The organism is Kordiimonas pumila (assembly GCF_015240255.1).
Lineage (GTDB): Bacteria > Pseudomonadota > Alphaproteobacteria > Sphingomonadales > Kordiimonadaceae > Kordiimonas > Kordiimonas pumila.
In genome coordinates this window covers 2,002,573-2,060,243 of sequence record NZ_CP061205.1, presented here as the reverse complement: position 1 = coordinate 2,060,243, position 57,671 = coordinate 2,002,573, and the positions used below count along the sequence as shown (strand labels likewise).

Sequence of the window (57,671 nt, the reverse complement as noted above, 5' to 3'; positions counted from 1 at the left end):
CGGTTTCTGTATTTGCAAAAGATGGCCTTTGGCGGCCTGCGAACCGGGCAAGCCTTCGGTGCCCATGTCACAGGCCCCGTCCGCTTCAATATACTGAAGCTTGGGCCGCTCTTGGAGGACATACACGAACGCCTTGCGGGTGTCGCCATCGAATGCCTACACTACGAACAGTTCATCAAACGGTATGACCGGACAACAACGCTTTTTTACCTCGATCCGCCGTATTACGGAATTGAGGACTATTATGGACGGAACCTGTTTCACCGTGATGACTTTCAGAAGCTGGCAGGCCAGCTTGCGAAGATCAAGGGCAGCTTCATCATGTCCATCAATGACACACCTGAGGTGCGGCATATCTTCAGGGCCTTTACCATTGAGGAAGCATCAGTTGTCTACACCGCAGCAGCAGGAGCGAACAAACGCACCCATGAACTGCTGATCTCCAACTGCCGGACGGACAACTGTCCGGCATCAGATACGGAGAAGGATAATGGATAAGCCGTGGCCCCAACCAAGAGTGGAGGAACTACTCACCTCCATCCTTGAAGAACTCCGTACAACAAAAATACCCATGCGGTTGTGGTCCGTCTCTGACATTGCCGCATACTTGAACCGCTCAAAGATAACTGTTCAGCAACGGATAGTATGCAAACCAGATTTTCCACGTGCGGTACGTATTCCTACACACACAGGCAGAATCGGCCCGCTGTGGTATGCAGATGAAGTTAAGCGGTATATACGACAGCATCAGAAAAAGTGAAAAGTCCCCCAAATTATGGTGTGGCGCTTATGCCCACACCTTCTTTTTTCCGTTGCATGACAGAATCAAGCAATACATACTGTGCTGAGAATTACGCCAAAATTACGCCATTTACTCGTAACTATTTGAAAATACTGGAGAGGATGGTACCCGCGACCGGACTCGAACCGGTACGATCATACGATCTCAGGATTTTAAGTCCTGTGTGTCTACCAATTCCACCACGCGGGCATTTGGGGTGGGATGCAAAATTATTTGCAGCGCTTTCTTAACGAACATATCTCCGTAAAACAACGTCGAAATGCACTAACCTTGTTTTTTTTGCTCAGTGTGCTAGGACACGTGCCATGCACAGCATAGATCTTTGGCTCATTTTTTTATATTTTCTCTTCATTGTTTGTATCACCCTTGTGGTGATGAAGCGCACCAAAACCGGTGAAGACCTGTTTCTGGCCGGGCGTTCGCTTGGCTGGGGCGTGATTGGCTTTTCGTTATTTGCCTCGAACATTTCCTCCACCACGCTTATTGGCCTTTCGGGTGCCGCCTTCAGTAGCGGCATTGCCATTTCCAATTATGAATGGATGGCCGGCCTTGTGCTGGTGTTTATGGCATTCTTTGTGATTCCGGTGTTTCTCGCAAAACAGATAACCACGGTGCCGGAGTATCTGCAAATTCGCTACAACCCTTTTTGCCGCAAATATTTTTCCATCCTCACCATTTTAATGAGCATTATGGTAGACGCGGCTGGCGGCATTTATGCGGGTGCGCTTGTGCTGCAAATATTTTTCCCCGGCCTGCCGATGGTGCCCACCTGTGTGGCGATTGCCGTGTTTGCCGGGCTATATACTGCCGCTGGGGGCCTGAAAGCTGTTGTATACACCGATGTGCTGCAAGCGATTATATTACTCATCGGTGCCAGCGTGATTACATATTATGTGTTTGCCGAATTTAATTTTTCGTGGGCCACAGCAAAAGCCGCTATCCCGGCGGATCATCTGTCGCTTGTACGCCCGCTTGATGATCCGCACCTGCCGTGGCTTGGCACACTTATAGGTGTGCCTATTTTGGGTTTTTGGTACTGGGCAACCAACCAGTATATTACCCAGCGGATTCTGGGCGCTCGCAGTGTGCGCCATGCCCAGTGGGGCGCCATGTTTGCGGGCTTGTTGAAGCTTACCCCGCTGTTCATTATGGTTATGCCGGGCGCCATGGCGATAGGCCTTTATGACACAATGGAAAACCCTGACCAAATATTCCCGCGTCTGGTGAATGATTATTTACCTGTCGGCATGAAAGGTATTGTGGTTGCTGGCCTGTTTGCCGCCATTATGTCCACCATCGATAGCACGCTAAATTCAGCCTCCACACTGATTATAAAAGATTTTGCCGATACAGAAAAACACCCCCTTAGCCCCGTACAGGTGCGGAATTGGGGCCGGTGGACCACGATAGTTCTGATCGGTGTTGCTGCTGTTTGGGCACCAAACATTGCAAACTTTAAGGGCCTGTTTGCATACCTGCAGCAAGCGTTTGCCGTTGTGGTGCCCCCAGTTGTTGCGGTCTTCCTGTGCGGCATGTTTTGGCGCGGCGCCACCAGCCGCGCGGCGGTTATCACTTTGCTTACAGGGCACACTATAGGCCTACTGTTTTTCATCCTTGGGCAAATGGGCCTGTGGACCCTGCATTTCACCATTACAGTAGGGATTGTAACAGCCATTTGCTTTGGCATTCTTATAGTAGCGAGCCTTGCTGCACCCGGCCAAAGCACAGAGGCAGAAAGCGCCCTTTGGAAGCCAGAATTTAGCCGGGTAGAAAAAGGCACACCCTTCTACCAAAACTACCGCATTCAAGGCGCTGCTGTCGTGCTGTTAACCGCCATCATGCTGGTGGCTTTCTGGTAACAAAAGGTTCGCCTGAAAAACATACACTACAAACAGAGAAAGCCCACCAAAACCAGCTTTCTTGAGTTTTTTCATTAAGTTTGCTATAAGCCACGCTGGGAAGACAGGGGTAGGTAAGTGCTAGCAAACACGCAACAATAGGAGAAGTTTGTCATCTTACGTCCAAAAGACGCCCAACCATATGTCCTCGCAACAGACCTGGACGGAACCTTTCTAGAGACTAAAGACGGTAAAAAAGACAAGCTTTACCGTTTCCTTCGGCAGAACCCTGACTTCATTGTCATTTTTGTAACAGGCCGCAATACCGAGGTTATTCTGCCATTTCTGGATGACCTGTTTATCCCCAATCCGCATTATATTATTGGCGATGTTGGTGCGACAGTCCTGCACGGCAAAAAACTAACTCCGGTGCAGCCTATACAGAATAAAATAACCCGCCGCTGGAACGAAACTCTTGCTGATATTGCAGATGTAACAGGCCTTGACGCGCTTGAACGCCAGCCAGTCCCCCAAGAAAGGCGCATGTCATTTTTTGTGGAGCCAGACAAGCTGCCGAAAGGCAAGATTGAAGAGTTGAGCAAAAAGAACTGTAATGTCATTTATTCGAACGATATTTATCTTGATATCTTACCGCACAGCACAGACAAAGGCCGCACCTTAACCGCGCTTATCGACCAGCTAGGTATTGACCACGACAACGTGCTGGTGGCGGGCGACACCATGAACGATTTCAGCATGTACAAGGCTGGCTTCAAAGGCGTAGTTCTCGACAATTCAGAACAGCCCCTTAAAGAGCAGGCCAAATCGCTAAAGAACGCTTACTATTCAAAAGAAAGTGGCACGGACGGCATTTTTGAAGCGCTGCATCATTTTAAAATGATAAAAAAAGATAATGCCATTGCAAAGGCCGATATATACGGCGATGCCGATCTGGTTATGGTGTATCACCGCCTGCCCTACAAAGAGGCTGTTGAAAATGGTAAAGCTGTACGGCAAAAGCACAGCAGCCCAAATGGCATTCTGCCTACCCTGCTTGGCTTTTTCAGCGAAAAACAAAAAGGCTCGTGGGTAGCATGGTCGCTTTCTGAAACACGAAACCCGGAAAACTTTGCAGAGCATGTCGATGTTGACAAAGACCTGTATGAAAACCTGCAAGCATGCCGTATTCCGCTTACGGCTAATGACGTAAAAATATTCTATGAAGTCTTTTCAAAAGAAGCCTTCTGGTTGCTGCTGCATTCATTCCATGAGAAAGTGATCTTCAATCATGATCACTGGGATCATTTCCTTGAAATCAACCGTATTTTTGCGGAAAAAGCTGCGCAAGAAGCCGCAGAAGGTGCTGTGGTCTGGATTCATGACTATAACCTCTGGATGGTGCCTGGATATTTGCGGCAAATGCGGCCCGATGTGAAGATTGCCTTTTATCATCACACACCCTTCCCTTCTGCCGACATTTTCAACATGACACCGTGGCGCCGCGATATCATTAATTCGCTAATGCAATGCGATTATATTGGCTTTCATATACCGCAATATGTAGATAATTTTGTGAATGTTGTATGCTCCAACATGCGCGCAACAATCAACAAAACCCAAAGCGCTGCGCCGCGCTTTAAAACATATGGCTGCGCGATCGGGGTCGATAGTTACGCCACATCCATTACCACAGAGCTTAGCACTGTGGCGCTCGGTGCGCACCCTGTGGGTATCAACTGCAAACATATTGAAGATCTGGTTGAAACTGACAGCGTCAATGCGCTTTACGACAAAATCAAGGAAGAGGTCGGCGACAAAAAGTGTATCGTTTCCATTGAGCGCACCGATTATACCAAAGGCCCGGTTGAAAAGCTGAAATCCTACATGCGCTTTCTTGAAGACCACCCGGAATTGCATGAAGAAGTAGTGCTCATTATGGTGTGCACACCGCCCGCCAAAGGCATGAAAATTTACGAGGAAATCAGTCAGGACATTGCCTACCATGTTGGCCTTATCAATGGTCGGTTTGGCACCTATAACTGGACACCTATTAAATTTGTTAGCCGCATGGTGCCATTTGAAGATGTTATTGCTTATTATAAAGCCGCAGATGTTGGCTGGGTTACGCCGCTCAGGGACGGCCTCAACCTTGTGGCAAAAGAATATGTGATGGCTAAACAGGCATCAGGGACCAAAGGGGCACTTGTGCTGTCTGAGTTTGCCGGTGCCGCCGCAGAACTGCACAGCGCGTTCCTTGTGAACCCATATGATGAAAGGGATATGTCAGACAAGCTATTCCACGCGCTTCATATTCCAGATACCGAAAAAGAAACCCGTATCCACCGCATGGCAAATATTATTAAAACCCATGATGTGAATGCATGGGGCAATGATTTTCTATCTGAGGTAAACAAAACCCGTAAAAGCGGCATTCGCTCCGTCGCTTAGACACTGAATACAGACCAAGCGGCTTATGTATACTACTTGCCGCTTGGTCCGCCTTTCCGTGCACTCCCTAAGCGGCAAAATGCACAAAAATCTACTTTCCTATTGCATTCAGACCGTAGCCTTGCTTTTGTGCCCCCACACATAAGGCACAAGCCGCTGCACGCTGAGGGAATAGAATGACTGCAAAATATGTATTAACCCTATCTTGCCCAGACAAACCCGGCATTGTGGCCGAGGTTTCAAGCTTGCTTGCAAAAACCGGCTGTAACATTACATCCAGCGACCAATTCGGCGATAGTGATAGTGCCCAGTTTTTCATGCGGGTTGCTGTACAGCCTGTTAATGTGCACCTGAGCTGCGCTGAACTGCGCGAAGCCTTTACTCCGCTTGGTAGTAAATTCAAAATGGATTGGTCAATCCATGATATGGATGTACCCCAGCGGGTTTTGATCATGACATCAAAATTTGACCACTGCCTGATGGATATTTTGTACAGAAAAGAGCGCGGCGCCCTGTTTATGGACATCCCTGCCGTTATCTCAAACCATGCTGATGCTTACCAGCTAACCGCATCATACGGCGTGCCCTTTCTGCACTGGCCGGTAACCAAAGAAAACAAAGCAGCACAAGAACAAAAACTGCTGGCTTTCATTGATGAAGAACGGATCGACCTTATTGTCCTCGCACGCTACATGCAGGTATTAAGTAACGATGTTTGTAAAAAGCTGCCCGGCAAAGTGATTAACATTCACCATAGTTTTCTGCCAAGTTTTAAAGGCGCAGCTCCTTACCAGCAAGCCTACAAAAAAGGCGTTAAAATTATTGGTGCCACAGCGCACTATGTAACGGCAGATCTTGATGAAGGCCCGATTATTGAACAGAATGTCGCCCGCGTGAACCATGCAATGGATGGTAGCGACCTTGTGGCAACTGGCCGCGATGTCGAGCGTGTCACGCTAGCAGAAGCTTTAAAGCTGCACCTAGAGCGCCGCGTACTGCTGAACGGCAGTAAAACTGTGGTATTTAAGCGCTAGCTTGCACTTCTGTCTTATAGTTACAAGCTACGCAAAAGCCTTTTAGCGCAGTCATTGCTCGTGCAATTGCAGCCTTATCATGGGAGCGGATCACAATCTGTGCCCCAACGCTTTTTTCGCTGTAAAACGGATAGCTGCCAATACTGATATCGTCGATACCATCCAGAACGGCCTCTAACCCCGGTGCGATGCGGCTTTCAGGTGCATACACTATAAGGGTCTCTGACCAAACCTTGCGGCCCGCCTTTAGGCGCGGGCGAATGGTCTCAAGCATGGCTTGCATCACCTTTGGGACACCTGCCATCACGAACACATTCTCAATTTGGAAACCGGGTGCGATCGATACAGAATTATCAATTAGCACCCCGCCTTCTGGCACACGAGTCATGCGCTGCCGAGCTTCGGTAAAGTCTTTTTCGCCATAATAGGCAAGCAGGCGGGCATAGGCCTCTGGGTGCCTCTGGCACGGCACACCAAAGGCCGCACTAATGCTTTCCGCCGTAATATCATCATGCGTGGGGCCAATGCCACCCGTCGTGAACACATAATCATAGCGGGCCCTAAGCGCATTCACCGCCGCCACAATTTCCGCTTCAATATCAGGTACCGTGCGGGTTTCAGAAAGCTGGATACCGCATTCATTGAGCCACTTGGCAAGGTAGGACGTGTTTGTATCCTGTGTCCTGCCAGACAGGATTTCATCACCGATAACAACAAGGCTAGCTGATACTGTTTGTGTCATATAAGTGGTCTTTTTGCTGCTCTTGTAAAAGTGCGTTTATTTCTTCCACCAAAGAGGGGATTGTCTCTTTACTATATCCTATATGGATATGGGCTATTCTGCCTGTGTGATCAATCATAAACATGTAAGGCAGGCGGTCTACACCAAACTTAGCACTAATCCCGTTATCTTTTTCATATAGAAACGTTAGATGCACCTCGTCAAAATACTTTTCCAAATGCTTGGCATATTTACGTACGGTGCGCTTGTCTTGCTGAAAATTTACGCTTAAAACTTTTAATCTATCATCAGAAACCTGTTGCTGAATGGCGTTCAGAATAGGTATTTCCTCCATACAGGGTGGGCACCAAGTCGCCCAAAAGCTTACGATAACAACCTTGCCTTTATGGTCTGATATCTTGACCCTCTCCCCTTCAAGGGTATGCCCAATATTGTCTGGCGGCACATCTCCAACAGTCAAGTCACGTGCCTTAACACCTGCTGTAATGCCTGCCCATACAAAAAGCAGAAATACTATAGTTATTTTATTCATCAGTTGACCCCCGAAAACCGATGTCTGGGGCACTAGGCCCCAAACACCCGCTTGAAAATCGTGTCTACATGTTTGGTGTGGTAATCCATATTAAACAGCTCATCCAGTTCCGCAGCTGACACCTTGCTGGTCACAATCTCGTCAGCTTTCAGCAAATCTAAAAGCTGCAATGCCCCCCGGCTTTCCCATACCTTCATGGCATTTTCCTGCACCAAACGGTAGGCATCTTCGCGGCTAACGCCCGCCTGCGTCAGCTCCAGCAGAACACGCTGGCTGTTTGGCAGACCGCCCATTTTATTCATATTATCCAGCATGTTGTCTGGGTACACCAGAAGCTGGTCCATTACGTTAGTAAGGCGCGCAAGGCTGAAATCAAGCGCCACAGTTGCATCCGGCCCGATATAGCGTTCAACAGAACTGTGCGAAATATCGCGTTCGTGCCAAAGGGCTACGTTTTCCATCGCCGGAATGCACATAGCGCGAATATAGCGCGCCTGACCGGTTAGGTTTTCCGTAAGGATTGGGTTCTTTTTATGCGGCATGGCACTTGAACCCTTTTGGCCTTTGGAGAAATATTCCTGCGCTTCCAGCACTTCGGTGCGCTGTAAGTGACGCACCTCAACAGAAAGGCGCTCAATACAGCTTGCAATAACGCCGAGAACCGCAAAATACATCGCATGCCGGTCACGCGGGATAACCTGTGTGGAAACCGGTTCCACCTCAAGCCCCATTTTCTCGGCAACATATTCTTCAACAAACGGGTCAATGTTGGCGAATGTACCAACCGCACCAGAGATTGCACAAGTTGCCACTTCCTTCCGCGCGTCTTTCATACGAGCCAAGCAGCGGTCAAATTCAGCATATGCCTGCGCCATTTTCAGGCCGAATGTAACAGGTTCTGCGTGAATACCGTGACTGCGACCAATGCAGATTGTATATTTATGTTCTTCCGCGCGGCGTTTGAGCACCACAAGCAGCTTTTCAAGGTCTTCAATAATAATATCAGCCGCTTGCATCAATTGTACAGACAGGCATGTGTCCAACACATCTGATGATGTCATGCCTTGGTGCACAAAACGAGCTTCATCGCCCACGTGCTCGGCAAGGTTCGTGAGAAACGCGATAACATCGTGCTTTACTTCGCGCTCAATCTCATCAATGCGGGCGATTTCCCACTTGCCGCGTTCCCACACAGCTTTGGCAGCAGCTTCAGGGATACGGCCCAGCTTTGCGTTTGCATCGCACGCGTGCGCTTCAATTTCAAACCAGATGCGGAAACGGTTTTCAGCTTCCCAAATATCGGTCATTTGTTTGCGGGAATAACGTGCGATCATGTGGGCAGGCTCCTGTTCGGATCAAAAGGTAGATATTCTTGCCGACCTGCTAGCAGATAGCCCCATAAACCGCAACCCTGAGAATGCCTATATTGGCCGGTAACGGCTAAAACATACCTCTAGCGCTGTTGCATAACCGGGCGGCATGTCAGCAAGTTCTTCAGCTTCGTCTGATATCATAAACTGGTGCCAGACATGCTCGTCTGATAAAGTTATAGTGGTGTTTTTAGCCTTAGACCTGAGTTGGGTTTCAAAAACAACCATCAGCCTGTCCCCCGTATCAGGGCTATGCTTTACCCACGAGCACACAAATTCAAATTTTTTAACGGTCAGGCCGGTTTCTTCAAACACTTCGCGCTGAAGGCAGGAATACATATCCTCACCTTTTTCAAGCCTGCCACCAGGTAAATCAACTGTGCCGTAATATTTGCGCATAACAAGAGCCTTGCCATCCCGCGAAACCACAACAGCTTTCACAGAAACCGGCATGTTTTTAAGCGCTTTTTTAGTGGACTTTACCTGCCGCCAGTACACACATCTACTCCGCCACATTCTACCAAACTTTGCACCATACCCTTATATCAATCCCTGTTCCCTGAAACTGGTTTGGCCGTACTTGCCTATGATAATATGGTCATGCACATGAATACCAACGGTTTTACAGGTTTGTAAAACTTCTTTTGTCATAACTATATCTGCCCGGCTTGGTGCCGGGTCCCCTGAAGGGTGGTTATGCACCAAAATAAGGGCGGAAGCATTGGCAGACAACGCTCTTCTCACAATCTCGCGCGGATAGACGGCTGTTTCATCCACCGTACCATCGCTTAGCAGTTCATCTGACAGCAGCGCATTCTTTTTATCGAGTAGTAAAACACGAAATTGCTCGCGTGGTAAATGGGCCATTGCCCCCTGTAAATACCCAATAACAGCCTGCCAGTTCGACAAAACCGGCCTTGATGCCATTTCCGCTTTCGCAAGATGAAGGGCCGAGGCCTGCACCGACTTGATAGCCGCCACCGCCGTTTCGCCGAGCCCGGGATACGCTGTAAGCATTGCCGTTTCTGCGGAAAGCACACCTGCATAGCTTCCAAAATGGCTAATAAGCTCTTTAGCGAGCGGCTTGACGTCGCGGCGTGGGATTGCCAAAAACAAAATAAGTTCCAGTAGTTCATAATCTGCAAGGCCATCAGGGCCCGCTTTTAAAAACCGTTCCCGTAAGCGTTGCCTGTGACCATGCCTATGGTCTGGCTTATCCTCTACTGGTGTTTTCCCTATTGCCACACAGCCCCCAATTACTGCTAACAAAGACCTTAATTATCAAGCGCGTACGGCGGGCATTCCCAGCCTTTTGGCGACTTGGTAAACACTTCATAGCCTGTGTCTGTTACAGCTAAGGTATGCTCAAACTGCATAGAAAGCGATTTATCGCGGGTAACAGCTGTCCAGCCATCAGCAAGCACCTTGCAGCCGGGCTTGCCAGCGTTGACCATCGGTTCAATGGTGAAAAACATGCCGGGCTTTAATTCTGGCCCACTGCCGGGCGTGCCGTAGTGCATGACACTTGGTTCATCATGAAATACACGCCCAATACCGTGCCCGCAAAAATCACGCACCACAGAATAGCGATTTGCCTCAACATGGGTTTGAATAGCGTGCCCAATATCACCAAGAAAGGCGCCGGGTTTAACAACCTCAATTCCCTTCCACATGGCTTCAAAAGTTACCTGGCACAGGCGTTTTGGCAGCAACTTAGGCTCGCCGATAAAAAACATCCGGCTTGTGTCGCCGTACCAGCCATCCAGAATAACCGTCACATCAATATTAAGGCTATCACCCATGCGCAATTTTTTAGGGCCGGGAATACCGTGACAAATAACATGGTTGATGGAGGTGCAAACAGACTTTGGAAAGCCTTTATAATTTAAGGGGGCAGAAATGGCACCGTTCGCCAATACAAATTCATGGCATATGGTGTTTAGCTCATCTGTAGTAATGCCCACCTCCACAAAGGGGGTTACATGATCGAGCGTTTCAGCAGCCAAGCGCCCTGCTGCGCGCATACCGTCCAGAGCTTCTGGCCCGTATATTTTAATGGCACCAGTTCTGCTTTCAGGGGCGGTTACTGCATCAACATAATTCATCGTTCGGGCCTGTCGTTATATTTCCAAAGGTACTACTTTATCGATCACAATTTCAGACGGTGTCAGGCTGCATTGGTAACAAAGCACTTCAACACCTGCTTTATATGCTTCTCTTAGCGCACTTGCATACACCGGGTCAATTTCTGTGGCAGGAGCAAATAACGTGCAATCACTGCGCTGCACAAGGTAAAACATTACAGCCCGGTGACCAAGCTTTACCATATCCACCAATTCCGCAAGATGCTTGGTACCGCGTGCCGTTACCGCATCAGGAAAAAGTGCCTTTGCGCCTTCCCTAAGGGTTACGTTCTTCACTTCAACATAACAAAGCCCCGGGTCTTCCAACAGCAGATCAATACGGCTATTTTGACCATATTTCACTTCGCGGCGAACTATTTTATAGCCCCTAAGTTCCGGAATTTCAGCGTCCAGAATGGCCTGCTCTACAATGCGGTTTGGGTGCGCTGTATTTATACCAACCAGACTACCATCCACTTCCACCAGTTCCCACCGCCAGTCAAGCTTGGCTTTAGGGTTTTTGTTGGCAGAAAGATACACAAGGGACCCCGCCTCCTTAAGTCCAAGCATAGACCCCGAATTAGCACAGTGCGCCACAACTGTTTCGCCCGTCTCAAGTTCTACATCAGCCAAAAAGCGTTTATAGCGCTTTATAAGCCGACCTTTGGTCAGACCTTCTTCAAATTTCATGAAATTTCCTTGCCACAAAATCACATTTATCAGGCATTACATCCTAACAGGCGAAACAACAACAGTAACATTTTCGCAACACTGTGCTTTTCCCGCATTCATAGACCGTCACTTTACTGCAATATAGTGTCGCATTTATGCACAGGATATGCACACTCAGGCCATCCATTTTGTGAGGTGACTTTGCAGATCTGTCAGGTTTCTAGTACCGCACAAATATCACATCACATAATAAAACACCAAAATCGAGATTATCGAGGAAACACACCATGACAAAAACTTTGATGACCAATATTACCCGTCTGGCGTTTGGCTGTTCTGCTCTTGCTTTTTCAGGCATGGCCGCAGCGCAAGACGCCAACACAGGTAAATCGCTGGAAGAAATCATTGTAACTGCCCAAAGGCGCGCACAAAGCCTGCAAGATGTTCCTATTTCTGTTTCAACCCTGCAAGGTGATCGCGTTACTCAATTTTCTGCTGGCGGCGAAGATATTCGCCTGCTTTCTTCCCGGATTGCGGGCCTGAACGCAGAATCGTCAAATGGTCGTGTTGCCCCGCGCTTCTACTTGCGCGGCCTTGGAAACACAGACTTTGACCTTGCCGCATCACAGCCAATTTCAGTTATCATGGATGATGTTGTTCAGGAAAATGTGGTCCTGAAAAGCTTCCCGCTTTTTGATGTTGAGCGTGTTGAAGTACTGCGCGGGCCACAAGGCACACTTTTTGGTCGCAACACAACAGCAGGCATCATCAAGTTTGACACGAAAAAACCAACGGAAGACTCTGAAGCTTATGTGAGTGCAAGTTATGGCTCACTCGGTACCTTAACGGCAGAATCTGCTATGGGCGGCGCCATAAGTGACAAAGTTCTGGTACGGGCTTCTGCGCTTTACCAGCGTCGTAGTGACTGGATAGACAATGACTTCACGGGCGAAGATGATGCCCTTGGTGGCTTTGAAGAAATGGCAGCACGTCTGCAAGTTCTGTTCCGTCCAACAGAAGATCTTGAAGCCCTTGTTAACGTACATGCCCGCTCATATGAAGGTACAGCAGCTGTTTTCCGTGCTAACATTATAACAACCGACGAACGCGGCCTGAACGAAAACTTTGACCGTGACACTGTTTCTTACAATGACACACACAACAACCCACAGGAATACGATAGCTGGGGTACATCACTGAAACTTACATATAACCTGTCAGAATCAGCGACTATCACATCCATCACCGCTTATGAAACCACCAATGGTTCCAGCCTTGGTGATATTGATGGCGGTAACCCTGCTGGCCCCGGTTTCATTCCATTCCAGTCTAGTACAGAAGATGGCATTGATGACCTTGACCAGTTCACGCAGGAACTGCGCGTTGCTGTAGATGCATCTGAAGAATTATTTTACCAGTTTGGTTTTTACTATTTTGACGCCAGCATGGACCTGCGCACACGTCCGTTCTTTGTTCCTGACTCGATTGTGAGCCATAGTAACGAAACATGGGCAGTGTTTGGCCAAGGCAGCTATAACCTCACTGACAAAACAACGGTTACAATTGGCGTTCGCTATACTGACGACAAAAAATCTGCTGACGCTTTCTCTGGCGGGCTAGGTGTTTACCTGCCAACAGTGGAAACAAGTGATGACAACATAAGCTGGGACGTTGCGGTTAATCATGCATACAGCGACGATTTCTCTGTATATGCACGTATCGCAAGCGGCTTCCGCGCACCAACCATCCAAAGCCGTGACGTTGCTTTTGTGGGCAACCCATCTACGGCTAAATCAGAAACTATCATGTCTTATGAAGCAGGCTTTAAAGCCCTGTTCGCAGACAAGCGTTTCCGCTGGAATGCTGCGGTCTTCTACTATGATGTATCAGACCTGCAAGTGAGTGCTGTGGGCGGCGCAACCAACAGCGTTCGCTTGGAAAGCCTTGATGAAGTTATTGGCTGGGGCTTTGAAACTGATATCGAATATCAAGCAACAGATAACTTCCTGATTACAGCAGGCCTTGGCTTTGCTCACACAAAAATCAATGACCACGACATTCGTGTTCCTGCCTGTGGTTCTGGCGCCTGTACACCGCTCGACCCGACAGATTCAGACGGCTTCCTGATCATTGACGGTAACCCATTGCCACAAGCACCTAATTTCACGCTGAACTTAACAGCCGAATACACAGCACCCCTTGCTGACGGCGAGCTGTTTATCTTCACTGACTGGGCGATGCAGGGCAAAACACACATGCTATTGTACCAAACTGTAGAGTTCCAGACATCTGGCACATTTGAAGGCGGCGTACGCGCTGGTTACCGCTGGAATGATGGTCAGTATGAGGCAGCTCTTTTTGGCCGTAACATTACCAATGAAGCAAACCTGAAAGGTGTGATTGATTTCAACAATAACACTGGCTACGTGAACGAGCCTCGTGTTTGGGGTGTTGCTTTAAAAGCGAACTTCTAAGCTTAACAAACAGCTACAAATGAAAACGGGGGCAAACGCCCCCGTTTTTTTATATTCAAAAACCTCTACACCAGTTTAACGGAATGTGCCCCGTCAACAGGTAAGGCAACCCCGGTTGTGAAGCTACTTGCCGGAGAGGCAAGCATTAGCAGTGCGGGGATCAGCTCTTGTATATCACCAGAGCGATGTGCAGGAGTTGCTTGCACCATTTTTTGACCGTGCTCACTATCAATAAACTCAGCGTTAATCTCGGTTTTAAAATACCCCGGGCACAGGGCATTTACCCGAACACCGTATCGCTGCCACTCTAAAGCCATGGCTTTTGTCATTTGGATAACGGCTGCTTTGCTTGTTGCATATATTAGCTGCTGCGGGCTAACACCAAGACCCAAAATAGATGCCGTGTTAACAATAGAGCCACCCAAACCTTTAGCAACCATACGCTTGGTAGCTTCCGTGCCTACACGCCACATGCCTTTCAGGTTAATATCCATTGTGGTGTCCCAGTCTTCTTCATTATAATCCAGCGCCCATTTGGGTATGGCTATGCCTGCATTATTTGCGATAATTGTAGGTGTCCCTAGGCCGCCCTCAACTTTATCAAAGGTGGCTTTAACACTTTCGCCGTCCGCCACATCAAGCGGCACAGCTATAGCCTTCTGCCCTGTTACCTGCATGATCTCTGCTGCCAAGGCTTCTATACGGTCAGTGCGGCGGGCGCCGAGTGCCACATCTGCACCAGCCCTAGCCAAGGCCATTGCAAAACCAGCCCCTATACCGGAAGACGCACCAGCCACCAGCGCAACCTTGCCCTCCAGACTGAATAGTCCGGTTACATATTCATTTGTCATATCTTCCCACCTTCTTTTGTAACTACTCATGCAGAGATTACTGCGTAACATATGTCGCACAGCCAATGGGTCAAAGTTGAAAGCAGAAAAACCTTATTTAAGGCGCGCAAAATATATGAAAACTACCGTACACATCACCTTTTTAGCATCATAAATTGGACAAGTTCACTTTGCCTTCTACATTAATTCCATAACCAAGTGAGACTGGAGATAACAATGGATTTAAGCCTTAGCGACGGACAGGTACGTTTCCGCGATTCCATACGGGAATTCCTGAAAGAAGCCTTGCCAGATGATATTAAAAAAGCCATGCGCGCTGGAGGCCACCTAACAGCAGAACAATACCGTCGCTGGCATGGTATTCTGGCTCAAAAGGGATGGTCAACACCGCTGTGGCCCAAAGACTTTGGTGGCACTGGCTGGAACCCCGTAGAGTACGCCATCTTTGATGAAGAATGCTATGCAGCAGGCGCGCCGCGTGTGTTGCCCTTTGGTGTCTCAATGCTAGCACCGGTTATTATTAATTTTGGTAACGACGAGCAAAAGAAGCGGTTCCTTCCCGGCATTCAGTCAGGCGAAGTTTGGTGGGCACAGGGTTTCTCTGAACCGGGAGCAGGCTCTGATCTCGCAAGCCTGAAAACAACTGCTATTAAAGACGGCGACCATTATATCATTAACGGTCAAAAAACATGGACCACCCTTGGTCATTTTGGTGACTGGATCTTCTGTCTGGTTCGCACCGATACAAAAGCCGAGAAAAAGCAAACCGGTATTAGCTTCATTGTGGTTGATATGAAAAGCCCGGGTGTGGAAGTCCGCCCCATTATTACACTTGATGGCAGCCATGAAGTGAATGAAGTTTGGTTCACCGATGTTAAGGTGCCTGTTGAAAACCTGATCGGCGAAGAGAACAAGGGTTGGACCTATGCCAAATTCCTGTTGCAGCACGAGCGCATTGGTATTGCTGGCATCGGCATTTCAAAAGACCAGCTTGTGCAACTAAAACGCCTCGCATCTGCTGAAAAAAAGAACGGTAAACCGCTAATTGAAGACACGGCCTTCAAACACAAGATTGCCGAGCTAGAAATCGAACTGCGCGCGCTCGATATTACAAACAAACGCATGCTTGTAGCAGCCAGTCAGGGAACAGATCCCGGCCCAGTTTCCTCCATGCTTAAAATCAGGGGCAGTGAAATTGCCCAGCGCATATACGAACTCAAGATGGAAGCCTCTGGCCTTTATGCCATCCCAAGCCAACCAGAAGCCCACGATATCGGGTGGAACGGCGAGATCATGGGATCACTGGACAATGCCATTTCAGCGCCTGCCTATCTTAACACCCGCAAAATCAGCATATTCGGCGGCTCTAACGAAATTCAACGGGGTATCATTTCAAAAATGGTCCTTGGATTTTAGGCTGCAGTTAGAAAGCAAAGGGTAAACAATGAATTTTGATTTTACTGAAGAACAAAAAATGCTGGTGCAGTCGCTTGAGCGCTCGCTGGCCAAATCATACACTTTTGAAGCATACCGCGAACAGGTTGCAAACAAAGTTACATCTGACCCAAAAACATGGGAAAGCCTTGCAGAGCTTGGCATTATGGCTATGCCCCTCCCTGAAGCAGCGGGTGGCTTTGACGGTAATCATGTCGATGTAATGGCTGTATGTACCGAGCTAGGCCGCAGGCTGGTAATAGAACCATATATCAGTTCTGTTGTTATCGCTGCCTATATTCTGGAAGAAGCAGACGGCGATATTGCCGCAGAGCATTTACCCAAAATCGCCGTGGGCGAAGAAAAATATGCCGCTGGCTTTTATGAACCCGGCGAACGACATAACCCTCTTGCCATAAACACCAAAGCGCAGGAAAAAGGCGGCTCATGGGTACTGACGGGTCGTAAAGCAGTGGTTCTTGGTGCGGACACGGCTGATCATCTGATTATTTCAGCTGATGCAGGCGGCCCTGCCCTCTTTTTACTGCCCGCTGATGCGAGCGGTATTACGCTTCATAAATATCCGCTTATGGATGGGCGCGGCGCGGCCGATATTGTGCTTGAGGGCGCAGAGGCAACCTTGCTGTGTGCTTCAGATAAGGCATCAGCCATCATTGAAGCCGCCGTTGACCGGGGTGCAGCAGCCCTTGTCGCCGACACATTGGGGGCTATGGAAGAAGTCTCAGAGCTAACTAAAGACTATCTGCGTACCCGCACGCAGTTTGGCCGCCCTATTGGGTCATTTCAGGTTCTTAGCCACCGTATGGTTGATTTGCTTATCGAGTACGAACAGGCAAAATCAATCACAATGGAAGCCGCAGTAGAAGCCAGAAACAGCGACAGCGATATTCGCAGAAAAGCTGTTTCCGCCGCAAAAGCAAAGGTTGGCATAGCCTCAAGAGAGTTTGGTAAGGAATCTATCCAGATGCACGGCGGCATTGGCATGACAGACGAATATGCCCTTGGGGCATATGTGAAACGCATGCTGGTGAATGAAATATTATTCGGTGATGCCGATTATCACTTAAACCGCTATTCAGCCTAACCTTACCGGGTAGCTATACAAAAAGGGTCGCACTTGCGGCCCTTTTACCTATAGAGTATCATTAACTCTTTCTTTTTCTGGACTTTTTCACCGTCATGGTTTCATGATCTGTATGAAAGTTCTAATTGTTTAGCTGGATGATACTGTGGCGAAGTTAACCGACATATATGATGAACTACGTGACATTGTTATGGGCCCTGCGCCCAAAACATGGGCCCAGAACGCGCGTCTTACATACTCTAAGCTTCTGAATGGTCTAAAGGGCTATAGCGGCGACACCCTCAGAAAAACAACCCAAAGCTTTAACGAAGCAATTCCCTATATTGAACGCGCTGGCTACGACATTACCGAGATAGAAGTTGGAATTGGCCTGTCACCGCGCATTACCCCGCACCTGCGACTGCGTGAAATTATCGATGATGAAGAACGCATGGCAATATTACACGAGGTGCGCGGTAAGCGGCTTGTTCATACCATTCTCGTATCCCTGTTCAGGGCAACATCTGCCAGAAAGAACCTGAACTTCCAGCAATTTTATTTTTCAGATCTGGAAATGGAGCTCAGCCTATTACCAACAGTCATTCTGAAGTTTAAGCCTAACACCAGCGGCATCACCACAGAGCGCCCTGACACGCTTATTCAGGACGCTATCAAGCTTGGTATAATTTCTGCCCCCGAGGACGAAGAAGCCCAACCAGAACAAGCGCCCGCCAAAACACCCTCTAAGGCTAAAAAACCATTATAGCGTAATGGTATCGCCTTTTTTGAGCATACCACCTTTAATCACATCAACATAAATACCGCAGTCAAGGTGACCATAGTTTTTACGTATTTGCAGCGGTAGATTCATATCGCGCTCAGCGGTATCGGGATTAACATTTGTTGCCGCGCACCTGTCAACCCGTGACAGGGCCGAAAATGTAACATCCCCAATGGTAAAGCTTTGATCTATCAAATCAAATTCGCGCCATGCACCAATGCCTTCAACGTAAAGATTACTCCGAAAACGGCGCGGATCAATAGTAAGCCCTGTCTTGGCTTCAATATCTTTCACTGTATCAAGGTTAATGATGGTCAGGTTTTTTTGTGGTACATCAGCAAACATATGGCCCGGTGCTTTCACAAGCCTAGGTTTTCCTTTTAAGCTGCCGCCCATAAAGTCGTAAAAGAAATCTGCAAGCGCAGCTTCACCACCAGGCGCATCCAAAGCTGCGGTCAGCAGTTCAACACCGTCTTTTTTTATGGTAAGTATATGACCTTCTTCAGAAAAAACCGTTTCCAGCTCTGCCAGTTTCTCATCGCGCATTAACATTAAAAAATGGCGTTTTGGCAAAAAGACCGGGTTTTCAGGGTCAAATTCTGTGTCTGCCAAAGCAAGAGCATACATTCTGTCATATGGCAGACATGTATTTTCAATCAGGGTAACCTGTTCCAGCTTTTGGCCATTTAAGCCTTTAATCGGATAGCAAAAAATAGACGAGAGTTTGGACATACAGAATCTGCCTTTCATTTTCTTTGTTATTACAGATATTTATGAAATGCCACAAGACGCTGTTTTTAAATACCCTTTTAAATCAAAATATACCCTGATCTTTGATAGTGTTGCTGCATTTGATGATAGAAAAAATTTGTCAAATCGTGAATGTGCGTGCTGATACATTCAGCAAGAGAAACATGGGCACTTCGCTCGAACATATCCGGCCAGCCCATATGCTTATAAAGTACAGCGATAGCATCCTCGGCCTCCGGGTCAGCGCCAATGGATATGGAGGCGTGAGTGAGCACCAACCAATCGCCAGAACCATCACTGCATTTACGCCAGCGCTGCGCGGTGCCCGCAAGCTTTTTTCCTGCAACAACAATATTATAGTCACCGTCGCAGTAACTACCCGGTACCGGCCCAACAGTTGCTGTAACACCTAAGCTAGAAAGCGTTTTAGTAACCCCTGAACACAGTATTTTATAGCTGTCGCTGACAGATTTTTCACCGGTAGAAACACGCCTGAAAAGAGACAGATTCAGCACATTTGGGCCGTGCGGCACAACTGTGCCACCTGTGTCACGGACAACAACAGGCATGCCCTGCTGGTGAAGGGCTTTTTGGGCCACCTGAAACGCCCCCTGCCGCGCCACTGATTTACCCACAACAAGGCAGCGCTCATTAAGCCATAGCCTTGCTTTGGGCGCTGCATAAACACTATCCGTCATGGCTTTCAATAGGATGTAATCTGCAGCAACGTGCGCTTGCGCAGTAAGCGTTACAGCCTCCAAGCTATCGCGGCACATGTGCCTGCACACTGTGCCATCAGGCGCCATCTACGCTGAAGCTTTCTAGCCGCTCGGCAATCTCGGTTAAAAACTGGCCCGATGCCCAGCCATCAACAACGCGGTGGTCAGCCGTAAGGGATAATCCCATCAGCGGCGTACCCGTGCCTGATGGGTATTGGCGAATACGCCCCACACCCAAAAGCGCAATCTGCCCAGCATTCAAAATAGGGGTAAAATGGTCCACCCGTGTTTGGCCAAGGTTGCTCAGGGTAAAGGTGCCACCCTTCATATCCTTGATTTCCAGTTTGCCTGCCTGCGCCTTGTTAACAAGATCTCGGCGCGCATCAGCAATTTCAACAAGCGTTTTTGCCTGAACATCTCTGACCACAGGCACCATAAGCCCTGTAGGAGATGCCACCGCAAAGGCCATATGAATAGCAGCAGACAAGGTTGCCCCTGTTTCATCCACCGTACCATTATGGGCAGGATGGTTTAAAAGCGCTGTAGAAACCACTTTCAGCATCATGTCTTCATAACTAATCGCTGACCCTGCTGCCTTACATGCAGCCCTTGCCGCAATAAGTGCAGATACATCAACATCTGTCGTGTAGGTAAGCTGGGCACCGCCGTGCAGGCTGCCCATCATGTTACGGGCGATCATACCGCGCACCCCGGCAAACTTGATAAAGCTGGTATCAGCGTCCATTATTCAATGCGCCCAACGACAGAACCCTTGGCAGCTGGTTCTTCTTCTGCAACAAGTTGCTTCAAGATGCCAGAAGCAGGTGCTTCCAGTTCGTGCATGACCTTTTCAACCATCACTTCAACAATGACATCACCTTTTTCAACCGTGTCGCCGTCATCATAAAGCCATGACGAAATAACACCCTCAACATCTTCTTCCCAAAAATCTGCTGGTATCTGAATATCCATTTTTACCTCCTAATGACTAAAAACATGACGGGCAGCGGCTTCAACCTTGTCAGCATTTGGTAATACAAAATGCTCAAGTGCGGGGGAGAATGGCACCGGAATGTCTGGGAAAGTAACGCGCTGGGGGGCGGCTTTCATTATAAGGCCGTCTGTTTCAACAACAGAGGTGATAACCTCTGAGGCCACACCGTAAGACTTATAATCATCGTCCACCACAACAAGGCGGCCGGTTTTTTGTACCGACTTGATAACCGTTTCCCGGTCAAGCGGCACAATAGAGCGCAGGTCAATAACCTCTGCATGCACGCCGTCTTGAGCAAGCTTTTCAGCGGCATCCAGTGCCATATGTAGCGTGGCACCAAAGCCAACAATTGTAAGATCGCTGCCTTCCTTTACGACCTCAGCCTTGCCAATGGGGATTTCATAGCGTTCAACAGGTACATCGGTGATTGAGCGCTTCACCGTGCCCAACCAGCCCATGCCCTGCAGGGCCTTATGAAACATAAAGACAACCGGGTTCGGGTCGTTTATCGCCGCAATCATCAGGCCTTTTGCATCGCGCGCATTAGACGGTGTTACCACCTTCAGCCCCGGCAAGTGGCCAAAAGTTGCATAAAGACACTGGGAATGCTGGCCTGCATCACCGTAGCCACCGCCCACTGATGTCATGAGCACCATGGGGCATGTAACTTGCCCGCCTGAGAAATAAGCCTGCTTTGCTGCCAGATTATAAATTGAATCCATACATACGCCGAAGAAATCAACGAACATCAGTTCCACAACAGGTTTCATGCCAGCAGCGGCCATGCCAACCGCTGCGCCAATAAAGCCGGTTTCTGAAATAGGCGTATCGCGCACCCGCTCTGGCCCAAACTTTTCCAGAAGCCCTTGTGTGGTGCCGAATACACCGCCTAAAGCGCCAATGTCTTCGCCCATAACAATAACATTGCTATCTGCCTCCATCTCCTGCGCGATGGCTTCGCTCATGGCGCGGGCAATGGTTAGTTTTCTTTTTGCTGTAGACATATTTGCCCCCTTTATGCTGCTGGCTTAGCCATGAAAACGCAGTCAAATGCCTGCTCTGGTGCCGGTAACGGCGTTGCGCGTGCAAATGCAAAAACTGCATCTACCTCGGCTGTTGCTTTCGCTTCAATCGAGTGCAGCAATGCCTCTTCTGCAATGCCTTCTGCTATCAGCTTTGCTCTGTAAAGCGGGATTGGGTCTATACTCGCAAGCGCTGTTTTTTCGCTCTCAGGGCGGTAACCTTCAGCATCGCCCATGAAGTGCCCCTCAAGGCGCACTGTTTCTATTTCAATGAGCGTGGGGCCTTCTCCCCTGCGAGCACGGCTGATGGCTTCGCCTGCTACTTCATAAATTTTGTCTGGGTCGTTCTTTTCAATAAAATAGCCGGGCATACCGTAGGCTGAAGCACGGTCTGAATTGCGTTTCACCGCCGTAGACTTATCTTTATGAACAGAAATACCCCATGAATTATCTTCAATAATAAAAACAACGGGAGCTTTCCATACCGCTGCCAGATTAAGAGATTCGTGGAATGCCCCCTGGTTCGCCGCCCCTTCGCCAATGAAAGAAACTGCCACCGCATCGCTACCGCGCATTTTGGCAGCAACCGCTGCGCCCACCGCTGGGCCCATGCCTTCAGCAATAATACCACTACAGGCAAAATTCACCTTGGCATCAAAGATATGCATATGGCCGCCCTTGCCGCCAGAAAGTCCTGCTTCCTTGCCAAAAATCTCTGCCGTCATACCTTTTAGGTCCACCCCTTTTGCAATGGCAATATGATGGGGGCGGTGGGTGGCGGTAACAGCATCATCAGCCCGCAGGTGCGCACACACACCAACAGCACAGGGTTCCTGCCCATTTGAAAGGTGCATTTCGCCGGGCACAGGGCCTTTTGCCATGTTAAAAAGCGGCTGCTTGCCTTCAAGGTATGCCACCTTTATGCGTTCTTCATAAACACGGCTTTTTACCATGTTTGAATACATCCATAACCGTGTGTCATTTTTTTTCATGTCTTGTCCTTACCCTAATCCCATGCCCTTAAAGGCATTACGTGCATATTCAAGCGTGAGGGGGTCATCGATTGTGGCTGGTGTTACAACCGTTTCGCCGTCTGCAATTTTGCGCAGTGTTGCGCGCAATATTTTGCCTGACCGTGTTTTTGGAAGCTGCTTTACAAAACCAACATGCTTAAAGGCTGCTACCGGGCCGATCTGGTCGCGCACACGCGTCACTATTTCCCGCCCAATTACTGCTGTATCGACACCTGCCCCTGATGAAAGCACGGCAAGCCCAACGGGGATCATGCCTTTAATAGGATCACTTACCCCCATAACAGCACATTCGGCGACTGCGGGATGGCCCGCGATCACTTCTTCCATATCACCAGTTGAAAGGCGGTGGCCTGCTACATTTATAATGTCGTCGGTGCGGGCCATAACATAGACAAAGCCGTCATCATCTATATAGCCTGCATCCCCTGTCAGGTAATATCCGGCGTGCTTTGAAAAATAAGCTTTTTTATAGCCTTCCATATTTTGCCAAAGCGCCGGAAAAGCCCCCGGTGGCAAAGGAAGCTTAATCACAATGTCGCCCATTTCCCCTGTTGGTAATGGGCGGCTTGCTTCATCCAGCGTAAGAACAGTAAACCCTGTAACAGGTTTGCCAGCACTGCCGGTTTTAATATGAATATCAGCTCCCACAAGCGGCACACCAAGCGCTGGCCAGCCAAGCTCGGTTTGCCACCAGTGATCTATCACAGGTATATTCAGTTCTGCTTTTGCCCACTCTATTGTAGGTGGGTCAGCGCGTTCGCCGGCTAAAAACAGAGCCTTTAGGGTGCTTATATCTGCTTTTTTGATAAAGCTGCCCGTAGGGTCATCCCGCCTGATTGCCCTAATGGCGGTGGGTGCTGTAAAAAGCGCCTTAACCTTATATTTTTCAACCGTTCGCCAAAAAACGCCCGCATCTGGCGTGCCGACTGGCTTGCCTTCAAACAGAATGGTTGTTGCACCAACCAGCAGCGGTGCATAAACAATATAGCTATGCCCCACCACCCAGCCAATATCTGACGCTGCCCAAAACACATCGCCCGCACCAACACCGTAAAAATTTTGCATGGTCGCAGTGAGCGCCGCCATATGGCCGCCGTTATCTCTGACCACACCTTTTGGTGCGCCTGTGGTCCCTGATGTGTAGAGAATATACAAAGGGTCTGTTGCGGCAACAGGTACAACACCGTGTGGGCTGGCGCTCAGAAGCGCTTCTGCCCAATCAATATCCCTGCCTTCCACAAGCTCAGCCTTTAGCTGTTCGCGCTGTAAAATAATACAGCAGCCTGGCTTATGGCTAGAGAGTTTAATCGCACTATCAAGAAGCGGCTTATACGCCACAACCCTTGATGGCTCTATACCACAAGAGGCTGCCAAAACCAGTTTTGGGGTGGCATCCTGAATACGCTTGGCAAGCTCATGATCTGCAAAGCCACCAAAAACAACAGAATGAATAGCCCCGAGGCGCGCACAGGCAAGCATGGCGAAGACAGCCTCTGGCACCATCGGCATATAAATAATAACCCGGTCACCCTTACAAACACCGTTTGCAGCAAGCACCCCCGCAAGCAGCGCCACTTCTTTTTGCAGATCACCGTATGTGTATGTTTTTTCACTGCCCGTTACGGGGCTTTCGTAAATAAGCGCGGCCCGGTCAGCGCCCCCTGCTGCTACATGCCTGTCTACCGCATTGTGGCAGGTGTTGCAGGTTGCGCCGTCAAACCATTTTGCACCGGGGCCATCCTCTGTATTAACAAGAGTATGCCACGGGCTAAACCAGTCAACTGCCTGTGCCGCAGTTTCCCAGTAAGTATCTGTATTAATGGCCTCCGAGGTCATTGTGCAACCCAGCCCCCATCGATCACCAGTTCAGCCCCCGTAACAAAGCCAGATTCATCAGACCCTAAATACACAGCACCCATTGCAATATCCTTTGGGCTACCAATGCGCTTCAGAGGGTGCATGTTGACGACGATTTCTTTCACTTCGTCCATATTTTGTGTACCGACAGTGTTATTCTTTTGCCAGGTTTCATAAACCTCATCCATCATGGCTGTACCAATAACGCCTGGATGTATGGAATTAACGCGAATATTATAGCCATGTGCTGCAAACTCAATTGCCATAGCTTTGGTCATAATTCTGACAGCACCTTTTGATGTATTGTACGCAACCTGATCCGTTACCCCCACCAAGCCTGCAATAGAAGACAGGTTAATAATAGAAGCACCCGACGGCGTATCCGCACCAGAGACCTTTAGAAGGTCTAAACATGACTTTATGCCGCGAAAAACACCATCTACGTTGATGTCTTGCGTACGACGCCACTGCTCATATGTAATGTCGGCAATAGTCGCTATGGTTTCAATGCCCGCATTATTCACCAGAATATCAAGGCGGCCCTTTTCCTTTGCCACCAAGTCAGTAACCCGTGCCCAATCATCACCAGAGGTTACATCAAGCCCAAAACCAAGCGCCGCGCCGCCACTGCTGATAATCTCTGCAGCAGTGGACTTTGCAGTGCTTTCATCTAGGTCAGACACAAACACAAATGCACCTTGCTCAGCAAACTCTTTAGCAATACCCGCACCAATACCGCGCCCAGCGCCCGTTACCAGTGCAATCTTCCCCTTGCATCTATTCATGGTTTTATTCCGTTCTTATTTCAGGTGCTGTGCTGCTAGATCGGCGACATATTTATAATCTAACGCTTCGCCGTAAGTGCCGTCTTCGTTCAGAAACAATACAACACCGTGGTTCGTGAACAAAAGCTCAGAGTCTTCTGTGAACGTTGTCATTTCATGAATGGAATCAATAGGCTCGTAGCCATAATCCCCTTCAACAGCAACACCGACACGGTATTCCATCCGCCCTTTCAGCATGAGATATTCGCCTGCGCCAAAATGCTTGTGTGCAGGAAAGAAACTACCTTTTTTTGCCTTAAAGATAACACTCCATGTGCCGGTTTCTGAGCTAGCCCTAAGCAGCTTGAAATCAATACCTTCAATAATAGGCACCCATGGTAGATCAGCGGTTTTGAGTAGTATTTCTGGTTGTGTCATCATTCTCTCTATCTCCTTCCCCGTTCCTACAGAATGCGGCGCCCCGGTTTGGGGAATGTGCGGAGCGCCGCGCGGGGTTGCCTAGAACCGGAAACTTACTTCCACACCGTATGTTCTGGGCGGTGCCAGGTTTCCTGAGGCTGTGCTATCGATAATATCCCCGTTGAAAGTGGCATTTTTGGCAACCACTTCGTCGCTGATATTGTCAACAAAGGCTGAAATATCCCATGTGTCATCTGGGTTTGTGTAAGTGACACGGGCTTTGCCCCAACTATAGGAGTCTTGATACAGTTCAGGCACATTGAAAGCCGAGAAGAAGGTTTCGTCCTGCCATGCATAATCACCGCGGATCATAATGCTGGCACCACTTTCAAGCGGCACAGTATACTGCAAGCCAACATTGAACTTGAACTTTGGCGCCCGTGGCAGAGCGTTGCCCTCGAGATCCAGTTCGCCGAGTGTTGGGCGTTTTGGATCAATGATGTTCAGTTCTGTAAACTTGCTATCAAGCCATGCAAAGCCAAAATCAAGCTGTAAATTATCGCTCAGGAAGCCTGTACCTTCAATCTCGATACCCTTGATTTCAGCACTCGCTGCATTCCGGACAATGGTATTATTGCCTTCAACATCCTGAATTTGCAGGTTGCTATAGTCATAATAAAACAGCGCCGAATTTAAGCGCAGACGGTCATCAAACAGGTCAGCCTTTACACCAATTTCGTATGACCAGATTGATTCAGGGTCGAACGGTGTGTTTTGGTAAGAGCCAACATTATAACCACCGCTTTTAAAGCCTTTAGAAACGGTCGTATAAAGATATACCTCATCACTAACCGTATAGTTCAAACCAAACTTTGGCGTAAAAGATGTCCAGGAAGCATCATCCAGTGCGGCAAAATTATTCAACGCGTCTGACGGAAACGAAGCCAGTTCAACAGCGTTGATACCGCTTCTTTCTTCCCAGCTATACCGGGCACCAAGCACCAGCTCAAGAGTGTCTGTCATATCGTAGGTTGCCTCACCGAAGGCAGCAACCGCTTTGGTTTTTGAGCTGCCATTCAGTTTCAGCAGGCAGCACTCATCATCAGACGGCAGGCCAAACTGCTCGTCAGCAAACGGCAGGAAATATTCGTTCCTGACATCATTTTCTTCACTGAAATAATACAGCCCCAATATCCATTCCAGCTTTTCACCGCCCGGTGAACTGATTTGAAACTCCTGACTAAACTGGCTGTGATCTTCTTCACGCAGTTGATCCACCCCAAACGCCCCTGTTGAATCCAGATCATTCCGGTTTAAGGGGTTGGTCTTTTTGTAAGCAGTCAGCGACGTGAGCGCATAATCACCAAGCGCCCATTCAATCTTGCCGGTCAGGCCCCAGATTTCGGGCTTATTAAAATGCTCGAGGTCAGATACAAAAATTCTGGATTTTTCCTCAGGTAGTACACCGCCCCGGTCAGCCATATATTGCTGGAAAAACGGGTTGGTTGCATAACCCCGGTTTTGGTAAATCCATACAGAGCCGGTATCATCTGCTTTATAGTAATCGCCGGTTAGAGTGATTGTCAGGTCTTCGCTTGGGTCAATTTGCACGGTTAAGCGCGCCATGAAGTCATCTTTGCCTTCTGCCTCTCCCATTACATCACCAAGGCCAAGCGGGTCACTGTTCGGACGAATAAGGGTGGTATAGCCATCGTGGTCTTCCATTTGTGCGGCAAGACGCACTTTCACTGTGTCACTTACAGGGCCGCTAACAGCACCAAACAGCTTGTATCTGTTATAATTGCCGTACAGCGCAGAAACCTCGGCTGAAAACTCGTCTGTTGGCTTTTTGGAAATAATATTTACAGAGCCAGCCGTTGCATTTCGACCATACAGTGTACCTTGCGGGCCACGTACCACTTCAACACGGTCAACATCAAAAAATGCTGGCACTGCGGCGGACGACCGGGAAAGATAAACGCCGTCTAAATGCAGTGCTGTTGAACTGTCCGTACCCCCAATAATACCGGAATAGCCGATACCACGAATATATATTTGTGCTTCGCCCTGATAGATGGCGACATCCATACCGGGGTTAAACTGCCCCAGGTCTTCAACATCATCAATACTGCGGGCTTTCATCTGTGTTGCAGAAAGTGCAGAAATTGCTGCGGCTGTTGTTTGCAGGCTGGTTGCGCGGCGCTGCGCCGTGATCATGATCTCTTCAAGACCCACCTGTGTGTTTGTTGTTGATGCTTCTTCAGCATAGCTGACCGTACCCAACATAGACGTTAAAGACGTGCATGTGAGCATGATAGCCCGTAGACTATTATTCATAAGTTCCCTCCACTGGTCCTTCCTTTTTCCCATCATCACTATGATCTTAAGTTTGTCATTTGTCTTGATTCTGGACGAAAGCTTATTTGACCATCAGCGAACTAAATGCGGCTACTTGCTCTTCAGAGAACTCTAACTTGACTAACAGCGAAGAAAGCTACGTATTCTGCGGGTTTGGTTGCTTTTCTGTGCAAAAAAAACTATGCTCACTACGGGGAAATGGGAGAAGGCAGCATGGCTATGCACAATAACGTCCAGAACTGGTCGACCAGTTCGTATACCAATAATGAAAAACTGGATGCATGGCAGGATATGATTTCTGTATCACACTTGCCGTGGACACTATCAAAAGCCAGCAAGGATGATTTCAACGCCAAGCTGGCCTACCGGCTTTTTGACAAATACCGTATTATCAAATGCGAATGTGACGCACAGGAAGGCTTTCGCTCCATAAAGGAAATATCAGATTCTGATAACGCTTACCTGAACCTGCTGTATGTACGAAAAGGCAGCGAGCAATTAAAGTTTGACGACAGATCACTATGGCTAAACGAAGGCGACATGGTGATATGGGATAGCACGCAGCATATGTCATTTCATGTGCCAGACAAGCTGGAGAAGGTATCCCTGCTAATACCAGAATCCTCGCTCACCAGCGTATTTCCAACGGCGCATGATTATAGAGGCATCGTTATACCCAAAAAGTCAGGCGTTGGGTCAATGCTGGCCAACCACATTAATAATATTGAACAACATATGTGGCAGCTTACGACAGAAGACCTGACAGCCATGATGGAGCCAACCATGTCTATTATGGCGGCAGCATTTGGGTCCTATGCCAACATATCACCCAACACCATGCGGCACATTGCCCTAAACCGGATCAAGCAGTTTATCATTTCAAACCTGCACGACCCAGACCTTAACCCAACCATGATAGCTAGTGCTCACAATATAACACCGCGCTACCTGCATATGCTGTTTGAGGATCAGGACACAACTGTCAGCACATGGATTAAAAGCCGGCGCCTTGACCGCAGTAAAGACGACCTGATCAAATCCATCGTCACGCATCAGTCCGTATCTGAAATTGCATTCAAATGGGGTTTTAATGACCTCAGTCACTTTAGCCGCATTTTTAAACAGCGTTTTGGCCAGTCACCCCGCGGGATTATTAACGCAATTAAAATGGAAATTATGGCACAGTAAACAAAGCCTGACCGGTATTACCCCGTCAGGCCTTAGGGCTTATCCAGCCGCAAGTAACGTGACATTACCGCCAGACGCCGTTGTATCCGTGCAGATATGCCGCTCACATATAAATCTGTAGGGCATAACTGCACGGTCTATCAGCGGCATGATTGCCCCTTCCCTGTGTGCCAAGGCTTTCTGTATGGCTTTTGCGCTCTCGCCTGCCCCCGCATAAGCAACAGCATCAATAAAGCCTGCACTGGTTAAAAGCGCTGGCTTTATGGCCCCCGCCAACACACCAAAACCCAGTTTGTCTTCCAGTGCTTTTAAAGCAACTGCAAGCTTGCTATCTGGCGTCAAGACCAGTGCTTTATTACCGAAATACACAGCCTGTAAAAGCTGCTGCAATAGGGATGTCTGGTCTGGCCCTAAGCAAAGGACAAGCCCTTTTGGCGCTCTGTATAGCTGGTTACTTTCCCCTACAGGGCCGACCATGACATTTTCAGCCGGATAGTCTTGCTGCAATATTTCAAAAACCGGTTTTAGCGCCGCTACACTTTCAGGGAACCCTTCTGCCAGGATATCAAAGGCATTGTTGCACTGTGCCTCTGTTGGCGTGGCAAGGGTGGCTACTGTAGGTAATAGATCACTGAGGGCCAGCATATCTGGCTTTTGTACAGTCTTTATCGCGACAGCTTCGGTTCCTGCATGCACAAACACATTAAGATAGTGAGGGCCGCCCGCTTTTGGGCCAGTACCGGAAAGCCCTTCACCGCCAAACGGCTGCGACCCGACAACCGCACCAATCTGGTTACGGTTTATATAGATGTTGCCCACTTTCGCCCGGTGTTTGATATAATCAATCCGGTCATCAATACGGGAGTGTACACCAAGCGTAAGGCCGTACCCTTTTTGGTTGATTGTCGTTACCACCTGCCCAAGGTTTTTTGCCTTATAAGTGGCAACATGCAGAACCGGGCCAAAAATTTCACGCTCCATATCTTCTATACCACTGACCGAAACCACCGTTGGCGGCACAAAAAGCCCGCTCGTTGGCACCTGTACCTGCTTTAAAAGCCTGCCGGTGTCTCTCGCAGCCTTCACATATGCAGTGATACCTGAGTGTGCTTCACTGTCGATCACGGGGCCTATATCTGTTGCTGTATCCCACGGGTTACCAATAACAAGCTCGTCCATCGCGCCGTATAACATCGTTAGAATCCGGTCCTTCACATCTTCCTGCACATAAAGGATACGAAGCGCCGAACAGCGCTGGCCTGCACTTTGGAAGGCAGAAGCCACAATATCGCGCACGGCCTGTTCAGGCAGAGCGGTGGAATCAACAATCATGGCATTCAGGCCGCCGGTTTCCGCAACAAGCGGCACCACACGGTCAGACGCGTTTGCCAAAGTGCGGTTTATAATCTGTGCTGTTCCTGTTGAACCTGTGAAACACACACCGGCAATGCGGCTATCTGCAACAAGAGCTGCACCCACCACGTCCCCCGCACCAGGTACAAGCTGCAAGACACCAGCGGGGATGCCTGCTTCCAGTAACAGCTCAACGGCGCGGGCGGCAATAAGCGGCGTTTGTTCAGCCGGTTTTGCGATAACGGTATTCCCAACAGCTAGGGCGGCGGCAATCTGGCCTGTAAAAATGGCAAGCGGAAAGTTCCACGGCGAAATACAGACGATAACCCCGCGCGCCTTCATCTTGCTATCAAGCTTTTTCGCTTCTTCAGCATAATAGCGCAGAAAGTCTACTGCCTCGCGCAGTTCGGCAACTGCGTCAGGCAGGCTTTTACCCGCTTCCCGGCATAGAAGCGCAAAAATTTCAGCCGTGTTATCTTCAAACAGGTCAGCGGCCTTGTGCAAAATAGCGGCTCTGCTCTCCGCACTTGTACCCTGCCATACAGAGAATGTTTCTGTCGCAGCATCAAGCGCCGTTTCAACATCTGCGACTGACGCTAAACATACCCTGCCCACAACATCCTTTGTGTCAGCGGGGTTTATAATATCTATCGACTGCCGGTCAGCCTCAGCTACAGCGGCGGCAAGAACTGGCACCGCATTCCATGTGCTGCAGCAGCGGTATGCCGCCCTCTGGCTTTCAAGCTGCTGCATCTGGCAACCATCCATTACATCCCAGCCTTTTGAGTTTGCTCTGTCAGTACCGAAAATATCTGCCGGTAACGCGATTGATTGCCTCGCAGGTGCTTTTGCGCGCTCGACAGGGTCTGCCACCACATCTTCCGGCAACAAAGCAGCATCATAAAGCTGGTTGACAAAACTACTGTTCGCGCCGTTTTCAAGCAGCCGTCGTACCAAATAGGCCAACAAGTCGCGGTGGACACCAACCGGTGCATAAACACGACAGGCTACGTCTTTCTGATCAAGCAAAACCTTATAAAGACTTTCCCCCATACCGTGCAGACGCTGAAACTCGTACACATCCTTTTGTGCGCCGGCAAATATCTCCAGCACTGTTGCAACAGTGTGGGCATTATGGGTCGCAAACTGCGGGAATATCCGGTCCGTTAATGTATAGAGTTTGCGTGTGCAGGCCGCATAGGAAATGTCGGAATGCGCTTTGCGGGTATATACAGGGAAGTCTTCAAGACCCATAACCTGCGCGAGCTTTATCTCTGCATCCCAATAAGCCCCTTTCACCAGCCGGATCATGATTTTACGGTCAAATTCTGTCGCTAGCGCATAAAGATAGTCAATCACAAAGGGCGCGCGCTTGCCGTATGCCTGTATAACGATACCAAAACCATCCCAGCCTGCGAGGTCAGGTGATGAAAACACATTTGTGATAACATCAAGCGATAGCTCTAAACGGTTTGCCTCTTCTGCATCGATTGTAAGGCCCATGTTGGCCTCTTTCGCCGCAACAGCAAGGGCCAGCACTTTTGGGGCAAGCTCCTGCAGCACACGCTTGCGCTGTGTCCACTCGTACCTTGGGTGCAAGGCAGAAAGTTTGATCGAAATACCGGGGTTATCTTTTAATTTGCCCGGGGCTTTATCGCAGTCCAAAGCAAGGCGCTTAATAGCGTTCATGTAGCTTTTATAAAAAGCTTCTGCATCTTCGGCTGTTTTGGCTGCTTCACCCAGCATGTCATAGCTATACCGGTACCGAACATTTTGGGCGGCACGGGCTTTTGCTTCATCAATATTCTGTCCAAGAACAAACTGGCGACCCAGCTCTTTCATAAAAAGCCGTGCCCCGGTTCTAACGGCGGGCATACCAATTTTGCGTACAAGACTGCGCAAAGTGGCTTTCACATCATCGCCGTCATCATCCAGAAGGCCACTGATGATATTCAAGCTATAGCTTGAAAGGTTCACTAGGCCGGAATCAGAATGACCTAAATGGTCATTCCATTTACCACCTGCTATTTTATCATTAATCAGATCATCAATAGATTGGCTATCTGGCACACGTAGCAGCGCCTCGGCAAGGCACATCAGGGCAACGCCTTCTGTTGTACTTAGGCCGTATTCAGCAAGGAAGGATTCCATAACGCCCGGTTTTGTGGAAGCGCGAACGGTTTTAACCAGGCCCGCACCAACAGAAACAATATGCTGGCGCTCGCTAGCGCTCAAGCTGGCCATTGCTGTCAGGTCAGCAATAGCGGTGGTTTCATCGCGCAGGTAAGCATCTTTAATGTGGGTCCGGCATGTTTCTTTGGTCAGCATCGTTCTATTCCTGTTACTGAGGTTCAAACCAAGAATAGCACTTCCCATCAGGCCATTTTTCCTTTACTTAAAGACATAACAATATAATAGACTAATTATTGATCAATAAAGCTTCTAAAAATACAATATTATACAGGATTATGGTTAAATGGATCATATAGACCATAAAATCATACGGGAACTACAGCAGAATGCCCGTATAACCATGACCGAGCTTGCAGACCGTGTGGGTGTCTCAAAAACGCCGTGCATTAATAGGATTCGCAAGCTTGAGACCGAAGGCTATATCAGGGGCTATACAGCCCTTACTGACCCAACCAAGATGGGCCTTGGGCATATTGCCTTTGTGCAGGTTACCATCAGCGATACACGTTCTAAAGCCCTGAATGATTTTAACGCAGCCGTTAGAAAAATTCCCGAGGTTACCCAGTGCCATATGATGGCTGCGGGCTTTGATTACCTGCTTAAAGTACGCACCCGTAACATGACAGAATATAGAACAGTCTTGGGGGAAAAAATATCGGCCCTACCCTATGTATCGCACACATCAACCTTTGCTGTGATGGAAACCGTGGTAGACCCGGGTACTGACTAAATACTGGCACTTTACTCTTATATTTCATGTTGTTTACGAAGCAGAGACATGCAAAGTCCTATCAGGACTTTATTACCTACAGGACCTCACGGTGACCGACACAGATAGTACAAGCACACTTATGCAGCTTTATGCAGAAATGGATACTGCAACGCCGATAGACAGCCCATTCCAAAAATACACACACCATTTTTGGCAATGGCGCTATAAAGAAGCGGTTTCCAGCATTGTGTCTCCATTAGATATGGGGGGAGCTGCAATCGAGCCTAAAGCTCTCATAGCTGCCTATAGAACAGCTATTGCCGTATCAGACCCTGCTCAGGCCTTTACGGAAACACTAGCCACGCAGCTAGAGCCTAAAATCAGATTCGAGGTTTTACTCGCTGCCTATAATGTGCTGCCACAAAAAACATTCTTCAGGCTTTTAAAACAGGAAGATACTGCCGCCCATTCTATAAGTGTGTATAGAAATGTCCTCGCGTCACTTGAGTTTTTTTTACACACAAAATTAGAGCATGATACAGCAGCAGCACAGGTGCTGCGCCGATGGAATGCTTCTTCTATCTATACTTCCCTGTTTGAGCTTTTGGAAAACAAACAGCTGCTACACACCGACCCAGAACAGTTTGTTGAAAAGCTCGCTCAGCTTGGGCACGATATAGAACATCCATTCATTCCTTTTTTTGAACCCATAAAGCTGGTGCACTCTATAAAAGGGTATAAAAAATATGCGCGGACAAGCCTTCATAGAAAATACTCTCTACCCGTTCGCTTGGAAAACCTTCACGCCCCGATGGAAAATGAACCAGTGTTTCTTGTGAACGCTGATAAAGTCTACTTTGAAAAATATGCAAAAACCTTTTTAGAATCGTGCGGAAAGTGCGCCAAAAATACGATTGTGCATATAAACTTTATAAATTTTGCAGTTCCAAGCGCAGAAATCAAACAACTAGAGAAAGACTGCCGTGTACGGATCAACACGTCACAAGAAACATTTGATGGCGCCTTAATAGAGATGAAATCATATGCCGTGTTTTCAAGGTACATACATTTGCCTCATTGGCTGCAGGCTTATCCATACCTTGTTATTCTTGACATCGACGGCAAGGCGATCTTTGACCCTAAAGAGTTAGCGTTAATAGGCCCTGGTTCCATTGCATTGAACCGGCCGGAACACGCTGGCTTGCACCAAGAGACCTTTATCTGGAAGGTTTATCATGGTGGTCGCGCTGTATTTCATGCGCCCGCTACTAGCACCGTGAATAATCTGTCCTGTTTTGTGGAAGATGTTTTCTATCGAAGTATCAGAGATAAGACACGCTCATGGTACCTAGACCAGTTAGCGCTTATGTTGATGGCTCTGTCAGAACCAAAACTGGAAGTACAAAAAGCCCCTGCCCTTTTTGACCAGATAAAAAAAAGGTAGCCCGAAAGCTACCTTTTTAAACTTAGATTATGCGCAAGGCTTATGCAGCAGCTTCATCTTCATCAGTGAAAACAGGGCCACTATCTTTGCCTTTAGCGTCTTCATTGCGGTCAACCAGCTCAATCACAGCCATTGGTGCATTATCACCGTGGCGGAAACCAGCTTTCAGAACCCGGGTGTAACCACCAGCGCGCTCTTTGTAGCGGTCAGCAATCTCGTCGAACAGTTTTGAAACAAGTGTTTCATCCTGCAGGCGAGCAATCGCAAGACGACGGTTAGCAAGGCCGCCTTTTTTGCCAAGAGAAATAAGTTTCTCAACAACAGGCGCAAGTTCCTTTGCTTTAGGCAGTGTTGTTACAATCTGCTCATGCTTCAAAAGAGCCTGAGACAGGTTCATAAACAAAGCCTTACGGTGGCTTGCAGTTCTATTCAGTTTACGACCGGCTTTACGGTGACGCATTGTTCTTCTCCAAATTGCCTATCCGGCCTTGCGCCCCAAGACAAACCTTGGGGCATAGTACCGGTAGGTGTCCCTTAAAGGGAGGTTTTAAAACTCTTGCTCAAGTTTCTTGGCAAGTTCTTCGATATTTTCTGGTGGCCAAGCAGGCAATTCCATGCCCAAGCGAAGGCCCATAGAAGCAAGAACTTCTTTAATCTCGTTCAGAGATTTACGGCCAAAGTTTGGAGTACGGAGCATTTCTGCTTCGGTTTTCTGTACCAGATCGCCAATGTAAACGATGTTATCGTTTTTAAGGCAATTCGCGGAACGAACAGAAAGTTCAAGCTCGTCAACTTTGCGAAGCAGCTGGCGGTTGAACGCTGGCTCTTCATCTTCGTCAGACTTGGTTGCTTCTTCTGGTTCGTCAAAGTTCACGAACACAGACAATTGGTCTTGCAAAATACGCGCTGCAAAAGCAACTGCGTCTTCCGGTGTAACCGTACCATCTGTTTCAATGTCCATTGTCAGTTTGTCATAATCAAGGATCTGGCCTTCACGTGTGGCCTCAACCTTGTAGCTGACTTTACGCACAGGGCTATAAAGAGCATCAATTGGAATAAGACCAATTGGCGCATCTTCAGGGCGGTTCCTGTCCGCAGGAACATAGCCTTTGCCTGACGCAACGGTAAGTTCCATATTGAGTGTAGCACCTTCGTCAAGGTGGCAAATTACCAAGTCCTTGTCGAGGATATCAACATCAGCAACTTCGCTGATAGCATTTGCTTTTACTTCACCCGGGCCAGAAGCCGTAAGGTGCAAGCGCTTTGTGCCATCAGAGGTAACACGAATAGGCAATTGCTTGATATTCAGAACCATGTCGGTCACGTCTTCACGTACACCCGGTACGCTTGAGAACTCGTGCAACACGCCTTCAATGTGCAGGCTTGTTACAGCGCCGCCCTGAAGCGATGAGAGCAGCACACGACGAAGGCCATTGCCCAATGTCATGCCATAACCACGCTCAAGCGGTTCTACTACGAGTGTGGCCTTACGCAGGGGATCAGACCCCGGAGTGATTGTAAGACCATTTGGTTTAATAAGTTCTTGCCAGTTTTTCTGGATCACGGTGTAACCCTCATTATTTATGACGCTTTAAAAAATTTAGCGCCCTAGGATTCGCGCCAATACTCTACAACTAACGGCCCAAACAGCAGCCTTATACGCGGCGACGTTTAGGTGGACGGCAGCCATTGTGTGGAATTGGCGTTACGTCACGGATAGAAGAAATCGTGAAGCCAATAGCCTGGAGAGCCCGAAGAGCGCTTTCGCGGCCCGCACCCGGACCCTTCACTTCAACTTCAAGAGCTTTCATGCCATGTTCTTGTGCTTTTTTACCTGCGTCCTCGGCTGCAACCTGCGCTGCATATGGCGTTGATTTCCGAGAACCTTTAAATCCCATCGTGCCAGCAGATGACCAGGAAATGGCATTCCCCTGTACATCAGTGATGGTAATCATTGTGTTATTGAATGATGCGTTAACGTGAGCAACACCATTCGTGATGTTTTTACGCTCACGGCGCTTAATGCGGCTAGTATCTTTTGCCATCTCAATCAGACCTTAATCTATGGAAGCCCTAAACAGCTTGTTAAACTTACTTCTTCTTACCTGCAATCGCGACTGCTTTACCCTTACGAGTACGAGCATTCGTGCTTGTGCGCTGACCGCGTACAGGCAATTTATTACGGTGACGAAGACCACGATATGTCTTCAAATCCATCAACCGCTTAATATTCATCGAAACTTCACGGCGAAGGTCACCCTCAACAGTAAAGTTAGTGTCAATCATCTCACGGATCTGAATTACTTCAGCGTCCGCCAATTCCATAACCCGACGTTCACTTGGGATATTAAGCGCAGAGCAAATACCCTTAGCCGCAGTGCGGCCAATACCGTGAATATACGTCAAAGCGATTTCAACTCGCTTATTGGTCGGAATGTTTACGCCAGATATACGCGCCACGACCATTTCTCCTGATCAAACATGTTCACATCATACAACACAATGCCATAAGACGTGTTGAAGCCGGGGATTATATGAATAAACCCCCGTTCGTCAACCGCCTTCTAGCAGTTTTTACGCGGCCAAGACCGCAGCAATATCTGCAGCAACCTTATCAATGGCTGCCATACCATCAACTTGCTGCAAAATTCCTTTGTTTGCATAGTACGGCAAAACAGGTGCCGTCTGTGCATAATATTCCTCCAAACGCTTGCCAACAGTTTCGGCATTATCGTCAGCACGACGTTTGAATTCAGTACCACCACAATTGTCACAAACCCCAGCCACCTTGGGTTTCAGGTTTGTATCATGGTAACCTTCGTTACATGTTGCACATGTATAACGACCAGCGATGCGGTCTACAAGTGCAGCATCATCAACTTTCATTTCGATCACAGCAGTAAGCTTGCGACCTTCTTCTTTTAGCATTTCATCAAGCGCTTCTGCCTGTGCGACAGTGCGGGGAAAGCCATCAAGAATAAAACCATTTTTGCAGTCATTTTCTTTAATTCGGTCCGCGATAATGCCAATAACGATGTCATCGGACACAAGTTGACCTGCCTGCATTTTTTCTGAAGCCATCTTCCCATAGTGGGTTTTAGCGGCTACAGCAGCCCGCAGCATGTCACCTGTAGACAATTGTACAAGGCCTTTTTCTTTTTCGATCCGCTGGGCCTGTGTGCCCTTGCCTGCGCCCGGAGGGCCAAAAAGAATAATAATCACCTGCGTCCCCCCTTCAGGCGTGTTTTCTTCAACAAGCTTTCGTATTGCTGCGCCATCAAATGAGACTGAATTTGTGACACTGTATCCATCGTTACGTTAACAACGATCAGCAAACTTGTACCACCAAGGTAGAATGGAACAGAAGCCTGACTCATAAGAAGCTCAGGAATAACACATACAAAAGATATATATGCAGCACCGATAACAGTTAATCGCGTCAAGACATAGTCTAAATATTCAGATGTACGCTTGCCGGGGCGAATCCCAGGGATAAAGCCGCCATGTTTTTTAAGGTTATCTGCAGTATCTTCAGGGTTAAACTGAATAGCTGTATAGAAGAAGCAAAAGAAAACAATAAGAGCAATATAAAGCGCAATATAAACAGGCTTTCCTGGCGCGAGTGTTGCCGTGATAAGTGTCAGCCACTCTGGACCGCTTGCCTGATACATACCAACAATAGTTAGCGGCATCAAAAGCAGTGAGCTTGCGAAGATAGGCGGTATAACACCCGCTACGTTGAGCTTCAGCGGCAGGTGCGATTTATCACCTTGGAACACGCGGTTGCCTTGCTGGCGCTTGGGGTACTGGATAACAACGCGGCGTTGCGCACGTTCGCAGAAAACAATAAACCAAACCAAGGCAATAGCGCCAATCAACAGCATTAGTAATATTGTAACAGACAGGCTACCGTTTTGCGTAAGCGTGAAAGCCTGTGCAATATTTCGCGGCAACTCTGAAACAATACCGGCAAAGATAATAAGCGAAATACCGTTACCGATACCACGCTGGGTTATTTGTTCACCGAGCCACATGAGGAACATAGTACCACCAAGCAACGTGATAATGGTGGTCACAATAAAAAAGATACCCGGATCAACAACAACACCAGACTGGCCCTGAAGCCCGCTTGCGACCGCCCAGCCCTGCACAACTGTGAGGAGAACAGTACCATAGCGTGTCATCTGGTTGATCTTTTTGCGCCCTTGCTCGCCTTCCTTCTTCCACCCCGCTAAGGTTGGATTCATGGTCGTCAAGAGCTGCATGATAATTGATGCCGAGATATAAGGCATGATACCAAGCATGATAATGGAGGTCCGCTGCAAAGCACCACCAGAGAAAGTGTTGATAATATCAACAAATCCACCACCAAGGTTTGCAAACATACGACTAACCGCGTCCGCATCTATCCCTGGAATAGGAATATATGAGCACAGCCGGTACACAACAAGTGCACCAAGCGCGAACAATATACGCTTCTTCAGCTCCTCGGCTTTACCGAAGGAAGATAAGCTTATATTGGACGCGAGTTGTTCAGCAGCAGAAGCCATAGACTGTCAAAGCCCCTTATCAGTCTTATATCTCGACATTAAATGATTTATGCAAGCGTAACTTTACCGCCAGCTTTTTCAACAGCTTCTATTGCACCCTTAGATGCGCCAGTCACAGTTATATCTACTTTCGCAGAAAGCTCGCCTTTCGCTAGCAAACGAACACCATCAACCACTCGACCAATCAAACCAGATTCAACGAGAACATCAACAGTGATTGCCTTTTTTGCATCCAGCTTCTTATCATCGATCGCCTTTTGCAAACGACCAAGGTTAAGAACCTGAAAATCTTTTTTGTTAAGGCTTTTAAAACCACGCTTAGGCAAGCGACGGAAGATAGGCATTTGACCGCCTTCAAAACCGTTGATCGCAACACCAGAGCGTGCTTTCTGACCTTTATGACCGGAACCAGCAGTTTTACCTTTGCCGGAACCGATACCACGACCAACACGAGTGCGGCTTACGCGGGCACCGTTGTTGTCACGAAGTTCATTGAGTTTCATTTCATCTCTCCAAAACGCTGGCGTTACTCAACAACGCGCACAAGGTGGTGCACTTTGTTGATCATGCCGCGCACAGAAGGAGTATCCTCCAGAACGCGCGTTCTGTTCATTTTGTTAAGGCCAAGACCAACAAGTGTTTCACGCTGGTCTTTCTTACGGCGTATCGGGCTCGCAATTTGCGTGACCGTTACAGTTGCTTTTTTATCCGCAGCCATCTGATATTACTCCGCCTGATCAGCAGCTTCACTTGTCGCATCATCACCAGAGGCAACTTTAACATCGCCACGACGTGCTACAATATCAGCAACTTTCTTGTTCCGTTTGGCAGCAATCTGACGTGGTGAGTTTTGATTTTTCAAAGCATCAAACGTTGCACGCACCATGTTATATGGGTTTGCAGAGCCTTGAGATTTCGTTACCACATCCTGAACACCAAGCGCGTCGAATACAGCGCGCATTGGGCCACCAGCGATGATACCTGTACCAGCAGAAGCTGTACGCAGCAACACTTTACCAGCGCCGTGACGGCCATTGATATCGTGGTGCAACGTTCTGCCTTCACGCAGAGGTACACGGATCATGTTTTTCTTAGCAGCTTCTGTTGCCTTACGAATGGCTTCAGGAACCTCACGGGCCTTACCATTACCAAAGCCAACACGGCCACGTTGGTCACCAACTACTACAAGAGCAGCAAAACCAAAGCGACGGCCACCTTTAACAACCTTGGCCACACGGTTAATGTGGACAAGCTTTTCAATCAGTTCACTTTCTTCGCGATTGCGTTCTGGGCGTGCCATTGGACATCCTTTTCCTTTTCAAGCCTAGAAGTTCAAGCCGCCATCACGCGCTGCATCTGCCAGTGCCTTGACGCGGCCGTGGTACAGAAAACCACCCCGATCAAACACGACTGATTCAACGCCTGCGGCCTTGGCTCGCTCGGCAATCAATTTACCAACCTTGGCAGCTGCTTCTTTATTAGGAGCAGAGCCTTTGAGATCTTTGTCCAGTGTGGACGCAGCAGCAAGAGTAGCACCTTTTACGTCATCAATGACTTGTGCATAGATATGCTGGTTAGTCCTGTGGACTGAAAGACGTGGCCGCCCGCCGCAATTTTTCTTAAGTTGCGTACGGTTGCGCTGGCGACGCCGTTCAAAGTTTGTAGCATTAGAGGCCATTTTGGACACCCATTACTTCTTCTTACCTTCCTTGCGGAAGATATATTCGCCAGCGTACTTAATACCCTTGCCTTTGTAAGGCTCTGGTTTACGGAACTCGCGAATTTTAGCTGCTGTTTCACCGACCTGTTGTTTGTCGATACCGGAAATAACGACCGTCGTCTGATCAGGCGTCTCAATTTTGATGCCTTCAGGGATCGGAAAGTCGATATCATGGCTATAACCCAACTGAAGGTTCAGTGAGGAGCCTTTCATTTGTGCACGGTAACCAACACCGCTGATTTCAAGACGCTTACTGAAACCATCAGTAACACCCTCAACCAGGTTGGAAACCATTGTACGCTGCATGCCCCACATAGAGCGTGCACGTTTTGTGTCGTTTATAGGTTTTACAACAATACCACTATCATCCTGAGTAACCGTTACTTCAGGAACAAATGACATTGCCATTTCACCCTTAGGGCCTTTTACCGTGAGGTCCGCGCCGTTTAAGGAAACGGTCACACCAGACGGAATCGCCACTGGTTTTTTACCGATACGGGACATAGCTTCTCCCTTTCCTTAGAATACGGTGCAAAGCACTTCGCCGCCCACATTGCCCTCACGCGCTTCAGCGTCAGAGAGCACACCTTTCGGAGTGGAAACGATCGAAATACCAAGGCCGTTGTGAACACGAGGCAGATCACCAACAGAACTATAGACACGACGGCCAGGTGTAGACACACGGTTAATCGTGCGAATAACAGGCTCACCTTCGTGATATTTAAGTTCAATAGACAGCGTGGCTTTGTTGCCTTCGCTATCAGTGCGAGTATAGCCGCGAATGTAACCTTCACGCTCAAGAACATCCAGAATACGCTGGCGTGTTTTTGAAGCGGGCGATGCAACAACAGTTTTACGAGCTTGCAAACCGTTGCGGATACGGGTCAGCATATCGCCGATAGGATCAGTCATCGACATGAGCGTTCCCCCTTACCAGCTTGATTTTACAATGCCAGGAATTTTACCTGCGGAACCAAGTTCCCTCAGGGCAATCCGTGACATTTTGAATTTACGATAATAACCGCGTGGACGACCAGTTACGTCGCAGCGATTACGAAGACGCGTTGCTGCGCCGTTACGAGGCATAGCAGCAAGTTGCAGCGAAGCAAGCCAACGCTCGTCATCAGGAAGGTTCTTATCAGAAGCCTTCGCTTTAAGACTAGCACGCTTACCAGCGTATTTAGCAACAAGCTTTTCACGCCGTTCGTTTTTGTTTATGGCACTCTTTTTAGCCATGTCAAAACCCTCCAGCCGTTACTTTTTAAACGGCATGTCAAAACCAGCGAGAAGCGCACGCGCTTCATCATCGGTCTGAGCCGTGGTGCAGATAATAATGTCCATCCCGCGAACCTGATCAATTTGATCATAGTTGATTTCTGGGAAGACGATTTGTTCCTTCAGGCCAAGCGCATAGTTGCCGCGACCGTCAAATGACTTAGGATTAACACCCTGAAAGTCACGGATACGTGGCATTGCGATCGTAATAAGGCGATCAAGAAACTCGTACATGCGCTCACCGCGCAGCGTTACTTTAGCGCCGATAGGCATGCCTTCACGCAGCTTAAAGCTGGCGATAGATTTGCGCGCACGAGTTATTACAGGCTTCTGGCCAGCAATCGCAGCGATTTCCTCAGCTGCTTTTGTAACCTTTTTCTTGTCCTGCACACCGTCACCAACACCCATGTTGATTACGATCTTGTCCAGCTTAGGAACCTGCATAGGGTTTTTATAGCCAAACGTCTCTTGCAAAGATGCCTTAACTTTTTCTTCGTAATTAACGCGAAGACGTGGCAATACTTTAGCCATCAATCATCTCCCCGGATTTCTTAGCAAAACGAACTTTTTTGCCGTCTTCCAGAACTTTGAAACCAACACGGGTTGGAGCGCCATCCTTAGGATCTTCAATCATAAGGTTTGACATCTGAATCGCAGACTCTTTTGTCTCGATACCACCCGCACTCACCTGCGTAGGACGGTTATGCTTTTTAACAAGGTTTACACCCTGTACAATTGCACGACCTTCTTTCGGCAGAACAGATGTGATTTCGCCGCGCTTGCCTTTATCTTTACCGGCAATCACAACGACCTTGTCACCTTTTTTAAGCTTAGCGGCCATTATAACACCTCCGGTGCAAGCGAAATGATCTTCATATGCTTCTTTGCACGCAGTTCACGAACAACCGGGCCAAAAATACGTGTACCGATTGGTTCATGGTTTTTATTAACAAGAACAGCTGCATTGTTGTCGAAACGAATGGTAGTACCATCGCCACGACGAACTTCTTTAGCTGTGCGAACGATAACGGCACGATGCACGTCACCCTTCTTGACACGACCCCGAGGGATCGCCTCTTTGACAGAGACAACAATAATGTCGCCAACTCCAGCAGTCTTACGCTTAGATCCACCAAGGACCTTAATGCACTGCACCCTCTTGGCCCCGGAGTTATCCGCCACGTCGAGGTTGGTTTGCATCTGAATCATGGGTTACACCCTTTAAATAATACCAGAGGACAGAAAAACGATGAAGCCTTAAGCTTCACCGCCAACTACCCGCCAAGTCTTTAGTTTCGAGAGGGGGCGACATTCTTCAATTCGAACGTTTTCCCCAACTTGAATTTGGTTGCTCTCATCATGAGCGTGGTACTTCTTAGAGCGTCGAATAATTTTGTCAAGCAAAGGATGCTTGATACGACGTTCTACTTTAACAATTACAGTTTTTTCGCCTTTTGTGCTTACAACTGTTCCTTGTAGAATACGCTTTGGCATGGGTTTACTCCTTACGCCTCAGCCTGTTCGCTTAACAACGTTTTGATCCGCGCAACATCACGGCGAATCTCACGAACGCGAGCAGTATTTTCCAATTGACCGGCCGCTGCCTGAAAACGCAGATTAAACTGCTCTTTTTTCAAACCGACTAGCTCTTCGCGGAGCTCGTCTTGCGACTTGGCACGTAAATCTGATGCCTTCATTGTCTTCACTCCGCTTCTAGTGCATCCGCTCAACGATGCGAGTTGCAACGGCTAGCTTTGCAGCTGCCCTTTCAAACGCACCACGAGCGAGTTCTTCTGAAACACCATCGATCTCGAACATGATCCGGCCAGGCTTGACCTTACATACCCAACGATCAACAGAACCTTTACCTTTACCCATCCGAACTTCGGTTGGCTTCGCCGTTACAGGCACATCTGGGAAGATGCGGATCCATACTTTGCCTGACCGTTTCATATGACGGTTCATAGCACGACGAGCAGCTTCGATCTGACGAGCTGAGATACGGCCAGGTGCAGTCGCTTTAAGACCAAACTGACCGAAATTAAGTGTTGTTCCGCCCTTGGCATCGCCATGGATCCGGCCCTTATGAGCCTTACGGAACTTTGTACGCTTCGGTTGCAACATTGTATGCCGCTCCTATCACTTGCGTCCCAGCCTAACGGCGGGACGGACCACCCTGACTTTGAACTTCGTTTGCGCGACGCTCATGAGCCATTGGATCATGTTCCATAATCTCGCCCTTGAAGACCCATACTTTCATACCGCAAATGCCGTATGCAGTTAGAGCTTCAGAGGTACCATAATCGATATCTGCACGTAGTGTGTGCAGCGGCACGCGGCCTTCACGGTACCATTCAGTACGAGCGATTTCAGCGCCACCCAAGCGGCCAGCACAGTTAATACGAATGCCACCAGCACCGAGGCGAATAGCGCTTTGTACAGCGCGTTTCATCGCACGGCGGAAAGCAACACGACGCTCAAGCTGCTGGGCAATGCCATCAGCAATAAGTTTCGCATCAATTTCAGGCTTCCGCACTTCAACGATATTGAGGCTTACATCAGAGTTCGTAAGCTTCGCAATGCGTTGACGCATCTTCTCAATGTCAGCACCCTTTTTACCGATGATAACACCCGGACGAGCCGAATATATCGTTACACGGCATTTTTTAGCCGGGCGTTCGATAATAACTTTGGAAATGCCAGCCTGAGAAAGTTCTTTAAATACGAATTTACGTATTTTCAGATCTTCATGCAGCATCGTGCCGTATTCTTTACCGTCAGCATACCAGCGCGAATCCCAGGTGCGGTTCACACCAAGGCGCAGACCAATCGGGTTTACTTTCTGACCCATTATGCAGTCTCCTCAACTTCACGCACAACAATGCGCAGACGACTGAACGGCTTAACGATCTTACCAGTACGACCACGAGCACGAGCGCGGAACCGTTTCATGGTAAGCGCTTTACCCACAGTTGCTTCAGCAACAACGAGGCTGTCCACATCCAGATTGTGGTTATTTTCTGCGTTTGCAATTGCAGACTGCAGAACCTTTTTAACTTCTATCGCAGAACGACGGCGGTTAAAGCTCAGAGCATTGAGTGCCTTTTCCACCTTCATACCACGGATAGTGGCTGCGACCAGATTTAACTTCTGGGCAGAGCCGCGAAGCATGGTAGCTGTAGCTACTGCTTCATTATCCGCCAAACGGCGTTTTGCAGATTCCTTACCCACGGGTTACTTCCTCTTCGCTTTTTTATCAGCCGCGTGACCATAGTAAGTCCGCGTTGGTGCAAATTCACCAAGCTTGTGACCAACCATGTCATCGCTCACATACACAGGGATGAACTTTTGCCCGTTGTAGACATTGAATGTCAGCCCTACGAAGTTCGGCAGAATTGTAGACCTGCGAGACCAGGTCTGAATTACTACTGAAGACTTTCCGCTTTCCAGAGCCGCTTCCACCTTCTTGAGAAGGTGCATGTCCACGAAGGGGCCTTTCCATACTGAACGTGCCATAATGGAAACTCCTTATCGTTTCTTGCGCTCGTGGCGCGAACGGATGATAAGTTTGTCGGTCGCTTTATTTGACCGAGTTTTCTTACCTTTTGTTGGTTTACCCCAAGGTGTAACCGGATGGCGACCCCCTGAAGTCCGGCCTTCACCACCACCATGTGGGTGATCCACAGGGTTCATGGCAACACCACGAACACTTGGACGACGACCGAGCCAACGATTCCGACCCGCTTTAGCGAGCTTAATGTTTTGATTGTCTGGGTTTGATACTGCGCCAACCGTTGCGACACATTCGCCACGAACAACACGTACCTCACCCGATGAAAGGCGAATCTGAGCGTAACCACGGTCACGACCAATAAGCTGAGCGTAAGCACCAGCAGAACGGGCAATCTGACCACCTTTACCAGCTTTCAGTTCCACATTGTGAATGATGGTACCGATAGGCATGTTAGAAAGTGGCATCACATTACCAGGCTTCACATCGACCTTTTCGCCAGCAATAACTTGATCGCCAGGTGCAAGACGCTGTGGTGCCAGGATGTAAGCCAGTTCACCGTCTTCGTATTTAATAAGCGCAATAAAAGCTGTGCGGTTTGGATCGTACTCAAGACGTTCAACCGTTGCCGTCACATTCCACTTTGTGCGTTTAAAATCAACCATCCGGTATGTACGCTTATGACCACCACCACGGCGACGTGCTGTGATACGGCCTTTATTATTGCGACCACCAGATTTGGTTAAACCTTCTGTTAGCGCTTTTACAGGCTTACCCTTATGCAGACCTTCACGGTCTACAAGGATCAGGCCGCGCTGTGCAGGGGTAACCGGTTTATATTGCTTTAATGCCATCGGTTACACTCCTGTCGTCACATCAATGCTATGACCTTCAGCCAAGGTAACCATCGCTTTTTTGAATTCGGCGCGTTTGCCGATTACACCGCGAAAACGTTTAACCTTGCCTTCCTGACGTAGCGTGTTGACTTTTTTCACTTTCACAGAAAAAAGCGCTTCAACTGCAGCTTTAATCTCAGGCTTAGATGCGTCGATCGCAACTTTGAAAGTGATCTGGTTATTTTCAGAACCAAGTGTAGCTTTCTCAGTAATCACCGGGCTCTTGATGACATCATAATGCTTTATCGCAGTCATTTGAGCCTCTCCCCAAGTTTCTCAACGGCTGCAGTTGTCAGAACAAGTGTGTCACGACGAAGAATGTCATACACATTTGCACCCTGACTTGGCAGCACATCGATGTTTGGAATGTTAGACGCAGCGCGTTTGAAGTTTTCATTCACTTCAATGCCGTCAACAAACAGAGCGTTTACAAGACCAAGCTTCTCGAGCTTTGCTTTCAACTCTTTTGTTTTACCGTCTTTAAGTTCCGCTACATCAACAATGATCAATTTACCTTCAGCTTGTTTTGAAGATAAAGCACTCTTCAAACCCAGCTTGCGGATTTTTTTAGGCAGATCAAAGCCATGATCACGAGGGATTGGGCCAAAGGCGCGACCACCACCGATAAAGATGTTTGAACGGCGGTCACCATGGCGTGCACCACCACCACCTTTTTGGCGGCCAAACTTTTTACCAGTGCGGGCAATATCAGAACGGAATTTCACTGCGTGAGTTCCTGCCCTGCGTTTTGCAAGCTGCCAGTTAACAACACGGTGCAGGATATCTGCACGTGCTGCAACGCCGAAGATAGCTTCATCTAGATCGATGTCACCAGCTTTTTTGGCGTCTAATGTAAGAATATCCGTCTTCATGACGCTTATTCCTTATTGTCTTCAGCAGCGTCAGCTGCCGGTGCTTCAGCGGGAGCTTCAACCGCCGCTTCTACGCTAGGCGCAGCAGCTTCAGTTTTGGCAGGCGCACGGAATGCTGCCGGCATTGGCAGGCCTTCCGGAGCAGCTTTTTTCGCAGCGTCAGAAATCAGCACCCAGCTCTCTTTAGAACCAGGAATACCGCCCTTAACGAGGATAAGCCCCTCTTCAACACGAGTTTCTACAATTTCAAGGCTCTGAACTGTTGTGCGGTGATCACCAAGGTGACCCGCCATCTTCTTGCCCTTGAATACGCGGCCCGGATCTTGACACTGACCGGTAGAACCATGCGAACGGTGCGATACAGACACACCGTGCGATGCACGAAGACCACCAAAGTTATGGCGTTTCATGGCACCCGCAAAACCTTTACCCTTAGAGGCGCCAACAACGTCTACACGCTGGCCAATCAGGAAATGGTCCGCAGTTAATTCTGCACCAACTTCTACAAGAGCATCTTCAGCAACACGAAATTCAGCGATCTTTGCTTTTGGCTCTACTTCAGCCTTAGCAAAATGACCACGTTGTGCCTTGGATACATTTTTCACTTTACGGGCACCGGCACCAAGTTGAAGAGCCGTGTAACCATCTTTTTCTGTCGTACGCTGAGCAACAACCTGACAGCTATCAAGCTGCAGAACTGTTACTGGTACATGCTGACCTGCATCATTAAATATGCGTGTCATGCCGAGCTTTTTTGCAATCAAACCTGTACGCATGGGTCTTATCCTTGCAGCTTGATTTCAACATCAACACCAGCAGCTAGGTCGAGCTTCATCAGCGCGTCCACTGTCTGCGGAGTTGGGTCAACAATATCGAGCAAGCGTTTGTGCGTGCGCATTTCGAACTGTTCACGTGACTTTTTGTTCACGTGTGGACCACGAAGAACTGTGAACTTTTCGATCTGAGTTGGCATCGGGATAGGACCGCGAACCATGGCGCCCGTACGCTTTGCCGTATTAGCGATTTCACCAGTTGCTTGGTCAAGCACACGGTGGTCAAAAGCCTTCAGGCGGATGCGAATATTTTGCGCTTCCATTGATCTTACACCTTTAAAACGGCGCTGAAATAAATTCCAGCGCCTGGTTTATTCTACTATTCGATGATTTTCGCAACGACGCCAGCACCTACGGTACGGCCACCTTCACGGATCGCAAAGCGCAGACCTTCATCCATTGCAATCGGTGCAATCAGCTGAACTGTCAGGTTTACGTTATCACCAGGCATTACCATCTCTGTACCCTCAGGCAGCTCAACCGTGCCTGTTACGTCTGTCGTACGGAAATAGAACTGTGGACGATAGTTCGCGAAAAACGGCGTGTGACGGCCACCCTCATCTTTTGTCAGAATATAGGTTTCTGCTGTGAACTTCGTGTGCGGCGTAATCGAACCAGTGTGTGCCAGAACCTGACCACGCTCGATATCGTCACGTGCAACACCCCGGAGAAGGGCACCAATGTTGTCGCCAGCCTGACCTTGGTCAAGAAGCTTGCGGAACATCTCTACACCTGTAACCGTTGTTTTCTTCGTGGCGTTGATACCGACAATCTCGATCTCTTCACCAACTTTAACAATACCACGCTCAACACGGCCTGTCGCAACTGTACCACGACCAGAAATCGAGAACACATCCTCAACTGGCATCAGGAAAGCACCGTCAACAGCACGCTCTGGCATTGGAATATAGTCATCAACAGCCTGCATCAGCTCAAGAATCTTATTCTTGCCGATCTCGTCATCGCGGCCTTCAAGCGCTGCAAGCGCTGAACCTGCAATCACAGGAATGTCGTCGCCTGGGAAATCATACGCTGACAGAAGCTCGCGAATCTCCATCTCAACAAGCTCAAGAAGCTCTTCGTCGTCAACCTGGTCAACTTTGTTCATGAACACAACAAGCGCTGGAACACCTACTTGGCGTGCAAGCAGAATGTGCTCACGCGTTTGGGGCATCGGGCCATCAGCCGCATTCACAACCAATATGCCGCCATCCATCTGCGCTGCACCCGTGATCATGTTCTTCACATAGTCAGCGTGACCTGGGCAATCAACGTGCGCATAGTGACGGTTCTTCGTCTCATACTCAACGTGCGCCGTAGAAATCGTGATACCGCGCTCACGCTCCTCAGGGGCCTTGTCAATGTTATCAAATGATACGGCCTTGCTGAAACCTTCATCAGCAAGAACCTTTGTAATCGCCGCTGTCAACGTTGTCTTGCCATGGTCAACGTGACCAATCGTGCCTACGTTACAGTGCGGCTTATTACGCTCAAACTTCTCTTTTGCCATTTTAACTACCTTTCTATCGGCCCTTGTTTACCAAGGGATCCATAATAGCGTTGTTTTTCTTGTTTATTACCCTGCAAGCTTTGCTTTAAGTTCTTCAGCAACTGCTTGTGGGACTGCATCATAATGGTCGAACTGCATAGTGAACTGCGCCCGGCCTTGTGAGAAAGAGCGAAGCTCATTCACATAACCAAACATGTTCGCCAGCGGCACCATTGCATTGATGACCGAGTTCGGACCACGGGTTTCAGAACCCTGAATCTGACCACGGCGCTTATTCAGATCGCCGATAACATCACCCATATAATCATCAGGCGTTACCACTTCGACCTTCATAATTGGCTCTAGCAGTCGAATACCTGCTTTAGAAGCCGCCTCTCTTGTTGCACCACGACCCGCGATCTCAAACGCCAGAACGCTCGAATCCACATCGTGATAAGCACCATCAATCAGGCGCACAGAGAAATCGATGATCGGGAAGCCGATCAGAGCACCGCTCTCAGCGATGTCCTTGATACCCTTTTCAACACCTGGGATGTATTCTTTAGGAATGTTACCGCCCTTGATTTCGTCTTTAAACTGAAATCCTGAGCCACGCTCGCCAGGGGTAACAACCATTTTCACGCGACCAAACTGTCCAGAACCACCAGACTGTTTCTTGTGCGTGTAATCAACTTCAACTTCTTTAGCAAAGCTCTCGCGGTATGCAACCTGAGGCGCACCCACATTACACTCAACCTTAAACTCGCGGCGCATACGATCAACAAGAATATCAAGGTGCAATTCACCCATTCCCGCAATCACAGTTTGACCTGATTCCTCATCAGAAGACACGCGGAAAGATGGATCCTCAGCCGCAAGGCGGTTCAAGGCAATGCCCATTTTCTCTTGGTCAGCTTTAGTTTTAGGTTCAACAGCAACCTCAATAACAGGCTCAGGGAATTCCATACGCTCCAGAATGACCTGACTATTGATCGCACAAAGCGTGTCACCTGTTGTTGTAGACTTCAGACCAGCCAAGGCAATAATATCACCGGCGCGAGCTTCTTTAACGTCTTCGCGGCTGTTAGCGTGCATTTCAAGCATGCGGCCAACCTTTTCTTTACGCTGCTTCACAGAGTTCATGACCTGTGTACCAGTTTCAAGAATACCAGAATAAACGCGGCAGAATGTTAGCGAGCCAACAAACGGGTCGTTCATAATTTTGAACGCAAGAGCAGCAAGCGGCTCATCGTCAGTTGAATGACGCACAATTTCTTTTTCGATATCATGCGCGTCCACACCATTAATCGCCTCAACGTCCGTTGGGGCAGGCATGAAATCAACAACAGCATCAAGAAGCGGCTGAACACCTTTGTTTTTAAAGGCTGTACCATTCAATACCGGAACGAAAAGACCCTTAACTGTACCGCGACGAATAGCTTTTTTCAGCTCTTCTTCGGTAAGCTCTTCACCTTCAAGATATTTTTCCATCAAAGCTTCGTCAGCTTCAACAGCAGTCTCGATCATTTCAAGACGAGCAACTTCAGCAGCTTCAAGCAATTCCGGGCGAATATCTACATATTCGTAAGACGCGCCAAGATCTTCACCCTTCCAAAGAACTTCCTTGAAACGGATCAGGTCAATCAAACCCTCATATTCAGATTCCGCACCAATCGGCAACTGAATGAGAAGCGCTTTAGCCCCCAGGCGCTCCCTGATCATGCTGACACAGCGATCAAAGTTTGCCCCCATACGGTCCATCTTGTTAACGAAACACATACGCGGCACGCCGTAACGGTCAGCCTGACGCCACACCGTCTCTGATTGCGGCTCAACACCTGCAACAGAATCGAATACAGCTACAGCACCATCTAGCACACGCAAAGAACGCTCAACCTCAATTGTGAAGTCAACGTGACCCGGCGTATCAATGATATTAATGCGGTGATCTTTCCAGAAACAAGTTGTAGCAGCAGACGTGATCGTAATCCCGCGCTCCTGCTCTTGTTCCATCCAGTCCATAGTCGCGCCGCCATCGTGCACTTCGCCAATTTTGTGGCTACGGCCTGTATAATAGAGAATACGTTCTGTTGTCGTAGTTTTACCCGCATCAATGTGTGCCATGATGCCGATATTACGATAACGATTAAGTGGCGTTCTGCGTGCCATGGAACCAGTCCCTTACCTAACTTACCAACGGTAGTGTGAAAATGCTTTGTTCGCGTCAGCCATTTTGTGCGTATCTTCACGCTTTTTAACGGCAGAACCACGACTATTCGCAGCATCAAGCAGTTCACCAGACAGGCGATCCACCATAGTTGTTTCATTGCGCTTCCGGGCAGCATCGATGAGCCAGCGAATTGCAAGCGCCTGAGCACGCTCACTGCGTACCTCAACAGGCACCTGATACGTTGCACCACCTACACGGCGTGAACGTACCTCAATCGCAGGCTTAACATTATCAAGTGCTTCATGAAAAAGCCCAAGAGGCTCAGACTTGGCACGGCTTTCGATTTTATCGAAAGCACCATATACGATACGCTCAGCTACTGATTTTTTACCATCCAACATCAGGCTGTTCATGAACTTTGTCAGAACCTTATCACCAAACTTTGGATCAGGCAGTACTTCGCGTTTTTCTGCTTTATGACGACGAGACATGCGGTCTTCCTCTCAAACTTACTTCGGACGCTTCGTGCCGTATTTCGAACGGCTACGGCGACGATCTGCAACACCCTGGGTATCAAGCACACCACGAAGAGTGTGGTAGCGAACACCAGGTAAGTCTTTCACACGACCACCACGAATCAGGACAACAGAGTGCTCCTGAAGGTTATGGCCTTCACCAGGAATATAGGAAGTAACCTCATGACCATTCGAAAGGCGCACGCGCGCAACCTTACGAAGTGCCGAGTTTGGCTTCTTTGGTGTCGTTGTATAAACACGTGTACACACGCCGCGCTTTTGCGGACATGCTTCAAGCGCAGGCACTTTATTGTGCACTGGCTTTGATTTGCGCGGCTTACGCACAAGTTGGTTAATGGTAGGCATTCTTTTTCCTTGCCGTTTTTCTCTGTCACCATCACCCGAAAGACTCGTTTTACATGCAGCAAAACCACCTACATCGGAATACTACCCACTCCGATGAGGCCATTCGGGATTACAAATTTAACTCTCTTAGTCAGAAAACCGCAGCGTCTAACCGGGATTCGGTTACCACCAGCGCTCTGACGAGGTGCGCTTACTACAGCGAAACAGAAGCAACGTCAACGAAAAAAGAGTGCCCTACCCTATATATTAGTGACAAGGGGCTAATTTGCATAAATGTAGCTTCTGCCAGCTTTTACCTAACTTACTCAAAAAAGAAAACCCCACAGCTTTTATGATTCCAGAGAACACCTGAATATCCATATTTCACCCTATAGCGGGCTTCCCTGCTCTTTTCAGCTTCACTTAGAAATGGCAACAAAAAAGGCTCGCCGCAGCGAGCCTTTTTACTATCATTAACTATTGGTCGGTAATTTAAGCTTCAGCACCTGAGGCATCAGCCGTTGCGGCAGCAAACTCTGCCTCAGCGCTTGCCATAGGATCATTAGCCTTTGCTTGCTCTTCTGTTGCAATCTGATCGCGTTTCAGAGCTTCATGGCGCAGACGGTTCACAACCGCACCCGTACCTGCAGGAATAAGGCGACCAACAATCACGTTCTCTTTCAGGCCAACAAGTTTGTCTTTCTTACCAGCAACAGAAGCTTCTGTCAGAACGCGTGTCGTTTCCTGGAAGGATGCAGCAGAGATAAAGCTACGTGTCTGCAAGCTGGCTTTTGTGATACCCAATAGAATTGGGAAGCCTTTAGCTGGTAGACGACCTTCTTTTTCGAGCTTGGTATTATAGATTTCAAACTCTTCACGCTCAACCTGCTCACCCGGCAGATAGGTGCTATCACCAGAAGATGTAATTTCAACCTTCTGCAACATTTGACGAACAATAACTTCAATGTGTTTATCGTTAATCTTCACACCTTGCAGACGGTAAACATCCTGCACTTCTTTAACCAGATAGTTAGCAAGAGCTTCAACGCCCATAACCTGCAAAATATCGTGAGGTGCTGGGTTGCCATCAATCAGATACTCACCCTTCTGGATGAAGTCGCCTTCCTGAATGGTAATGTGCTTGCCTTTTTGCACCAGATATTCAACTGGCTCGCCTTCAGATTCGTCGCGAGGACGAATTGTAATCCGACGTTTGTTTTTGTAGTCACGGCCAAACTCAACAATACCGTCGATATCAGCAATAACCGCACAGTCTTTCGGACGACGTGCTTCAAACAGCTCGGCCACACGAGGCAGACCACCAGTAATATCCTTGGTCTTAGCAGCTTCCCGAGGAATACGGGCAATAACATCACCAGCCTGAACATGACGGCCATCTTCAACAGACAGGATGGCATCAACAGACAGGAAGTAGCGTGCCTCTGTACCGTTTGCCAGCTCAACAACCTGATCGTCTTTATCACGCAGTGTAATACGCGGACGGAGATCAGCACCTTTTGGAGCAGAGCGCCAATCAGTCACAACCTTGGTTGCAATACCAGTGCCCTCGTCAACAACTTCTTTAACTGAAGTTCCTTCAACAAGATCAACCAGACGTACCGTACCAGTTTGCTCGGTGATGATTGGAATGGTATAAGGATCCCATTCCGCAAGTTTTTCACCTTTAACAACCTGATGACCCTCGTCCTTGAACAGGTGCGAGCCATATGCAAGACGGTGTTTCGCGCGGTCACGGCCTTCGTCATCAACAATGACAACTTCCATGTTCCGACTCATAACAATCTTGCGGCCCTTGCTGTCTTCGATAACATTACGGTTATCAATACGCACAGTACCATCAGCTGATGATTCAATCGCAGACTCAGCGTTCACCGTTGCAGCACCACCAATATGGAATGTACGCATTGTAAGCTGTGTACCTGGCTCACCGATAGACTGAGCTGCAATAACACCAACAGCCTCCCCCATATTGACAGGTGTACCACGCGCAAGATCACGGCCATAACATTTGCCGCACGTACCGCCTTTGGTTTCACATGTCAGCACTGACCGGATTTTCACTTCGCCAAGACCCGCTGTTTCAACAGCGTCAGACTTAACCTCGTCAAGAAGCTCGCCTGCTTCAAAAAGAAGCTTACCTGTCACAGGGTGTTTAATATCATTAGAAAGGCAGCGGCCAAGGATACGCTCGGCAAGAGGTACAAGAACGTCGCCGCCCTCAGACACTTCTGTTACCGTAATACCGTTATGAGTACCGCAGTCTTCTTCAACAATCACACAGTCCTGCGATACGTCAACCAAACGACGTGTCAGGTACCCTGAGTTCGCAGTCTTGAGGGCTGTATCAGCAAGACCCTTACGCGCACCGTGAGATGAGTTGAAATACTCAAGAACTGATAGGCCTTCTTTAAAGTTAGAGATAATTGGTGTTTCAATAATCTCGCCAGAAGGTTTTGCCATCAAGCCGCGCATACCAGCAAGCTGCTTCATCTGTGCAGCGGAACCCCGTGCACCTGAGTGTGCCATCATGTAAACAGAGTTCATATCGCTTTGACGACCTGTGTCATCAATCGTTGTACGCTCCATTTCTTTCATCATTGCTTCGGCAACTTTATCACCACACTGCGCCCAAGCATCAACAACCTTGTTGTACTTCTCGCCTTGTGTGATCAGGCCGTCCTGATACTGCTCTTCAAACTCTTTCACGATCGTTTTTGTATCTTCAACCAATTTGATCTTGGCATCAGGGATGATCATGTCGTCTTTACCGAAGGAAATACCCGCAGTACATGCACGTTTAAAGCCCTCGCCCATAATACCATCAGCAAAGAGTACAGTTTGTTTCTGTCCACAGTGACGATAAACAACGTCAATAACCTCAGTAACCTCTTTCTTCGTCAATTGACGGTTAATGAGGCTGAAAGGTACCTTCGGGTGTTTCGGCAAGTGACGCGCAAGCAGCATACGGCCTGGTGTAGTTTCCGCCCGAATGAACTTCGGATTACCATCGTTATCAACTGTTTCAACTCGAGCAATAATTTTGGTATTAAGTGTAATAGTTTTGCTATCGAGTGCGAATTGAATTTCATCAAAGTCAGCAAATGACTTGCCTTCACCCACATCACCCTGACGCATGCTGGTCATATAATAAAGACCCAGTACGATATCCTGTGACGGCACAATGATAGGCTTACCGTTTGCAGGAGACAGAATGTTGTTTGTAGACATCATCAACACACGTGCTTCAAGCTGTGCCTCAATGGAGAGCGGTACGTGAACCGCCATCTGGTCACCATCAAAGTCAGCGTTAAAGGCCGCACAAACAAGCGGGTGCAACTGAATAGCTTTACCTTCAATCAGAACTGGTTCAAACGCCTGAATGCCAAGACGGTGCAATGTCGGTGCACGGTTCAACATTACCGGGTGTTCACGAATAACCTCATCAAGGATATCCCAAACTTCACGGCGTTCTTTTTCAACCAGTTTTTTCGCAGCTTTAATTGTTGTCGCAATACCTTTGCGGTCAAGGCGCGAATAGATAAACGGCTTGAATAGCTCAAGCGCCATTTTCTTCGGCAGGCCACACTGGTGCAGTTTCAATTCAGGACCAACCACGATCACGGAACGGCCAGAATAGTCAACCCGTTTACCAAGAAGGTTCTGACGGAAACGACCCTGCTTACCTTTCAGCATGTCTGAAAGTGACTTCAGCGGGCGCTTATTAGCTCCCGTTATAGTGCGGCCACGACGACCGTTATCAAACAGTGCATCAACAGCTTCCTGCAACATCCGTTTTTCGTTCCGGATGATAATGTCAGGCGCGCGCAGTTCAATAAGGCGTTTCAAACGATTGTTCCGGTTGATCACACGGCGGTACAGGTCGTTAAGATCTGATGTCGCAAAACGACCGCCATCAAGTGGAACAAGCGGACGCAGTTCTGGCGGAATAACCGGTACTACAGTCAAAATCATCCACTCAGGACGGTTGCCTGATTCAATAAAGCTTTCAACAACTTTAAGGCGCTTAATGATTTTCTTTGGTTTCAGTTCAGATTTGGTTTCAGCCAATTCTTTCAGAAGCTTCTCGCGCTCGCCTTCCAGATCAATAGATTCAAGAAGTTTGCGAATTGCTTCAGCACCGATACCCGCCGTAAAGCTATCTTCACCATATTCGTCCTGAGCACGATAATAATCGTCCTCTGACAAAAGCTGGAACTGTTTGAGCGGCGTAAGGCCAGGCTCAATAACAACATAGTATTCAAAATACAGAACCCGCTCTAGGTCCTTCAGCATCATGTCGAGCAAAAGGCCAATACGGCTTGGGAGTGATTTCAAAAACCAGATGTGCGCTACAGGAGCTGCTAGGTCAATATGACCCATGCGTTCCCGGCGAACTTTAGACAGTGTTACTTCAACACCGCATTTTTCACAGATAATGCCGCGATATTTCATGCGTTTGTATTTGCCACAAAGACATTCAT

The 57,671-nt window shown here is 48.4% G+C and carries 62 protein-coding genes and 1 tRNA gene (2 of these 63 only partly in view); 11 read left to right on the top strand and 52 right to left on the bottom strand.

From position 1 onward, the window contains the following. Positions 1-498 carry the 3' portion of a DNA adenine methylase gene (locus tag ICL80_RS08875; protein WP_194211510.1) on the top strand. Its footprint begins 345 nt before the window's first position, so 498 of the gene's 843 nt are visible here — the last part of the coding sequence; its start codon lies beyond the left edge, outside the window; its stop codon occupies positions 496-498. 406 nt (positions 499-904) lie between these two features. Here the strand turns inward: ICL80_RS08875 and ICL80_RS08870 are convergent. Next, positions 905-991 (bottom strand) — tRNA-Leu (locus ICL80_RS08870). A 116-nt stretch (positions 992-1,107) separates the two neighbouring features. Here ICL80_RS08870 and ICL80_RS08865 point away from each other — a divergent pair. The 3 genes from ICL80_RS08865 (at position 1,108) to purU (ending at position 6,122) form a co-directional block, all read left to right on the top strand. After that, the gene (locus ICL80_RS08865; protein WP_194211509.1) at positions 1,108-2,661 is read left to right on the top strand and encodes a sodium:solute symporter family transporter; all 1,554 of its coding nucleotides are present in this window, start codon (positions 1,108-1,110) and stop codon (positions 2,659-2,661) included. 153 nt (positions 2,662-2,814) lie between these two features. Continuing rightward, positions 2,815-5,088 carry a glucosylglycerol-phosphate synthase gene (gene ggpS, locus ICL80_RS08860; protein WP_228073876.1) on the top strand — a complete coding sequence of 758 codons (2,274 nt, stop codon included), beginning with the start codon at positions 2,815-2,817 and terminating at the stop codon, positions 5,086-5,088. Positions 5,089-5,264: 176 nt separating this feature from the next. Continuing rightward, entirely contained in the window at positions 5,265-6,122 is an 858-nt protein-coding gene (gene purU, locus ICL80_RS08855) for a formyltetrahydrofolate deformylase (protein WP_194211505.1), read from the top strand. On the opposite strand, the gene ICL80_RS08850 is transcribed toward purU, so the two are convergent. From ICL80_RS08850 to sfsA, 7 genes are all read right to left on the bottom strand, one after another. Then, positions 6,112-6,864, bottom strand: coding sequence for a competence/damage-inducible protein A (locus tag ICL80_RS08850; RefSeq protein WP_194211503.1), 753 nt, complete (start codon positions 6,862-6,864; stop codon positions 6,112-6,114). The genes purU and ICL80_RS08850 overlap by 11 nt on opposite strands. Next, the gene (locus ICL80_RS08845) at positions 6,842-7,396 is read right to left on the bottom strand and encodes a TlpA family protein disulfide reductase (RefSeq protein ID WP_194211501.1); all 555 of its coding nucleotides are present in this window, start codon (positions 7,394-7,396) and stop codon (positions 6,842-6,844) included. Before ICL80_RS08845 ends, ICL80_RS08850 begins: the two co-directional genes overlap by 23 nt. Before the next feature lie 32 nt (positions 7,397-7,428). Beyond that, positions 7,429-8,730, bottom strand: coding sequence for an adenylosuccinate lyase (gene purB, locus ICL80_RS08840; RefSeq protein ID WP_194211499.1), 1,302 nt, complete (start codon positions 8,728-8,730; stop codon positions 7,429-7,431). An 87-nt stretch (positions 8,731-8,817) separates the two neighbouring features. Continuing rightward, the gene (locus tag ICL80_RS08835) at positions 8,818-9,264 is read right to left on the bottom strand and encodes an NUDIX domain-containing protein (RefSeq protein ID WP_194211498.1); all 447 of its coding nucleotides are present in this window, start codon (positions 9,262-9,264) and stop codon (positions 8,818-8,820) included. A gap of 42 nt (positions 9,265-9,306) precedes the next feature. Beyond that, positions 9,307-10,011, bottom strand: a complete 705-nt coding sequence (gene radC, locus ICL80_RS08830) for a RadC family protein (RefSeq protein ID WP_194211497.1) — start codon at positions 10,009-10,011, stop codon at positions 9,307-9,309. A gap of 29 nt (positions 10,012-10,040) precedes the next feature. Next, entirely contained in the window at positions 10,041-10,871 is an 831-nt protein-coding gene (gene map, locus ICL80_RS08825) for a type I methionyl aminopeptidase (RefSeq protein WP_194211495.1), read from the bottom strand. 15 nt (positions 10,872-10,886) lie between these two features. Further along, complete coding sequence (gene sfsA, locus ICL80_RS08820) at positions 10,887-11,579, bottom strand: DNA/RNA nuclease SfsA (protein ID WP_194211493.1); 693 nt, start codon at positions 11,577-11,579, stop codon at positions 10,887-10,889. A gap of 269 nt (positions 11,580-11,848) precedes the next feature. Between sfsA and ICL80_RS08815 the strand changes: the two genes are divergently transcribed. Then, positions 11,849-14,035: a TonB-dependent receptor gene (locus ICL80_RS08815; protein WP_194211491.1), complete on the top strand. Its 2,187-nt coding sequence runs from the start codon at positions 11,849-11,851 to the stop codon at positions 14,033-14,035. Between the two features lie 65 nt (positions 14,036-14,100). Here ICL80_RS08815 and ICL80_RS08810 read toward each other — a convergent pair whose 3' ends face one another. Then, positions 14,101-14,886 (bottom strand): SDR family NAD(P)-dependent oxidoreductase, encoded by a 786-nt coding sequence (locus tag ICL80_RS08810; RefSeq protein WP_194211489.1) that lies wholly within the window; start codon positions 14,884-14,886, stop codon positions 14,101-14,103. A gap of 216 nt (positions 14,887-15,102) precedes the next feature. Here ICL80_RS08810 and ICL80_RS08805 point away from each other — a divergent pair, with 216 nt between their 5' ends. The 3 genes from ICL80_RS08805 to ICL80_RS08795 all read left to right on the top strand — a co-directional run bounded on the left by ICL80_RS08805 (position 15,103) and on the right by ICL80_RS08795 (position 18,170). After that, a complete protein-coding gene (locus tag ICL80_RS08805; protein WP_194211487.1) occupies positions 15,103-16,302 on the top strand; it encodes an acyl-CoA dehydrogenase family protein in 1,200 nt (399 codons plus the stop codon). Positions 16,303-16,330: 28 nt separating this feature from the next. Beyond that, positions 16,331-17,425: an acyl-CoA dehydrogenase family protein gene (locus ICL80_RS08800; protein ID WP_194211478.1), complete on the top strand. Its 1,095-nt coding sequence runs from the start codon at positions 16,331-16,333 to the stop codon at positions 17,423-17,425. Between the two features lie 145 nt (positions 17,426-17,570). Beyond that, positions 17,571-18,170, top strand: coding sequence for a hypothetical protein (locus tag ICL80_RS08795; RefSeq protein WP_194211468.1), 600 nt, complete (start codon positions 17,571-17,573; stop codon positions 18,168-18,170). On the opposite strand, the gene ICL80_RS08790 is transcribed toward ICL80_RS08795, so the two are convergent. From ICL80_RS08790 to ICL80_RS08745, 10 genes are all read right to left on the bottom strand, one after another. Further along, a complete protein-coding gene (locus ICL80_RS08790) occupies positions 18,165-18,917 on the bottom strand; it encodes an MOSC domain-containing protein (protein WP_194211465.1) in 753 nt (250 codons plus the stop codon). The genes ICL80_RS08795 and ICL80_RS08790 overlap by 6 nt on opposite strands. A gap of 77 nt (positions 18,918-18,994) precedes the next feature. Then, positions 18,995-19,741, bottom strand: coding sequence for a lipoate--protein ligase family protein (locus tag ICL80_RS08785; protein ID WP_194211463.1), 747 nt, complete (start codon positions 19,739-19,741; stop codon positions 18,995-18,997). After that, positions 19,731-20,399: a 2-oxo acid dehydrogenase subunit E2 gene (locus ICL80_RS08780; RefSeq protein ID WP_194211461.1), complete on the bottom strand. Its 669-nt coding sequence runs from the start codon at positions 20,397-20,399 to the stop codon at positions 19,731-19,733. The genes ICL80_RS08785 and ICL80_RS08780 overlap by 11 nt, the downstream gene beginning before the upstream one ends. Further along, a complete protein-coding gene (locus ICL80_RS08775; RefSeq protein ID WP_194211459.1) occupies positions 20,399-20,626 on the bottom strand; it encodes a lipoyl domain-containing protein in 228 nt (75 codons plus the stop codon). Before ICL80_RS08775 ends, ICL80_RS08780 begins: the two co-directional genes overlap by 1 nt. 9 nt (positions 20,627-20,635) lie before the next feature. Next, positions 20,636-21,652, bottom strand: a complete 1,017-nt coding sequence (locus ICL80_RS08770; RefSeq protein WP_194211457.1) for an alpha-ketoacid dehydrogenase subunit beta — start codon at positions 21,650-21,652, stop codon at positions 20,636-20,638. An 11-nt stretch (positions 21,653-21,663) separates the two neighbouring features. Continuing rightward, positions 21,664-22,662, bottom strand: a complete 999-nt coding sequence (locus ICL80_RS08765; RefSeq protein WP_228073369.1) for a thiamine pyrophosphate-dependent dehydrogenase E1 component subunit alpha — start codon at positions 22,660-22,662, stop codon at positions 21,664-21,666. A 9-nt stretch (positions 22,663-22,671) separates the two neighbouring features. Further along, positions 22,672-24,540: an AMP-binding protein gene (locus ICL80_RS08760; RefSeq protein WP_194211454.1), complete on the bottom strand. Its 1,869-nt coding sequence runs from the start codon at positions 24,538-24,540 to the stop codon at positions 22,672-22,674. Beyond that, entirely contained in the window at positions 24,537-25,346 is an 810-nt protein-coding gene (locus ICL80_RS08755) for a glucose 1-dehydrogenase (RefSeq protein WP_194211452.1), read from the bottom strand. Before ICL80_RS08755 ends, ICL80_RS08760 begins: the two co-directional genes overlap by 4 nt. Positions 25,347-25,361: 15 nt before the next feature. Then, entirely contained in the window at positions 25,362-25,766 is a 405-nt protein-coding gene (locus ICL80_RS08750; protein WP_194211449.1) for a 2,4'-dihydroxyacetophenone dioxygenase family protein, read from the bottom strand. Positions 25,767-25,844: 78 nt separating this feature from the next. Continuing rightward, positions 25,845-28,082 (bottom strand): TonB-dependent receptor, encoded by a 2,238-nt coding sequence (locus ICL80_RS08745; protein WP_194211446.1) that lies wholly within the window; start codon positions 28,080-28,082, stop codon positions 25,845-25,847. Positions 28,083-28,316: 234 nt separating this feature from the next. Here ICL80_RS08745 and ICL80_RS08740 point away from each other — a divergent pair, with 234 nt between their 5' ends. Then, on the top strand, positions 28,317-29,291 hold the full coding sequence (locus ICL80_RS08740) for a helix-turn-helix domain-containing protein (protein WP_194211444.1): 975 nt from the start codon (positions 28,317-28,319) through the stop codon (positions 29,289-29,291). 39 nt (positions 29,292-29,330) lie between these two features. On the opposite strand, the gene putA is transcribed toward ICL80_RS08740, so the two are convergent. Beyond that, positions 29,331-32,972 carry a bifunctional proline dehydrogenase/L-glutamate gamma-semialdehyde dehydrogenase PutA gene (gene putA, locus ICL80_RS08735; RefSeq protein ID WP_194211441.1) on the bottom strand — a complete coding sequence of 1,214 codons (3,642 nt, stop codon included), beginning with the start codon at positions 32,970-32,972 and terminating at the stop codon, positions 29,331-29,333. A 148-nt stretch (positions 32,973-33,120) separates the two neighbouring features. Here putA and ICL80_RS08730 point away from each other — a divergent pair, with 148 nt between their 5' ends. After that, positions 33,121-33,567 carry an Lrp/AsnC family transcriptional regulator gene (locus tag ICL80_RS08730; protein WP_194211438.1) on the top strand — a complete coding sequence of 149 codons (447 nt, stop codon included), beginning with the start codon at positions 33,121-33,123 and terminating at the stop codon, positions 33,565-33,567. A 91-nt stretch (positions 33,568-33,658) separates the two neighbouring features. Beyond that, entirely contained in the window at positions 33,659-34,993 is a 1,335-nt protein-coding gene (locus ICL80_RS08725) for a hypothetical protein (RefSeq protein ID WP_194211437.1), read from the top strand. A gap of 40 nt (positions 34,994-35,033) precedes the next feature. Here the strand turns inward: ICL80_RS08725 and rplQ are convergent, their stop codons facing one another. From rplQ to rpoC, 32 genes are all read right to left on the bottom strand, one after another. After that, complete coding sequence (rplQ, locus tag ICL80_RS08720) at positions 35,034-35,453, bottom strand: 50S ribosomal protein L17 (protein ID WP_194211434.1); 420 nt, start codon at positions 35,451-35,453, stop codon at positions 35,034-35,036. An 87-nt stretch (positions 35,454-35,540) separates the two neighbouring features. After that, positions 35,541-36,557 carry a DNA-directed RNA polymerase subunit alpha gene (locus tag ICL80_RS08715; RefSeq protein WP_194211432.1) on the bottom strand — a complete coding sequence of 339 codons (1,017 nt, stop codon included), beginning with the start codon at positions 36,555-36,557 and terminating at the stop codon, positions 35,541-35,543. A 91-nt stretch (positions 36,558-36,648) separates the two neighbouring features. After that, on the bottom strand, positions 36,649-37,038 hold the full coding sequence (gene rpsK, locus ICL80_RS08710; RefSeq protein ID WP_194211430.1) for a 30S ribosomal protein S11: 390 nt from the start codon (positions 37,036-37,038) through the stop codon (positions 36,649-36,651). Positions 37,039-37,084: 46 nt separating this feature from the next. Next, positions 37,085-37,453, bottom strand: a complete 369-nt coding sequence (rpsM, locus tag ICL80_RS08705; RefSeq protein WP_194211429.1) for a 30S ribosomal protein S13 — start codon at positions 37,451-37,453, stop codon at positions 37,085-37,087. A 114-nt stretch (positions 37,454-37,567) separates the two neighbouring features. Next, positions 37,568-38,215: an adenylate kinase gene (locus ICL80_RS08700; protein WP_194211427.1), complete on the bottom strand. Its 648-nt coding sequence runs from the start codon at positions 38,213-38,215 to the stop codon at positions 37,568-37,570. Then, complete coding sequence (gene secY, locus ICL80_RS08695; protein ID WP_194215699.1) at positions 38,212-39,543, bottom strand: preprotein translocase subunit SecY; 1,332 nt, start codon at positions 39,541-39,543, stop codon at positions 38,212-38,214. Before secY ends, ICL80_RS08700 begins: the two co-directional genes overlap by 4 nt. 47 nt (positions 39,544-39,590) lie before the next feature. Next, a complete protein-coding gene (gene rplO, locus ICL80_RS08690; protein ID WP_194215698.1) occupies positions 39,591-40,046 on the bottom strand; it encodes a 50S ribosomal protein L15 in 456 nt (151 codons plus the stop codon). 23 nt (positions 40,047-40,069) lie between these two features. After that, positions 40,070-40,261 (bottom strand): 50S ribosomal protein L30, encoded by a 192-nt coding sequence (gene rpmD / locus ICL80_RS08685; RefSeq protein ID WP_194215697.1) that lies wholly within the window; start codon positions 40,259-40,261, stop codon positions 40,070-40,072. A 6-nt stretch (positions 40,262-40,267) separates the two neighbouring features. Then, positions 40,268-40,843, bottom strand: coding sequence for a 30S ribosomal protein S5 (gene rpsE / locus ICL80_RS08680; protein WP_194215696.1), 576 nt, complete (start codon positions 40,841-40,843; stop codon positions 40,268-40,270). A gap of 24 nt (positions 40,844-40,867) precedes the next feature. After that, positions 40,868-41,221 (bottom strand): 50S ribosomal protein L18, encoded by a 354-nt coding sequence (gene rplR, locus ICL80_RS08675; protein ID WP_194215809.1) that lies wholly within the window; start codon positions 41,219-41,221, stop codon positions 40,868-40,870. 12 nt (positions 41,222-41,233) lie between these two features. After that, complete coding sequence (rplF, locus tag ICL80_RS08670) at positions 41,234-41,767, bottom strand: 50S ribosomal protein L6 (RefSeq protein WP_194215695.1); 534 nt, start codon at positions 41,765-41,767, stop codon at positions 41,234-41,236. Positions 41,768-41,782: 15 nt separating this feature from the next. Next, entirely contained in the window at positions 41,783-42,181 is a 399-nt protein-coding gene (gene rpsH / locus ICL80_RS08665; protein ID WP_194215694.1) for a 30S ribosomal protein S8, read from the bottom strand. A 12-nt stretch (positions 42,182-42,193) separates the two neighbouring features. Further along, the gene (rpsN, locus tag ICL80_RS08660; RefSeq protein ID WP_194215693.1) at positions 42,194-42,499 is read right to left on the bottom strand and encodes a 30S ribosomal protein S14; all 306 of its coding nucleotides are present in this window, start codon (positions 42,497-42,499) and stop codon (positions 42,194-42,196) included. An 18-nt stretch (positions 42,500-42,517) separates the two neighbouring features. Next, the gene (rplE, locus tag ICL80_RS08655; protein ID WP_265588846.1) at positions 42,518-43,069 is read right to left on the bottom strand and encodes a 50S ribosomal protein L5; all 552 of its coding nucleotides are present in this window, start codon (positions 43,067-43,069) and stop codon (positions 42,518-42,520) included. Further along, positions 43,062-43,379, bottom strand: coding sequence for a 50S ribosomal protein L24 (gene rplX, locus ICL80_RS08650; protein WP_194215692.1), 318 nt, complete (start codon positions 43,377-43,379; stop codon positions 43,062-43,064). The genes rplE and rplX overlap by 8 nt, the downstream gene beginning before the upstream one ends. Beyond that, positions 43,379-43,747 carry a 50S ribosomal protein L14 gene (rplN, locus tag ICL80_RS08645; protein WP_194215691.1) on the bottom strand — a complete coding sequence of 123 codons (369 nt, stop codon included), beginning with the start codon at positions 43,745-43,747 and terminating at the stop codon, positions 43,379-43,381. The genes rplX and rplN overlap by 1 nt, the downstream gene beginning before the upstream one ends. 48 nt (positions 43,748-43,795) lie before the next feature. Continuing rightward, complete coding sequence (gene rpsQ, locus ICL80_RS08640) at positions 43,796-44,032, bottom strand: 30S ribosomal protein S17 (protein ID WP_194215690.1); 237 nt, start codon at positions 44,030-44,032, stop codon at positions 43,796-43,798. Between the two features lie 11 nt (positions 44,033-44,043). Continuing rightward, positions 44,044-44,235, bottom strand: coding sequence for a 50S ribosomal protein L29 (gene rpmC, locus ICL80_RS08635; RefSeq protein ID WP_194215689.1), 192 nt, complete (start codon positions 44,233-44,235; stop codon positions 44,044-44,046). Between the two features lie 16 nt (positions 44,236-44,251). Next, positions 44,252-44,662: a 50S ribosomal protein L16 gene (gene rplP / locus ICL80_RS08630; RefSeq protein WP_194215688.1), complete on the bottom strand. Its 411-nt coding sequence runs from the start codon at positions 44,660-44,662 to the stop codon at positions 44,252-44,254. A gap of 31 nt (positions 44,663-44,693) precedes the next feature. Further along, positions 44,694-45,389 carry a 30S ribosomal protein S3 gene (gene rpsC / locus ICL80_RS08625; protein ID WP_194215687.1) on the bottom strand — a complete coding sequence of 232 codons (696 nt, stop codon included), beginning with the start codon at positions 45,387-45,389 and terminating at the stop codon, positions 44,694-44,696. Continuing rightward, positions 45,389-45,769: a 50S ribosomal protein L22 gene (gene rplV / locus ICL80_RS08620; protein ID WP_194215686.1), complete on the bottom strand. Its 381-nt coding sequence runs from the start codon at positions 45,767-45,769 to the stop codon at positions 45,389-45,391. Before rplV ends, rpsC begins: the two co-directional genes overlap by 1 nt. A gap of 3 nt (positions 45,770-45,772) precedes the next feature. Continuing rightward, positions 45,773-46,054 (bottom strand): 30S ribosomal protein S19, encoded by a 282-nt coding sequence (rpsS, locus tag ICL80_RS08615; RefSeq protein WP_194215685.1) that lies wholly within the window; start codon positions 46,052-46,054, stop codon positions 45,773-45,775. A gap of 12 nt (positions 46,055-46,066) precedes the next feature. Then, a complete protein-coding gene (gene rplB, locus ICL80_RS08610; protein ID WP_194215684.1) occupies positions 46,067-46,903 on the bottom strand; it encodes a 50S ribosomal protein L2 in 837 nt (278 codons plus the stop codon). Positions 46,904-46,906: 3 nt separating this feature from the next. Further along, positions 46,907-47,200 carry a 50S ribosomal protein L23 gene (locus tag ICL80_RS08605; RefSeq protein WP_194215683.1) on the bottom strand — a complete coding sequence of 98 codons (294 nt, stop codon included), beginning with the start codon at positions 47,198-47,200 and terminating at the stop codon, positions 46,907-46,909. Continuing rightward, on the bottom strand, positions 47,197-47,817 hold the full coding sequence (rplD, locus tag ICL80_RS08600; RefSeq protein ID WP_194215682.1) for a 50S ribosomal protein L4: 621 nt from the start codon (positions 47,815-47,817) through the stop codon (positions 47,197-47,199). Before rplD ends, ICL80_RS08605 begins: the two co-directional genes overlap by 4 nt. A 5-nt stretch (positions 47,818-47,822) precedes the next feature. Further along, entirely contained in the window at positions 47,823-48,593 is a 771-nt protein-coding gene (rplC, locus tag ICL80_RS08595; RefSeq protein ID WP_194215681.1) for a 50S ribosomal protein L3, read from the bottom strand. Between the two features lie 5 nt (positions 48,594-48,598). Then, on the bottom strand, positions 48,599-48,913 hold the full coding sequence (rpsJ, locus tag ICL80_RS08590) for a 30S ribosomal protein S10 (protein ID WP_194215680.1): 315 nt from the start codon (positions 48,911-48,913) through the stop codon (positions 48,599-48,601). Positions 48,914-48,969: 56 nt separating this feature from the next. Beyond that, positions 48,970-50,160 carry an elongation factor Tu gene (tuf, locus tag ICL80_RS08585; RefSeq protein ID WP_194215668.1) on the bottom strand — a complete coding sequence of 397 codons (1,191 nt, stop codon included), beginning with the start codon at positions 50,158-50,160 and terminating at the stop codon, positions 48,970-48,972. Positions 50,161-50,226: 66 nt separating this feature from the next. After that, positions 50,227-52,308 (bottom strand): elongation factor G, encoded by a 2,082-nt coding sequence (fusA, locus tag ICL80_RS08580; RefSeq protein WP_194215679.1) that lies wholly within the window; start codon positions 52,306-52,308, stop codon positions 50,227-50,229. A 21-nt stretch (positions 52,309-52,329) separates the two neighbouring features. Beyond that, a complete protein-coding gene (gene rpsG / locus ICL80_RS08575; protein WP_194215678.1) occupies positions 52,330-52,800 on the bottom strand; it encodes a 30S ribosomal protein S7 in 471 nt (156 codons plus the stop codon). 18 nt (positions 52,801-52,818) lie between these two features. Beyond that, positions 52,819-53,190 (bottom strand): 30S ribosomal protein S12, encoded by a 372-nt coding sequence (rpsL, locus tag ICL80_RS08570; RefSeq protein WP_194215677.1) that lies wholly within the window; start codon positions 53,188-53,190, stop codon positions 52,819-52,821. A gap of 471 nt (positions 53,191-53,661) precedes the next feature. Continuing rightward, positions 53,662-57,671 carry the 3' portion of a DNA-directed RNA polymerase subunit beta' gene (gene rpoC / locus ICL80_RS08565; protein WP_194215676.1) on the bottom strand. Its footprint extends 205 nt past the window's final position, so 4,010 of the gene's 4,215 nt are visible here — the last part of the coding sequence; its start codon lies beyond the right edge, outside the window — the gene reads right to left on this strand; its stop codon occupies positions 53,662-53,664.

Bases quoted from the DNA above. Each gene is read 5' to 3' on its own strand.
- ICL80_RS08865 (WP_194211509.1), top strand. From the start codon at position 1,108: ATGCACAGCATAGATCTTTGGCTCATTTTTTTATATTTTCTCTTCATT.
- purU (WP_194211505.1), top strand. From the start codon at position 5,265: ATGACTGCAAAATATGTATTAACCCTATCTTGCCCAGACAAACCCGGC.
- ICL80_RS08850 (WP_194211503.1), bottom strand. From the start codon at position 6,864: ATGACACAAACAGTATCAGCTAGCCTTGTTGTTATCGGTGATGAAATC.
- ICL80_RS08845 (WP_194211501.1), bottom strand. From the start codon at position 7,396: ATGAATAAAATAACTATAGTATTTCTGCTTTTTGTATGGGCAGGCATT.
- purB (WP_194211499.1), bottom strand. From the start codon at position 8,730: ATGATCGCACGTTATTCCCGCAAACAAATGACCGATATTTGGGAAGCT.
- map (WP_194211495.1), bottom strand. From the start codon at position 10,871: ATGAATTATGTTGATGCAGTAACCGCCCCTGAAAGCAGAACTGGTGCC.
- sfsA (WP_194211493.1), bottom strand. From the start codon at position 11,579: ATGAAATTTGAAGAAGGTCTGACCAAAGGTCGGCTTATAAAGCGCTAT.
- ICL80_RS08815 (WP_194211491.1), top strand. From the start codon at position 11,849: ATGACAAAAACTTTGATGACCAATATTACCCGTCTGGCGTTTGGCTGT.
- ICL80_RS08810 (WP_194211489.1), bottom strand. From the start codon at position 14,886: ATGACAAATGAATATGTAACCGGACTATTCAGTCTGGAGGGCAAGGTT.
- ICL80_RS08805 (WP_194211487.1), top strand. From the start codon at position 15,103: ATGGATTTAAGCCTTAGCGACGGACAGGTACGTTTCCGCGATTCCATA.
- ICL80_RS08800 (WP_194211478.1), top strand. From the start codon at position 16,331: ATGAATTTTGATTTTACTGAAGAACAAAAAATGCTGGTGCAGTCGCTT.
- ICL80_RS08790 (WP_194211465.1), bottom strand. From the start codon at position 18,917: ATGTCCAAACTCTCGTCTATTTTTTGCTATCCGATTAAAGGCTTAAAT.
- ICL80_RS08785 (WP_194211463.1), bottom strand. From the start codon at position 19,741: ATGGCGCCTGATGGCACAGTGTGCAGGCACATGTGCCGCGATAGCTTG.
- ICL80_RS08780 (WP_194211461.1), bottom strand. From the start codon at position 20,399: ATGGACGCTGATACCAGCTTTATCAAGTTTGCCGGGGTGCGCGGTATG.
- ICL80_RS08775 (WP_194211459.1), bottom strand. From the start codon at position 20,626: ATGGATATTCAGATACCAGCAGATTTTTGGGAAGAAGATGTTGAGGGT.
- ICL80_RS08770 (WP_194211457.1), bottom strand. From the start codon at position 21,652: ATGTCTACAGCAAAAAGAAAACTAACCATTGCCCGCGCCATGAGCGAA.
- ICL80_RS08765 (WP_228073369.1), bottom strand. From the start codon at position 22,662: ATGAAAAAAAATGACACACGGTTATGGATGTATTCAAACATGGTAAAA.
- ICL80_RS08760 (WP_194211454.1), bottom strand. From the start codon at position 24,540: ATGACCTCGGAGGCCATTAATACAGATACTTACTGGGAAACTGCGGCA.
- ICL80_RS08755 (WP_194211452.1), bottom strand. From the start codon at position 25,346: ATGAATAGATGCAAGGGGAAGATTGCACTGGTAACGGGCGCTGGGCGC.
- ICL80_RS08750 (WP_194211449.1), bottom strand. From the start codon at position 25,766: ATGATGACACAACCAGAAATACTACTCAAAACCGCTGATCTACCATGG.
- ICL80_RS08745 (WP_194211446.1), bottom strand. From the start codon at position 28,082: ATGAATAATAGTCTACGGGCTATCATGCTCACATGCACGTCTTTAACG.
- ICL80_RS08740 (WP_194211444.1), top strand. From the start codon at position 28,317: ATGGCTATGCACAATAACGTCCAGAACTGGTCGACCAGTTCGTATACC.
- putA (WP_194211441.1), bottom strand. From the start codon at position 32,972: ATGCTGACCAAAGAAACATGCCGGACCCACATTAAAGATGCTTACCTG.
- ICL80_RS08730 (WP_194211438.1), top strand. From the start codon at position 33,121: ATGGATCATATAGACCATAAAATCATACGGGAACTACAGCAGAATGCC.
- rplQ (WP_194211434.1), bottom strand. From the start codon at position 35,453: ATGCGTCACCGTAAAGCCGGTCGTAAACTGAATAGAACTGCAAGCCAC.
- rpsK (WP_194211430.1), bottom strand. From the start codon at position 37,038: ATGGCAAAAGATACTAGCCGCATTAAGCGCCGTGAGCGTAAAAACATC.
- secY (WP_194215699.1), bottom strand. From the start codon at position 39,543: ATGGCTTCTGCTGCTGAACAACTCGCGTCCAATATAAGCTTATCTTCC.
- rplO (WP_194215698.1), bottom strand. From the start codon at position 40,046: ATGAAACTCAATGAACTTCGTGACAACAACGGTGCCCGCGTAAGCCGC.
- rpmD (WP_194215697.1), bottom strand. From the start codon at position 40,261: ATGGCTGCGGATAAAAAAGCAACTGTAACGGTCACGCAAATTGCGAGC.
- rpsE (WP_194215696.1), bottom strand. From the start codon at position 40,843: ATGGCACGCCCAGAACGCAATCGCGAAGAAAGTGAACTGATTGAAAAG.
- rplR (WP_194215809.1), bottom strand. From the start codon at position 41,221: ATGGCCTCTAATGCTACAAACTTTGAACGGCGTCGCCAGCGCAACCGT.
- rplF (WP_194215695.1), bottom strand. From the start codon at position 41,767: ATGTCCCGTATCGGTAAAAAACCAGTGGCGATTCCGTCTGGTGTGACC.
- rpsH (WP_194215694.1), bottom strand. From the start codon at position 42,181: ATGTCGATGACTGATCCTATCGGCGATATGCTGACCCGTATCCGCAAC.
- rpsN (WP_194215693.1), bottom strand. From the start codon at position 42,499: ATGGCTAAAAAGAGTGCCATAAACAAAAACGAACGGCGTGAAAAGCTT.
- rplE (WP_265588846.1), bottom strand. From the start codon at position 43,069: ATGGCTAAAGTATTGCCACGTCTTCGCGTTAATTACGAAGAAAAAGTT.
- rplX (WP_194215692.1), bottom strand. From the start codon at position 43,379: ATGGCCGCTAAGCTTAAAAAAGGTGACAAGGTCGTTGTGATTGCCGGT.
- rplN (WP_194215691.1), bottom strand. From the start codon at position 43,747: ATGATTCAGATGCAAACCAACCTCGACGTGGCGGATAACTCCGGGGCC.
- rpsQ (WP_194215690.1), bottom strand. From the start codon at position 44,032: ATGCCAAAGCGTATTCTACAAGGAACAGTTGTAAGCACAAAAGGCGAA.
- rpmC (WP_194215689.1), bottom strand. From the start codon at position 44,235: ATGAAGGCATCAGATTTACGTGCCAAGTCGCAAGACGAGCTCCGCGAA.
- rplP (WP_194215688.1), bottom strand. From the start codon at position 44,662: ATGTTGCAACCGAAGCGTACAAAGTTCCGTAAGGCTCATAAGGGCCGG.
- rpsC (WP_194215687.1), bottom strand. From the start codon at position 45,389: ATGGGTCAGAAAGTAAACCCGATTGGTCTGCGCCTTGGTGTGAACCGC.
- rpsS (WP_194215685.1), bottom strand. From the start codon at position 46,054: ATGGCACGTTCAGTATGGAAAGGCCCCTTCGTGGACATGCACCTTCTC.
- rplB (WP_194215684.1), bottom strand. From the start codon at position 46,903: ATGGCATTAAAGCAATATAAACCGGTTACCCCTGCACAGCGCGGCCTG.
- ICL80_RS08605 (WP_194215683.1), bottom strand. From the start codon at position 47,200: ATGACTGCGATAAAGCATTATGATGTCATCAAGAGCCCGGTGATTACT.
- rplD (WP_194215682.1), bottom strand. From the start codon at position 47,817: ATGAAGACGGATATTCTTACATTAGACGCCAAAAAAGCTGGTGACATC.
- rplC (WP_194215681.1), bottom strand. From the start codon at position 48,593: ATGCGTACAGGTTTGATTGCAAAAAAGCTCGGCATGACACGCATATTT.
- rpsJ (WP_194215680.1), bottom strand. From the start codon at position 48,913: ATGGAAGCGCAAAATATTCGCATCCGCCTGAAGGCTTTTGACCACCGT.
- tuf (WP_194215668.1), bottom strand. From the start codon at position 50,160: ATGGCAAAAGAGAAGTTTGAGCGTAATAAGCCGCACTGTAACGTAGGC.
- fusA (WP_194215679.1), bottom strand. From the start codon at position 52,308: ATGGCACGCAGAACGCCACTTAATCGTTATCGTAATATCGGCATCATG.
- rpsG (WP_194215678.1), bottom strand. From the start codon at position 52,800: ATGTCTCGTCGTCATAAAGCAGAAAAACGCGAAGTACTGCCTGATCCA.
- rpsL (WP_194215677.1), bottom strand. From the start codon at position 53,190: ATGCCTACCATTAACCAACTTGTGCGTAAGCCGCGCAAATCAAAGCCA.